At 55.2% G+C, this 50726-nt stretch carries 48 protein-coding genes, 1 pseudogene and 2 riboswitches; of the genes and pseudogenes, 28 read left to right on the top strand and 21 right to left on the bottom strand.

Annotated features, from left to right (window positions below):
* The first annotated feature begins 199 nt into the window (after positions 1–199).
* Positions 200–1111, top strand: a complete 912-nt coding sequence (locus ACT3R7_RS18000) for a LysR family transcriptional regulator (RefSeq protein ID WP_193091865.1) — start codon at positions 200–202, stop codon at positions 1109–1111.
* 100 nt (positions 1112–1211) lie between these two features.
* Positions 1212–2207, top strand: coding sequence for a glutathione S-transferase family protein (locus ACT3R7_RS17995; protein ID WP_192538017.1), 996 nt, complete (start codon positions 1212–1214; stop codon positions 2205–2207).
* 125 nt (positions 2208–2332) lie between these two features.
* On the opposite strand, the gene ACT3R7_RS17990 is transcribed toward ACT3R7_RS17995, so the two are convergent.
* Entirely contained in the window at positions 2333–2815 is a 483-nt protein-coding gene (locus ACT3R7_RS17990; protein WP_192538018.1) for a PRC-barrel domain-containing protein, read from the bottom strand.
* 127 nt (positions 2816–2942) lie between these two features.
* Complete coding sequence (locus ACT3R7_RS17985; protein WP_192538019.1) at positions 2943–3140, bottom strand: CsbD family protein; 198 nt, start codon at positions 3138–3140, stop codon at positions 2943–2945.
* Between the two features lie 510 nt (positions 3141–3650).
* On the opposite strand from ACT3R7_RS17985, the gene ACT3R7_RS17980 reads away from it, so the two are divergent.
* Both ACT3R7_RS17980 and nfi read left to right on the top strand, forming a co-directional pair.
* A complete protein-coding gene (locus ACT3R7_RS17980) occupies positions 3651–5384 on the top strand; it encodes a DEAD/DEAH box helicase (protein WP_192538020.1) in 1734 nt (577 codons plus the stop codon).
* Between the two features lie 138 nt (positions 5385–5522).
* Entirely contained in the window at positions 5523–6233 is a 711-nt protein-coding gene (nfi, locus tag ACT3R7_RS17975; RefSeq protein ID WP_192538021.1) for a deoxyribonuclease V, read from the top strand.
* Between the two features lie 65 nt (positions 6234–6298).
* On the opposite strand, the gene ACT3R7_RS17970 is transcribed toward nfi, so the two are convergent.
* Positions 6299–7021, bottom strand: coding sequence for a glutamine amidotransferase (locus ACT3R7_RS17970; protein ID WP_192538022.1), 723 nt, complete (start codon positions 7019–7021; stop codon positions 6299–6301).
* Positions 7022–7214: 193 nt separating this feature from the next.
* On the opposite strand from ACT3R7_RS17970, the gene tpx reads away from it, so the two are divergent.
* A complete protein-coding gene (gene tpx, locus ACT3R7_RS17965; protein ID WP_192538023.1) occupies positions 7215–7718 on the top strand; it encodes a thiol peroxidase in 504 nt (167 codons plus the stop codon).
* Here the strand turns inward: tpx and ACT3R7_RS17960 are convergent.
* Both ACT3R7_RS17960 and ACT3R7_RS17955 read right to left on the bottom strand, forming a co-directional pair.
* Positions 7708–8391: a gamma-glutamyl-gamma-aminobutyrate hydrolase family protein gene (locus ACT3R7_RS17960; RefSeq protein WP_192538024.1), complete on the bottom strand. Its 684-nt coding sequence runs from the start codon at positions 8389–8391 to the stop codon at positions 7708–7710. The genes tpx and ACT3R7_RS17960 overlap by 11 nt on opposite strands.
* 53 nt (positions 8392–8444) lie before the next feature.
* Positions 8445–9452, bottom strand: coding sequence for an amidoligase family protein (locus tag ACT3R7_RS17955; RefSeq protein ID WP_192538025.1), 1008 nt, complete (start codon positions 9450–9452; stop codon positions 8445–8447).
* A 177-nt stretch (positions 9453–9629) separates the two neighbouring features.
* On the opposite strand from ACT3R7_RS17955, the pseudogene ACT3R7_RS17950 reads away from it, so the two are divergent.
* Positions 9630–12056, top strand: a pseudogene (locus tag ACT3R7_RS17950) (mechanosensitive ion channel family protein).
* Here ACT3R7_RS17950 and ACT3R7_RS17945 read toward each other — a convergent pair.
* Positions 11976–12404 carry a hypothetical protein gene (locus ACT3R7_RS17945; protein ID WP_192538026.1) on the bottom strand — a complete coding sequence of 143 codons (429 nt, stop codon included), beginning with the start codon at positions 12402–12404 and terminating at the stop codon, positions 11976–11978. The pseudogene ACT3R7_RS17950 and the gene ACT3R7_RS17945 sit on opposite strands and share 81 nt — an antisense overlap.
* 118 nt (positions 12405–12522) lie before the next feature.
* Positions 12523–13434 (bottom strand): DnaJ domain-containing protein, encoded by a 912-nt coding sequence (locus ACT3R7_RS17940; protein WP_192538027.1) that lies wholly within the window; start codon positions 13432–13434, stop codon positions 12523–12525.
* Between the two features lie 112 nt (positions 13435–13546).
* Between ACT3R7_RS17940 and ACT3R7_RS17935 the strand changes: the two genes are divergently transcribed.
* The gene (locus ACT3R7_RS17935; RefSeq protein ID WP_192538028.1) at positions 13547–14971 is read left to right on the top strand and encodes a hypothetical protein; all 1425 of its coding nucleotides are present in this window, start codon (positions 13547–13549) and stop codon (positions 14969–14971) included.
* A gap of 74 nt (positions 14972–15045) precedes the next feature.
* Here the strand turns inward: ACT3R7_RS17935 and ACT3R7_RS17930 are convergent, their stop codons facing one another.
* From ACT3R7_RS17930 to ACT3R7_RS17895, 8 genes are all read right to left on the bottom strand, one after another.
* Positions 15046–16170 carry an aminotransferase class V-fold PLP-dependent enzyme gene (locus ACT3R7_RS17930; RefSeq protein WP_192538029.1) on the bottom strand — a complete coding sequence of 375 codons (1125 nt, stop codon included), beginning with the start codon at positions 16168–16170 and terminating at the stop codon, positions 15046–15048.
* A gap of 175 nt (positions 16171–16345) precedes the next feature.
* Positions 16346–16753, bottom strand: a complete 408-nt coding sequence (cdd, locus tag ACT3R7_RS17925; RefSeq protein ID WP_018919042.1) for a cytidine deaminase — start codon at positions 16751–16753, stop codon at positions 16346–16348.
* A gap of 43 nt (positions 16754–16796) precedes the next feature.
* Positions 16797–17522: a purine-nucleoside phosphorylase gene (deoD, locus tag ACT3R7_RS17920; protein ID WP_018919041.1), complete on the bottom strand. Its 726-nt coding sequence runs from the start codon at positions 17520–17522 to the stop codon at positions 16797–16799.
* A gap of 32 nt (positions 17523–17554) precedes the next feature.
* Positions 17555–18799 carry a phosphopentomutase gene (locus ACT3R7_RS17915; RefSeq protein ID WP_192538030.1) on the bottom strand — a complete coding sequence of 415 codons (1245 nt, stop codon included), beginning with the start codon at positions 18797–18799 and terminating at the stop codon, positions 17555–17557.
* Positions 18800–18826: 27 nt separating this feature from the next.
* Entirely contained in the window at positions 18827–20155 is a 1329-nt protein-coding gene (gene deoA / locus ACT3R7_RS17910; protein ID WP_192538031.1) for a thymidine phosphorylase, read from the bottom strand.
* A 1-nt stretch (position 20156) separates the two neighbouring features.
* Positions 20157–20960 carry a deoxyribose-phosphate aldolase gene (deoC, locus tag ACT3R7_RS17905; RefSeq protein WP_192538032.1) on the bottom strand — a complete coding sequence of 268 codons (804 nt, stop codon included), beginning with the start codon at positions 20958–20960 and terminating at the stop codon, positions 20157–20159.
* A 107-nt stretch (positions 20961–21067) separates the two neighbouring features.
* Positions 21068–22351, bottom strand: a complete 1284-nt coding sequence (locus ACT3R7_RS17900; protein ID WP_192538033.1) for a NupC/NupG family nucleoside CNT transporter — start codon at positions 22349–22351, stop codon at positions 21068–21070.
* A gap of 33 nt (positions 22352–22384) precedes the next feature.
* A complete protein-coding gene (locus ACT3R7_RS17895; RefSeq protein WP_407648090.1) occupies positions 22385–23161 on the bottom strand; it encodes an outer membrane protein OmpK in 777 nt (258 codons plus the stop codon).
* Between the two features lie 368 nt (positions 23162–23529).
* Between ACT3R7_RS17895 and ACT3R7_RS17890 the strand changes: the two genes are divergently transcribed.
* The 6 genes from ACT3R7_RS17890 to cyoE all read left to right on the top strand — a co-directional run bounded on the left by ACT3R7_RS17890 (position 23530) and on the right by cyoE (position 29385).
* Positions 23530–24324: a DeoR/GlpR family DNA-binding transcription regulator gene (locus ACT3R7_RS17890; RefSeq protein WP_192538035.1), complete on the top strand. Its 795-nt coding sequence runs from the start codon at positions 23530–23532 to the stop codon at positions 24322–24324.
* A gap of 280 nt (positions 24325–24604) precedes the next feature.
* On the top strand, positions 24605–25591 hold the full coding sequence (gene cyoA, locus ACT3R7_RS17885; protein ID WP_192538036.1) for a ubiquinol oxidase subunit II: 987 nt from the start codon (positions 24605–24607) through the stop codon (positions 25589–25591).
* 2 nt (positions 25592–25593) lie between these two features.
* Positions 25594–27570 (top strand): cytochrome o ubiquinol oxidase subunit I, encoded by a 1977-nt coding sequence (gene cyoB, locus ACT3R7_RS17880; RefSeq protein ID WP_192538037.1) that lies wholly within the window; start codon positions 25594–25596, stop codon positions 27568–27570.
* Positions 27570–28184 carry a cytochrome o ubiquinol oxidase subunit III gene (cyoC, locus tag ACT3R7_RS17875; protein WP_018919032.1) on the top strand — a complete coding sequence of 205 codons (615 nt, stop codon included), beginning with the start codon at positions 27570–27572 and terminating at the stop codon, positions 28182–28184. The genes cyoB and cyoC overlap by 1 nt, the downstream gene beginning before the upstream one ends.
* Complete coding sequence (gene cyoD, locus ACT3R7_RS17870; RefSeq protein WP_192538038.1) at positions 28181–28504, top strand: cytochrome o ubiquinol oxidase subunit IV; 324 nt, start codon at positions 28181–28183, stop codon at positions 28502–28504. The genes cyoC and cyoD overlap by 4 nt, the downstream gene beginning before the upstream one ends.
* Complete coding sequence (gene cyoE, locus ACT3R7_RS17865; RefSeq protein WP_026285844.1) at positions 28462–29385, top strand: heme o synthase; 924 nt, start codon at positions 28462–28464, stop codon at positions 29383–29385. Before cyoD ends, cyoE begins: the two co-directional genes overlap by 43 nt.
* 141 nt (positions 29386–29526) lie before the next feature.
* Here the strand turns inward: cyoE and pta are convergent, their stop codons facing one another.
* Both pta and ACT3R7_RS17855 read right to left on the bottom strand, forming a co-directional pair.
* On the bottom strand, positions 29527–31707 hold the full coding sequence (gene pta / locus ACT3R7_RS17860) for a phosphate acetyltransferase (protein ID WP_192538039.1): 2181 nt from the start codon (positions 31705–31707) through the stop codon (positions 29527–29529).
* Positions 31704–32888 carry an acetate/propionate family kinase gene (locus tag ACT3R7_RS17855; RefSeq protein ID WP_192538040.1) on the bottom strand — a complete coding sequence of 395 codons (1185 nt, stop codon included), beginning with the start codon at positions 32886–32888 and terminating at the stop codon, positions 31704–31706. The genes pta and ACT3R7_RS17855 overlap by 4 nt, the downstream gene beginning before the upstream one ends.
* A 151-nt stretch (positions 32889–33039) precedes the next feature.
* Between ACT3R7_RS17855 and ACT3R7_RS17850 the strand changes: the two genes are divergently transcribed.
* From ACT3R7_RS17850 to ACT3R7_RS17830, 5 genes are all read left to right on the top strand, one after another.
* Positions 33040–33960 carry an EamA family transporter gene (locus ACT3R7_RS17850; protein ID WP_192538041.1) on the top strand — a complete coding sequence of 307 codons (921 nt, stop codon included), beginning with the start codon at positions 33040–33042 and terminating at the stop codon, positions 33958–33960.
* A gap of 78 nt (positions 33961–34038) precedes the next feature.
* A complete protein-coding gene (locus ACT3R7_RS17845; RefSeq protein ID WP_018919026.1) occupies positions 34039–34548 on the top strand; it encodes a porin family protein in 510 nt (169 codons plus the stop codon).
* 218 nt (positions 34549–34766) lie between these two features.
* Complete coding sequence (locus tag ACT3R7_RS17840; protein ID WP_193091863.1) at positions 34767–35828, top strand: HlyD family secretion protein; 1062 nt, start codon at positions 34767–34769, stop codon at positions 35826–35828.
* The gene (locus ACT3R7_RS17835) at positions 35818–36909 is read left to right on the top strand and encodes a DUF2955 domain-containing protein (protein WP_192538042.1); all 1092 of its coding nucleotides are present in this window, start codon (positions 35818–35820) and stop codon (positions 36907–36909) included. Before ACT3R7_RS17840 ends, ACT3R7_RS17835 begins: the two co-directional genes overlap by 11 nt.
* Before the next feature lie 112 nt (positions 36910–37021).
* Positions 37022–37201: a CsbD family protein gene (locus ACT3R7_RS17830; RefSeq protein WP_192538043.1), complete on the top strand. Its 180-nt coding sequence runs from the start codon at positions 37022–37024 to the stop codon at positions 37199–37201.
* 81 nt (positions 37202–37282) lie between these two features.
* On the opposite strand, the gene ACT3R7_RS17825 is transcribed toward ACT3R7_RS17830, so the two are convergent.
* The gene (locus tag ACT3R7_RS17825) at positions 37283–39001 is read right to left on the bottom strand and encodes a hypothetical protein (RefSeq protein ID WP_192538044.1); all 1719 of its coding nucleotides are present in this window, start codon (positions 38999–39001) and stop codon (positions 37283–37285) included.
* A 314-nt stretch (positions 39002–39315) separates the two neighbouring features.
* Positions 39316–41226, bottom strand: a complete 1911-nt coding sequence (gene thiC, locus ACT3R7_RS17820; RefSeq protein ID WP_192538045.1) for a phosphomethylpyrimidine synthase ThiC — start codon at positions 41224–41226, stop codon at positions 39316–39318.
* A 74-nt stretch (positions 41227–41300) separates the two neighbouring features.
* Positions 41301–41414, bottom strand: a riboswitch (TPP riboswitch).
* Between the two features lie 151 nt (positions 41415–41565).
* Here thiC and ACT3R7_RS17815 point away from each other — a divergent pair.
* From ACT3R7_RS17815 to ACT3R7_RS17790, 6 genes are read left to right on the top strand one after another with little or no spacing between them, the layout of a single operon-like run.
* Positions 41566–42561 (top strand): 3-oxoacyl-[acyl-carrier-protein] synthase III C-terminal domain-containing protein, encoded by a 996-nt coding sequence (locus ACT3R7_RS17815; RefSeq protein ID WP_192538046.1) that lies wholly within the window; start codon positions 41566–41568, stop codon positions 42559–42561.
* Positions 42558–43562 (top strand): NAD-dependent epimerase/dehydratase family protein, encoded by a 1005-nt coding sequence (locus ACT3R7_RS17810; RefSeq protein WP_192538047.1) that lies wholly within the window; start codon positions 42558–42560, stop codon positions 43560–43562. Before ACT3R7_RS17815 ends, ACT3R7_RS17810 begins: the two co-directional genes overlap by 4 nt.
* Positions 43559–44407, top strand: a complete 849-nt coding sequence (locus ACT3R7_RS17805; protein WP_192538048.1) for an MBL fold metallo-hydrolase — start codon at positions 43559–43561, stop codon at positions 44405–44407. The genes ACT3R7_RS17810 and ACT3R7_RS17805 overlap by 4 nt, the downstream gene beginning before the upstream one ends.
* Entirely contained in the window at positions 44397–45632 is a 1236-nt protein-coding gene (locus ACT3R7_RS17800; RefSeq protein ID WP_192538049.1) for a cell division protein FtsA, read from the top strand. Before ACT3R7_RS17805 ends, ACT3R7_RS17800 begins: the two co-directional genes overlap by 11 nt.
* The gene (locus tag ACT3R7_RS17795; protein ID WP_192538050.1) at positions 45625–46785 is read left to right on the top strand and encodes an ATP-grasp domain-containing protein; all 1161 of its coding nucleotides are present in this window, start codon (positions 45625–45627) and stop codon (positions 46783–46785) included. The genes ACT3R7_RS17800 and ACT3R7_RS17795 overlap by 8 nt, the downstream gene beginning before the upstream one ends.
* Positions 46785–47798, top strand: coding sequence for a Rieske 2Fe-2S domain-containing protein (locus tag ACT3R7_RS17790; protein ID WP_192538051.1), 1014 nt, complete (start codon positions 46785–46787; stop codon positions 47796–47798). Before ACT3R7_RS17795 ends, ACT3R7_RS17790 begins: the two co-directional genes overlap by 1 nt.
* Before the next feature lie 18 nt (positions 47799–47816).
* Here the strand turns inward: ACT3R7_RS17790 and tenA are convergent, their stop codons facing one another.
* A complete protein-coding gene (gene tenA, locus ACT3R7_RS17785; protein ID WP_193091862.1) occupies positions 47817–48485 on the bottom strand; it encodes a thiaminase II in 669 nt (222 codons plus the stop codon).
* A gap of 86 nt (positions 48486–48571) precedes the next feature.
* Positions 48572–48733, bottom strand: a riboswitch (TPP riboswitch).
* Between the two features lie 129 nt (positions 48734–48862).
* Here tenA and ACT3R7_RS17780 point away from each other — a divergent pair.
* Entirely contained in the window at positions 48863–49198 is a 336-nt protein-coding gene (locus ACT3R7_RS17780) for a methyltransferase domain-containing protein (protein ID WP_225736143.1), read from the top strand.
* 64 nt (positions 49199–49262) lie between these two features.
* Complete coding sequence (locus tag ACT3R7_RS17775) at positions 49263–49406, top strand: hypothetical protein (RefSeq protein ID WP_225736144.1); 144 nt, start codon at positions 49263–49265, stop codon at positions 49404–49406.
* Between the two features lie 61 nt (positions 49407–49467).
* Here the strand turns inward: ACT3R7_RS17775 and ACT3R7_RS17770 are convergent, their stop codons facing one another.
* The gene (locus tag ACT3R7_RS17770; protein ID WP_225736148.1) at positions 49468–49608 is read right to left on the bottom strand and encodes a phage integrase N-terminal SAM-like domain-containing protein; all 141 of its coding nucleotides are present in this window, start codon (positions 49606–49608) and stop codon (positions 49468–49470) included.
* Positions 49609–49858: 250 nt separating this feature from the next.
* Here ACT3R7_RS17770 and ACT3R7_RS17765 point away from each other — a divergent pair, with 250 nt between their 5' ends.
* Entirely contained in the window at positions 49859–50137 is a 279-nt protein-coding gene (locus ACT3R7_RS17765; protein WP_192538053.1) for a hypothetical protein, read from the top strand.
* Between the two features lie 76 nt (positions 50138–50213).
* On the top strand, positions 50214–50675 hold the full coding sequence (locus tag ACT3R7_RS17760; RefSeq protein ID WP_192538054.1) for a phospholipase D-like domain-containing protein: 462 nt from the start codon (positions 50214–50216) through the stop codon (positions 50673–50675).
* Positions 50676–50726: the final 51 nt, after the last annotated feature.

Genomic DNA, 50726 nt, shown 5'->3' with positions numbered 1-50726 from the left:
CTAATCAAGCCCCCCTTGATACTGCTTCACGCATCAAGGCGCGAAACGGCTTTGATTAATGTGCATAAGGCTTTTTAAGCATTATTTTTGCTGGATTAATTCTAAATTAGCAGTACTTATTAATGATTATTGGCATTATAGACATGGTTTTTCGAATATTAAGCGGATGGTTTCGCGATTTAGCATCGAGGGAGTCGAAATGTCCCGGGTGACACTTGCACAATGGCAAATGCTGGCAGCCGTCGTTGACCATGGGGGGTTTGCGCGTGCGGCAGAAGTAGTACATAAAAGCCCCTCCACTCTGAATCATGCGGTTCATAAGCTTGAGGAGCAATTAGGTGTTCAGGTGCTTGAACCCATTGGGCGGCAGGTTCGCTTAACCGAAGCGGGGGAGTTATTGCTTCGCCGTGCGCGTCAGCTCATTGAAAGTGCGGCTTCACTTGAAGATGTTGCCTCACGGCTGGCGGAGGGCTTGGAGGCTGAAATCGTGTTGGCGATTGACCAGGTGTTTCCCGCCGCAGCACAGGCCAAGGCCATGGAACGCTTTTCCGAAATGTACCCCCAGGTACGCGTTCAGTTGCATGAAAGCGTACTCAATGGTGGCACGGAAATGCTTTACGATGGGCGCGCCGATTTAGTGATATCGGGGATGGAGGCACAAGGCTTTTTAGGCGAACCGTTGGTTAGCGTGCGTTTTATTGCGGTGGCCCATCCTGATCATGCGCTACATCAGTTGGGCCGAGCACTTGATTTACGTGACCTGGCGCAGTATCGCCAGCTTGTCGTGCGCGATTCAGCGTTGCGTCAGTCGACCGACGCTGGATGGTTAAAAGCCGAGCAGCGCTGGACAGTGGGACACTTAAACACGTCGCTCGATATGTTGAAGCGTGGCCTGGGGTTTGCCTGGATGCCGGAAACGCGTATTGCTGATGAAATTTTTCATGGCAAGTTAAAGCCGCTGCCATTAACCGCAGGCAGTATCCGTGAAGTGCCTATTCAGATAATTTTTCGTGACCGGGACCGTGCGGGGCCCGCGGCGCATGCGATGGCCGCCGCGTTAAAGCAAGCTGTCGAGGAGCTATGTCCTGAACGGTTCGATTCTCTCGAATGAAACGCGTTAAAACATCCGCTTGAGCATCTGCTCGACAGGATTATGCTTAATGCATACTGGCCTATAGCTGGCTTTTAATCACCCTGTCAGGAGATGCTTTATGGGTCTGCTTGTTAATGGCGAATGGCATGATCAGTGGTACGACACCAAAAAGAGCGGTGGCGAATTTGTGCGTGAATCGGCTCAGCTGCGTGACTGGGTTGGCAATCAGCCAGAAACTGGCGGTGCTTGCTTTCCCGCTGAAAAAGATCGCTACCATTTATACGTTTCTTTGGCCTGCCCCTGGGCTCACCGCACATTGATATTACGTAAGCTGAAAGAGCTTGAATCCCTAATAGGCGTATCGCATGTAAGCCCTCTGATGCTTGATAAAGGCTGGACCTACAAGCAGGATGAAGGCTCAAGTGGCGATGTGGTTAACGGCGTTGATTACCACTATCAGCTCTATACCATGACTAATCCTACCTATACTGGACGCGTCACGGTGCCGGCACTGTGGGATAAGCAGCGCAATGCCATTATCAATAATGAGTCTGCGGACTTGTTACGTATTTTTAATCGCGCCTTTAATGAGCTCACTGATAATCATTTGGATTTTTACCCAGACGATCTGCGCGAAGAAATTGATTCGGTAAACGCGGATGTCTACGACCATATCAACAATGGCGTATATAAAACGGGTTTTGCCACTGAGCAGGAGGTTTACGAAAAGCACGTAAAAGCGTTGTTCGAAGCGTTGGAGCGCATGGAAAAGCGTCTGGATACACAGCGCTATTTGGTGGGTGAATGGCTAACGGAAGCCGATATTCGTCTGTTTACCACGCTTATCCGTTTTGACGCAGTGTACTACAGCCATTTCAAATGCAATTTCAAGCGCATAGAAGACTTCCCCAATTTGGCTAACTACGTGCGTGAGATCTATCAGTGGCCGGGCGTTGCCGAAACGGTGGATATGAATCATATAAAGCGTCACTACTATTATAGCCACGACACGATTAATCCAACCCGCATCGTACCCGCCGGGCCGCAGCTTGATTTTGAACGTCCTCATGATCGTAACCGGCTGCCGGGGCAGGGCGTACGGTCCAGTCAGTAGACAAAAAAGAGCAGCGAGTATGGTGATAATGCTGCATGAAAAAGGGCTGCCCAGTGGGCAGCCCTTTTAATCATAAGCTTCGCTTCATTAACAGTCATCGCGACTGCTCGTTACGAAAGACGGTACTACTCGTTAGTGGATACGGCTTCACGGGTTGATTGCCAAGCGCTTTGCGCGCCATCCCGGGTGGTTTCCCAGGCGTCACGTGCATTAGCCTTAGTTTGTTCCCACCAGTCACGATCATAGGCTGGGAAGCCTTCCACTTCTTCAGCAGTGGCATTAAGCATAATGCGATGTTCAGTGTCACCATCACTTTCAGTATGCGTTTCAAGTGAGAAGTAGTCGGTGCCTACCACGATTTCGCGGCCACCCAGACCTAATACCGCTCCACTTTCAATAACTAGCGCATTAATACGCATTTCTTCATCGAACAGGATGTTTTCAACTTCCCCAATCTCATCATCCGAACCATTGGCGAAATAAACTTCGGCATCAAGGATGTCTTCTGCAGAGTACATACCCTGAGGCTCTTGGGACGCCTGCACACCGAATGCCAAGCTGCCTAAAAGTGCAGTTCCGATAGCGGTCGTTAGCATTGATTTACGCATAGCATCTCTCCATGTAGCTAATAGCATCAGCAGGTGCCAAGTAAGGGAAGGATCCGTTTGCTCAGCACCTAAAAATCGATTTACCCAAAAATAGCTATGTAGTAACTATGTAGTAACTACGTAATAACTACAGACCGTTGGCCCAATCATCAGCACGTTTCTCAGCCTCTTCACGCTCAAGACCATACTTTTGCTGAAGCTTACCAACTAGTTGATCTTTTTTACCGCCGATTTGATCAAGGTCGTCGTCGGTAAATTCACCCCAGCTGGAACGGGCCTTGCCTTTCATTTCCGTCCATTTGCCTTCGATTTGATCCCAGTTCATATATCGCTCCTTGAATAATTGCTGAACATGTTTAGGCACTTATTAAGTTAGACGATATTTAAACAAGTGCAAGTGAAGTTGTTTGATTTGGGTGAAGTAAAAAAACTAGCCATTCGTCTATTGCGGTGTTAGGATGCGCGCTCCTCGCATGTGTTGACCCCTCCATCACGACGATAAGCGTTTGACTACGTGATTTTATATTTGGATACGTAGCAAGGCTTGCGGGAACATCTCGATAATGCAGATGTTCATTGCTGTGAAGATGGCGCGCCTCCAGCATTTCACCAAACGGGTGAAATCGGCGCAGAAGGTCGCCACAGCGGTTGGCCCGTAATGACGGTATTGCCAACCGGATGCTAGGTGCGACCGGCGTCTCCGACTCCACTGATGACATTAATCCGTTTAACGGAACCTGTTTTTCGATGCTGCCTTGTTTAGCGCGTCGATGTCAGAGTCAGAGACGCTTATGATGTTTTTTGCCGGTACGACCGGCCTACCAAGGTGTGATTAATGACCTCGACTTCTGTCGCCTCGCCGAGCTTCGGCGATCTGGCTCTATTGCCTGCCGTTCTGTCTGCTGTTGAAGCACAGGGCTATGTAACCCCTTCGCCAATCCAGGCGCAAACTATTCCTGCGCTGCTGGAAGGCCGCGATATGTTGGGCCAGGCACAAACGGGTACCGGTAAAACCGCTGCGTTTGCACTGCCATTATTGTCGCGTTTAGAACTGACACGTCGTGAACCACAAGTGTTAGTTATGGCACCAACCCGCGAGCTTGCTCAGCAGGTTGCAGCCTCCTTTAGTAAGTACGGTCAAAACCTGCAGGGTCTTGAAGTTGCGACCCTGTGCGGTGGTCAAGAGTATCGTGAGCAGTTAGGCGCGCTGAAGCGCGGTGCCCAGGTCATCGTTGGCACCCCTGGCCGTATTATCGATCACCTGGACCGTGGCAGCTTGAAGCTGGATGGTTTGTCAGCCCTCGTGTTAGACGAAGCTGACGAAATGCTGCGCATGGGCTTTATCGACGACGTTAAACGTGTGGTCGCCGATACCCCGAAAGATGCTCAGCGTGTGTTCTTCTCGGCAACCCTGCCGACTGAAATTGAACGCATTGTTAATCGTTATCTGGTTGATCCGGTAAAAGTGGCGATTGAGTCGCGCACGACGACTGGCGAAAACATTGAGCAGCGCATTGTACGTGTTGATGGTGGTGCCAAGCTTGAAGCGCTGTCGCGCATTCTTGAAGTCGAAGCGGTTGATGCGGCGATCGTATTCGTTCGCACCCGTGCGGCGTGTACTACGCTGGTTGAGCAGTTAACCGCACGTGGCGTTAACGCTGCAGGCCTTTCTGGTGATCTTGACCAGAGCCTGCGTGAGCGCACCATTACGCGCTTGAAGCGTGGCAAGGTTGACGTGCTGATTGCAACCGACGTTGCCGCTCGTGGTCTTGACGTGCCGCGCATTACGCACGTTATCAACTATGACCTGCCGCAAGACGCAGAAGCCTACACGCACCGTATTGGCCGTACCGGCCGTGCTGGCCGTAGCGGTATCGCGATTACGTTTGCCGGTTTCCGTGAAGGTCGTAAAGTAGGCTGGATGGAACAGGCAACCGGTCAGAAAATGACCGAAATGCCGCTCCCTGACGAAGCCGCTATTCGCGCTCACCGTGATGAAGTCTTCCACCATCGTGTGGTTGCCGCGTTGACCAAAGGTGCCGAAGAGCAGCTGGCACTGGTTGAGCGTCTAGTGGCCGAGGGTCATGACCCGATCGTGCTGGCCTGTGCATTTGGCGCAATGGCGCGTGCTGATGAAGCACCGATCGGTCGCCTGCAGGCGCCGCGTAAAGAGCGTGCACCGCGTGAAGGCGGCAGCAGTGCCAAGCCAGGTGCTCGTCGTGAGCGTGGCGCAGAACGTGGTGGTGAGCGTTCTCGCACACCCAGCGAAGGCATGACCCGCTACCGTGTATCCGTTGGCCATAAAGATGGTGTCAAGCCAGGCCAGCTGGTAGGCGCGCTGGCCAATGAAGGCGGTATTGAAGGTGCACGTATCGGTCGTATCGATATTCGTAACGCTTTCTCTGTCGTTGAGTTACCTAGCGGTCTGCCCGCTACTATCCTGACCAAGATGGCCCGTGCGCGTGTCGCCGGTCGCCCGCTTGAAATCAGTGAAGACAGCGCGCCGGATCGCGCTCCGCGCCGTCGTCGTGATGATGGTGACGCGCCGGTCCGTCGTCGCGAAGCGTAATCGCTTAAGCGGTTACTAGCGGTCAACGCCGCGTCTAAAATGCCCTCGCCCGGAAACGGTGCGGGGGCATTTTTTTGCTACCCTTAAAGAGGTTGAAGGTAGAAATGCATCAAGGATACACGCGACAGGGAGTCGATAATGAACGCGCCGCTTCACGAGTGGAATTTGTTACCCAAGGACGCCATCGCGCTGCAAAAGCAGCTTGCTAAACAGTTGGAGCTTGCAGATCGTATTGACCCGGTCGCACATATTGCTGGAATGGATATTGGCTTTGAAGACGATGGAGCGACCACGCGGGCGGCCGTGGTGTTATTGAAATGGGATCCGGCACCAGCACCTGACCTAACCGTCGTTGAGCAGATCGTTCATCGCGAGCCAACGCGGATGCCCTATGTGCCGGGGTTGCTTTCCTTTCGGGAAATTCCGGCAGCGCTTGGGGCGTTTGAAAAACTCAGCATCATGCCTGAATTGATTATGGTGGACGGGCAGGGTATCGCCCATCCGCGTCGATTGGGTATTGCTGCGCATTTAGGCCTGTGGCTGGATTTACCCACCATCGGAATCGCTAAATCACGCCTGTATGGAAAATACGCTGAGGTCGGGGAGGCGCGAGGAGACTGGGTGCCGCTGCGGGCAGGTAACGACACGATCGGCGCCGTGCTGCGCTCGCGGGCCAAGGTAAAGCCCGTGTTTGTGTCACCTGGGCATCGTATCAGCCTTGAAACATCACTTGACTGGGTAATGCGTTGCCTGGGGCGCACCAAGCTGCCAGAGCCTACTCGCCTGGCAGATAGGCTCGCCTCGCGACGTGGTCAGCGTACAAAGCAGCTTCAGGATTCCTTGTTTTAAAGTATCTAAATTAAGCTGTCTAAATTTAAACTATCTGAATGTAAACCAGCTAAAATGGTAAGACGTTATGGCGCTAGAAGCGCTACAAAACGTTTTAACAGGCTCGTCGCGTCCGGCGTTTCGGCCACCTGAGCGGCAATTGCCTCAGGGTCTTTTTCTTGATCAATTAAAATCCCACGCTGGGCATCTATATAAGCGCGCATCACAGGCATCGTGAATTCTGGGTGGAACTGCACGCTCCACTGGCGTGGGCCGTAGCGCAACGCCTGATGCGCGTCATGTGAATTGCAGGCTAACACTTCAGTGCCTTCGGGCAGCGATAACACGGACTGAGCATGGGTCAGATGGGCCTTGAAGCGCTCGGGTAGCTGACCAAACAGCGGGTCGTTAAGACCGGCATTCGTCAGAGCCACGCTATGGGTGCCCAACTCGCGCCCATTGGGGTGATAGTCGCTAGTACCTCCTAAGGCCGCCGCCATCAGCTGATGGCCATAACATACTCCTAGCATGGGTATATCTGCTTCAAGGGCATCCTGCAGCCAGGGTTTTAGCCGTTCACTCCAAGGCTCTTTATCGCTAACCATGCTGTGTGAACCGGTAATCATGATGCCTGCCAGCTGTTTCAGCGGCACGGGCGTGGGGTCTCGTTTGGCATCCCACACGTGAAGTGTCAAAGATTCGGGCAGCGACTCGCGCAGTTGTTTTTCAAAAAGCGTTTCAAAATCACCGTGCTGTTCGACGACATTAGGAAACGCATCACCGGTTTTAACGATTACGACACAAGCCATGTTGATTCTCGGTTAGCCAGATAAATAGACGAAACAAACCCTTCCGCGCATTATAAGGTCACATCATAAAGTGCCCATTAGCCTACCACGAGCATGACACGTAACGGGTATTAATGGGGTCAAACATGGGATGATGCGAGTGCCAACATGAGCAGGGAATCCCTTCTCAAATCAGTCTGATAGAGGAAGTGCAATGCAACAGATTATGCGTGCCGGTGAACCGATGGATGTGGCTGGGGTTATTCCTGCTGCCGAGCAAACCGCACCAACCATGGTGCTCACCAACAGCGACCTTCAAGACGTAACGCTGGATACCTATGCGGGTAAGCGCAAGGTCCTCAATATTATTCCCAGCGTCGATACGCCGACGTGTGCCATGTCCACACGGCGCTTTAATGAGCTGGCCTCTAATCTTACCGACACTGTTGTGCTGGTCGTGTCGGCAGACTTGCCGTTTGCCGCCAAGCGGTTTTGCGGCGCGGAAGGGCTGGATAATGTCAAAACGCTGTCTACTTTCCGTCACCCGGAATTTTTAGAAGCCTGGGGCGTTGCTCTGCGCAATAGTCCCATGGAGGGCTTGTGCGCGCGAGCCGTCGTGGTGTTGGATATGGATAACCGCGTGCTGCATAGCGAGCTGGTCAGTGAAATTAAAAACGAGCCTGACTATGAGGCGGCATTAGCAGTACTTAAGGCGTAGCGCTTTTCTGACACTTTCTGGCAGCCTCCAGCAGCGCGCGAATCAGACGCTGCTGGGGGCGATTAAAAATCAGCCACTCCGGGTGCCACTGAACACCAATCAAAAAGTCATGCTCACGCGATTCGATGCCTTGCACAAGCCCGTCGCGGTCACGAGCGACAATCGCAATCCCTTGGCCTGCCTCGTTAACTGCCTGATGGTGGAGGCTATTTACACGGCACCAAGTAACGCCCAGTAGTTGGTAGAGCTGGCTTGCGCCTACAATGTCGACCGTTTTACGGGGCAGTACCGTGCGCCTGCGCTTTAAGCCTTCGTGGGTTGTGTAGATGTCAGGATCCAGCGTGCCGCCTAAATGTACGTTGATTAACTGCGCGCCCCGGCAGATCCCCAGGACAGGCGTGTTCAACGGAATAAAGCGCTCAAGCAGGGCAAGCTCTAATTCATCACGGGCAGGGTCCAGGCGTACATCAAGCTGTAACTCGCCACCATAAAGTGATGCCTGGATATCGTCGCCACCCCCAATAATCAAACCATCCAGATACGCCGGTAGTGGGCGTGAAGGGGAAAGGCGTAAGGGTCTTCCGCCATGGCGCCATACGGCAAACCAGTCAAAACACCAGGCAAGCTGGCTTTTATAATCTGAGGTGGTAATTCCAATAAGCGGCCGGGACATTCAGATTGATTCTCTTGAGTCGTCAATAAGTAGCGTGCTGCCCAAAAACTGCTCTAGCGGCGGCGAACCAGTTTCATCAGTTTATCTTTTAAGCGCGTTAGAAACGGTCGGCTGTGCTCGGCGATATATTCATCACAGCGCGCACGAAGTGCCACGCTATCGGCGGCAAGCTTTTCTACTTCAGCCCAGCGGTTCCATTCAGCCACGGCGCCCCAGCCCGGTTGAGAAAGCTGAGCATTGGGCAGCCGGTAGTGAAAGGTAGGCCGGGGTTTTATAAGCTTGGTATGCAGCAACTCATGGGGGTGGTCGGGGCGCAGGTGAGCAAATAATGGAAGTAGATCAAGCTCGCGATTACGCGTGGCGTTATGCACCAGATAGTCGTCGATAAAGGTATCAAGATCTGGGGCATAGCGGCTATCGAGTAGTTTTAAAGCGTACTCTTTGGGAAGCGGGTTCGCGTGAGGCAGCATTTCCCGCGTGATATCCACTTTAATTTCATCACGCAGCCAGTGGGCCAGTAACAAATAGGCGCGCATCATCGCCAGCAGGTAGCTAGCGCTTGTACACTCCACCTCAATATTAAGGTGCAAGCCGAAGCCATACAGCAGGCTGGCATCGGTGCCTTTGGCACCCTGGTCTCGCAATGCCTGAAAAATAGCATCCAGGTCTTCAAGCTCATTCCAGGGAACCGGCGGGCAGACGAGCTCGGTGGGTACAAAGCCTGCTACCATATCACCGATCAGCTCGCGGGTTTTTTGATGAAACTCGACACGGCGTTGCTGCTGGTGACGCTGCCATTCGCTATCGGAGTCGCGATGCTCATCCAGTAATGCCTGGTCGGGATGGGCATACTGAGTATCCAGTTCAATCCCAAATACGCCCCAGCGAGTATTTTCAACCAGTAGCCGATGAGGGCTGACCACGTTAAGCTCACCCCCAAACAGATCGCGAACGACGAGGGCCGTGTCGCGCGGCGGCAGGCCGGCAAATTCAATCTCAACGCCTATGTGGCGTATTTTGCCGTCACTATTTAGCCGGTTCGGTGGAGCTTGTAGCGTCATCTCGGCATCCTGTGAGGTGAACGTTTAAACTACCAGCCTATCATAGTCATTCATGAACACGGTCACTCATGAGTATTGTCTCTCATGATTACAAGCACGCAGTAAGGCTGAGCGTATGCCGTGAAGTGAGTATTAGCAAACACGGTGTCATCTACTAATCCATTTTGGGAGCAAGACGTGCGACAGCACTGGATAATCAACACTGTCATCAGCGTCGTTTTGACGGTACTGGTTAGCGTAATGGCGACCCAGGCTCAGGCGCAGAGCGTCTCACTACCCAGCTTAGCGGGAGAACCCAGTGATGAAGTGAATGTTAGCAGCGAGGAGTTTCAAAGCTCCCTCAATGACGTCATTTCCATGCTTGAAAACGAAGAGCGGCGTACCGAGCTCTTGGGTTCTCTGCGTGAGCTACAGGTAACGGCCGATGCCGCTGAAGAAGACACCGGGACGCGTCAGGGGCTTTTAGGAGCGCTTGCCGACACGCTGACCGATATCGGTGAGCAGGCCCAGGCTGGCGACTCGCCTATCGACGAGTGGTCGCGGCAGCTAGTGCAGGGGGCGGCCGATCTACGCGCCCTTAACGATGGCGCAGGCCAAGGGGCGGCGCTGCGTGCGGTGATCGATAGCACTATTTTGGCCATTATTTGGATCACACTGTTGGTCGTGATGATTGCTTTCGGGCGGCTGGTGGCGAACCGCCGAAACTGGCCGCTGGATTTGCCCCGTGACCCCAAGGCATGGCTACTTGCGGCGCACTTTTTACGCCGTATGCTGCCTTGGGCGCTAGCCTTTGCGATTACGCTTGGCATCGGTCAGCTACTGCCTTACAGCCCCGGCAGGACGCTGGTGCTGGTGGTTGCCTATATTTGTCTGTGCGGGCGTGCACTCTCGGTGGTATTTGAAACAGTCATCGCCTTCTTTAGCCGTGGCCATCGCTTTACCGCGGTTCAGGTGCTACAGCAGCGCGCCTTGCGCGGGCTGTTTGTGATAGGTGCTTTGATTGCGCTGGGTGATGCGGTTAACTCCACCCGTTTGGTGGAGCTATTGGGCGGTGAACTTGCAGGCTTGGTGTCGGTGCTCGCCAACATGCTGGCCGCGCTGCTGTCGGCGCGCTTTATTATTAAGTTTAAGCGTCCTGTGCGTCATCTCATTTGTAACCGCCCCTATAAACAGCGTCGCGATGCCAACGGGGCGGTAGAAATGATTCGCGCCCTGGGTGGGCTTTGGCATATACCGGCGTTGCTGTTAGTCGGTGGCTCGTTGCTGGCTATCTTTATTACCGTGGGCGATGTGGGCACCGCGCTTGCTCGTTCGATTATTTCCGCCAGCCTGCTGGTATTAACGCTGGTAATAACGGGGCTACTAAGACGTCAGGCGGCTCGTATGTACAAGCGGCGCCATCGCCACCGCTATAGCCAATACCGTAAACGTCTGGAGCGGTTTGGTTTTGTGTTGGCGCATATCTGCTCATGGATGGTGTTTGCCGAGCTTTCCATGCAGGTCTGGGGAGGTTCGCTGTTTGGTATTGGCCAGCAGGCTGTTGCCAGCTCGCGTATTGGTCAGGCACTGGTTAGTTTGGGCGCGACCGTCCTGCTTGCCTGGCTGGTGTGGATATTTGCCGATACGGCGATTCAGCGTGCGCTGACCTCTTCCGTTCGCGCACGTGGACGGCGGGTGAATCAGGCGCGTGCGCAGACCATCACGCCGATGATTCGCAACGTGATTTTTGTGACCATATTGATCATCGCATTCATTGCCGGGCTTGCCAATTTAGGGGTTAACGTTACGCCGCTGTTGGCGGGTGCCGGTGTGATCGGTCTGGCAATTGGTTTCGGCGCCCAGACCCTGGTTCAGGATTTGATTACCGGTATTTTTATTCTGATTGAAGATTCGCTGGCGGTAGATGATTTCGTACGTATCAACAACCACATGGGCACGGTAGAAGGCCTTACGCTGCGCACCGTGCGGCTACGCGACTTAGACGGCGTCGTGCATATCATTACCTTCAGCCGTATTGAGTCGATCCATAACATGTCGCGCCAGTTCGGTATCGCTCTGATGCGGATCCGTATTCCGTATGATATGAAAATTGATGATGCGATTACGCTGATGCAGGAAACCGCGCAGGAATTGCGCAAAGATCCGATGATGCGCCATTACATCTGGTCGCCGCTGGAAATGCAGGGCGTGCAGGGATTTGAAGAAGGCTGCCCGGTATTGCGGATGCGTTTTCGCACCGCGCCAGAGATGCAGTGGGATGTTTCACGGGCGTTTAATCTGCTGCTAAAACAGCGGATGGAAGAGCAGTCAATCGATCTGGGCGTGCCGCGTCTCAGTGTCAGTATGGAAGCACGCTCAGAAGACCGCATGGAGCCTACTGAAGGCACTGATCTCTCGTTTGGCGATGCGCAAACGTCAGATGCTGAGGATCAATCCAAGAAAAAGCCCGAGCCGCCTAAACCGGCTCCACGGCCTACCCAGGCAGAAGTAAAGCGCGATGAGCGTGAGCGTAACGTGCCTGCCTCACGTACCTAGCGTTTGGCTCAGGGCGATCCCCACGGCAATGCCGACGCCTGTGCCAATGATGAAAGTGGCGATGAGTAATCCCGCGCCACGCAGGCCACGCCAGCGGTTGTGGAGCCCTACGGCGTGGCTGACACGGTCGACCAGCTCATCATGACGGGAGGCTGTTTGATCCGGTAAACGCGAAAAATCATTGGCGACATCGCCTTGCCAGTGTGCGCCGTGGGTTAGCCCCAGCCGGGCGCGCAGCTGGCCGATATCGTTAAGCGTCGCGTGGGCCTGATCGTAATCTTTGCGCCTTTTCTCCACCGCAAAAACGGCCTCTGCATCCTGGCGTAGGGCGCTGTTGGGGCAGCGGGCCACGGCTTGCTGTAGCTCTTCATCACTTGCCTGCGGCGAGACGCTAAGGCGTTGGTACAAATCACGCATAGAGAGATCGGTTCTTGTAGATAGTTTTTATGGATAGTGTTTAAAGATAGTGTTTACAGATAGTTGTTACAGATAGTTTTTAAGGAAAGTATTTATAGACCATTTTTATAGGTCATTTTTATAGATAATTTTGCATTAAGTAATCATAGGCGCTTTTGATCCGTTGAAAACGCGCCGAAGCGAGCGCAATTTGTTGCTCACTCCCAGTATAGAAACGGTCAGGGTGATTGAGCTGTGCCATACGCCGGTAGGCGCGGCGTATTTCAGTTTGGCTAACCCCGGGAGTTAATCCCAAGACAGCAAGCGCACGAGTGGTGCGATCAGGTGGGGGCGCTGTCCGCTGCTGACCATACTGCGAGCTGCGCTGTTGCCTTGCCCGCTCATACTGTCTTTGACGCTGAGCAGACTCTTGGTGTTGACGGGCTTTTTCGCGTTCGGCTTTTTCCTGGGCTTGCGCATGCGCCCGCTGAGCCTCTTCCTGCTGGCGCTTTTTTTCTTTTTCCTGCTGCGCGGCATGAGCCTCGGCTTCGCGGGCCTGCTGGGCATAGTACTCGGCGTCGTGTACTCGCCAGTAGGCATCGCGACTGGGGTCCTCTGGCCTGGCCAACGGCTGCCCTGTCAGCTCCTGAAACAGCGTACTTAGCGTGGTGGGGGCAACGTTGAGTAAGTCCGCCAGAAAACGCAAGATGTAATGATTGGCCAGCGAAAGTTCGCCACTGTCTGTTGCGAGCGTAATAGCCTGATGCATCACACTCACGCTATGCTCTTGAGAGCACTCTTTGCGAATGACTTCAGCGGCCAGTTGAATTGCTAGCAAATCCTGCTGCTGAGCGATATGCATAACAGGTCCCAGCTCATGCCCATGGCGAAACTGTGCGGATATCTGGGCTAAACGGCGCCGCCGCTGGCCCTCCGACACGTGTTGACGGTGTGCCAATACCCAAGCTAATACCAGTAGCTTTGCCGTATCCACTTGGCTGCGGCTTTTTAAAAGCAGCAGCTCAAAGGGAGAAAAACGGGCAATGGACATTCCCTGGCTCCAAAGGCGAAGAGGTGAATCATAACCGCAAAGAGCGGATCATCATGATGATGGGTGTCATGGTATATCATCGCGATAGGCAATGACGTAGGAGATTGTTCAGGTGATCAGCGTTGAGCGTAAAAACAGCTACCAGCTGCGCCTCACCCGGCGGCTCAAGGAAGAGACATCGCATAGGCTTGACGTCTATCTTTTTGTACCCGGCGAGTTGGGCCTAAACACGCATGTTATCTCTGAAGAGGCATTTTATCACGCTTCGATTAGCGTCTCTCGGACTTACTATAGTGACGCCCACCACTTGCCGCTTGTGCAGAGTCGGCTTGCCAGCCGTAATCAGTTGGGCAGCGAGCCTTATCGATTAAGCTTGAGCCTGTATGCCTACCAGTATGTGGTGGCGATGGAGCGCACCACTCAGAAAATGCTGGTAAGTGAACGCAAGCTGCGTGAAGAAAGGCAAAAAGAGTCCAAGGATGTTCAAGAGCTTAGCGACGAGCTGTGCGCGCAGCTATACGAAACACAGGATTTGAGTGAAGGGATCCTAAAAAGGATGCGGCGTAACCAACCCACCGATGAGAGCCTTTATAAGTATTTTGCCAATATCGACAATTACCTATCGTGGTTTACCGAGCAGCAGCTGCTCGCGTTGGTTGCTCATATGCCGCGCGGTGGGGAGTTCAGTGAGATAAAGCGGCGCTATATCAGCGTATGCGAAGGCGAAAGCGAGTACCGGCGTGAACAGCAGTACAACGCCGAGCGCGTTATGGCGGACCCCACCCGCATGTCAAACAAGATGCGCCTGCTGCGGCGGTTGATCGAATACCCGATTACGCTGAAACAGACATCCCTTGAGCTGGGCAGCGGTGAGCAAAAGGCGGTCAAAGCCATTGCTACCGCCGTCGTGATGGCCTGCGTAACGCTTGGGGTCTTGCGGGTGCGTGAAGTGGTGGGCGATATCACCGCACTGTTCGTACTGGCCATGGCGTTACTCTATGCCATGCGCGAGGTGTTTAAAGACGACTTGCGCAATACGCTCTGGCGCTTGTTACGGCGCGGTCGGCCAAAGTGGCGTCGCCAATACGAAGATCCTACGCGTAATTCGGTCGTCGGTCGTCAGCTTGAGTGGTTTGACTACAAGCGCTATGCCGCGTTGGATGCAGATGTTCAGCAGATGCGCAGGCGCACGGTCGCTCAGCGTGAGGAAATTGTGCTGCACTATCGCTCCAGCTCGCGGATGTCGCCCACCCGGTTTTTAAGTGGCTACGAGCACACCCGAGAAACGCTGCATATTGATCTTTTGATGTTGACGCGTTTGATGAGCAAAGAGAAGCACCATATCTATCGCTTAAAAGATGGGCAATCAGTGCGCGAAAGCGTCGAACGGCGTCACTTATTTAATCTGATTGTGCGCGAGACGGGAAGCGAAGACACGCCGTATTTAGCGCGCTGGAAAGTCGTCGTCGGCCGCTCGGGCATTGTTGACGTTGAAAAGGTAGCGGAGAGCAGTACTGCTATAGACCCAGCGCATTGAGTCGAGCGGGATACCCTAAAACCGCCTGCAAGCGGCGGTTTTAGGGTGGCCTATAGGGCCGATCAAGCGTATGACTAGCTTAGTGAATTGATCGCCTGTTCCAGGTTATCCACACTGCGTTGCGTGTGGTGAAGCTTATCCAAGCCGAAAAGGCCGATGCGGAAGGTCTGGAAGTTATCGCCTTCATCCACCATAAGCGGTACGCCGCCCGCTACCTGAATACCCGCCTGGGCAAACTTGCCCACAAGCCCGGCATCACTGGTGTAACTTACTACGACCCCCGGGGCTTCATAACCTTCGGCGGCAACGCTGATAAACCCGTGGCGTGCAAGCATGTCCCGAACGCCCTGACCAATGGCCTGCTGTTCTTGCTTCACTTTGGCAAAGCCGTATTCACGAGTCTCCTGCATGATATCGCGTAGCTGGCGCAAGGCATCCGTTGGCATGGTGGCGTGGTAGGCGTGGCCACCGTTTTCGTAGGCCTGCATGATGGCGTGCCATTTGGCCAAGTCACACGCGAAACTATTGCTTTGCGTTTCGCTCAAGCGCTGTGTGGCGCGCTCGGAAAGCATGACCATGGCGCAGCATGGTGAGCCGCTCCAACCTTTTTGCGGAGCGCTGACCACCACGTCGATGCCCAAATCCTGCATATCCACCCACAGCGTGCCTGCGGCAATGGCGTCCAGTACAAAAAGACCGCCCGCTTCGCGCGTCGCTTGCGCCACGGTGCGAATGTAGTCATCGGGCAGCAGTAAACCCGCAGACGTTTCGACCTGCGGGGCAAACACCACGGCGGGTTTTTCCTGGCGGATACGCTCGGCGGCTTCTTCAGCGGGTACGGGCATAAACGGCGACTGCGGATCATCGTCAGTCACGCGGCGCGCTTTGAGCACCGTGTGCTGGTCGGTTAAACGGCCCATTTCGATAATCTGCGTCCAGCGATAGCTAAACCAGCCGTTACGAATCACCAGAGTGTTCTGGTCCAGGGCGAACTGACGTGCGACCGCTTCCATGCCAAACGTCCCACTGCCCGGAACAATGGCCGTCGAGTGCGCGTTATAGACTTCTTTCAGCGTGGCCGAAATATCGCGCATCACGCCTTGGAACTGTTGCGACATATGGTTGAGCGAACGGTCGGTATAAACCACTGAGTATTCGAGTAGTCCAGTGGGGTCGACGTTGGGTAGTAGAGCCGCCATTACGTTCTCCTTGATGAGTAGGCATACAGTTCACGCGAAATGAAGTGGCTTACAGGGTACGAGGAATTGTTAGGCGAGGCCAGCGCCGCAGATATGGTTCTCAAGGCAATAAAAAAACCGCTGTCATGAAGACGGCGGTTTAGGTGATAGCCAGCCTGGTGCAACCGAAGGCTGTTTAGCGCTGAGGCAGTTGCTCGGGGCCAAAGGCGTCTGGAAGCAGAGTTTCCATGGTGTAGGTCTTGAGCACCTCGCCCTGGCGGGAGATGACCATGATTTGCGTATCGGGAGTGGCGAACTCACGAATACGCTGACGGCAGTCGCCACAGGGCGTGCACAGGTGCTCGCCCGGGCCCATCACATACACCTTGGCAAGCTCGCGCTGGCCAGCGGTGACCATCGCGCTAATGGCCGATGCTTCCGCACACAGCCCTTTGTAATGGGCGACTTCGACGTTAGCGCCTACGAACTGCTGGCCGTCCGGGCACTCCATGATGGATGCCACCGGGTGGTCGGAGTACGGAACGTAGGCATTATTCAATGCATCAAGCAGCGTGTTGACCAGAGCAGAGTCTGCTTGGCTCATAGATGATTCCTCGGTTTAACCCACTTAAGCATTGTTGACCCACTTAGGCGTTGGCGGCGTCATCACGCAGGACCGTATCCAGCGCGATGATCATCATATCGTTGAAGGTGGTTTGACGATCGGCGCTGGAGAGCGCTTCACCTTTCAAAATATGATCCGATACGGTGCAGATGGTCAGCGCGCGGGCACCGAACTCGGCGGCAACGCCGTAAAGGCCGGCAGCTTCCATCTCGACACCTACAATGCCGTAGCGCTTCATCAGCTCGGCCATGTCGGTCTGCGGGTTGTAGAACAGGTCAGCGGAGAAGATGTTACCTACTTTCACCGGCACGTTTTGCGCCTTGGCGGCGGCCACGGCGTGGCTTGTCAGCTCAAAATCCGCAATCGCGGCAAAGTCGTGGTCGTTAAAGCGCATGCGATTCACCTTGGAATCGGTGCACGCGCCCATGCCGATCACCACATCGCGAACGTTAACGTCGTCGCGTACCGCGCCGCAGGAGCCTACGCGAATAATCGACTTCACGCCGTAATCGGTAATCAGCTCTTTGGCATAGATGGACACTGACGGAATGCCCATGCCGTGGCCCATCACGGAAATTTTGCGACCTTTATAGGTGCCGGTATAGCCCAGCATGCCGCGCACGTCATTCACCTGACGCACGTCGTCAAGGTAGGTCTCGGCAATGTACTTGGCGCGCAGCGGGTCGCCGGGCATCAATACCGTATCCGCGAAATCACCCTGTTCAGCATTAATGTGCGGAGTAGCCATGTGGTTTCCTTATGTCTTTTTAAATGGCGCCATCAGGCAGCATAAGATAGAAAGCTTTTACCATCGTCCATCGCCGGGAGGGCGAAGTAATCCGCCAGCGTCTGGCCAATATCGGCAAACGTATCGCGTGCGCCCATCGGCCCTGGCGCGAACCCGGCACCGCTGACCATCACCGGGATGTATTCACGCGTGTGTTCGGTGCCTTCCCAGCTTGGGTCGCAGCCGTGATCAGCGGTAAGAATCAGCAGATCGTCGTTATTCAACGCGGCGAGAAGCTCCGGCAGGCGGGCGTCAAAATGCTCGAGGGCGGCCGCGTAGCCCGGCACGTCACGACGATGGCCGTAGACCGAGTCGAAATCGACAAAGTTGGTCATGATCATGGTCGGGCGGTCGCTGGTTTCAGCGGCGGTACGCGCCACTTCGCCCAGCGTCGCGTCCATCAGCGCGTCGTGGCCGCTGGCTTTAACCTTGTGAGTAATGCCGCAGTGGGCGTATATATCGGCAATCTTGCCAATCGATACCATTTCACCACCGGCATCGGCGAGCTTTTGCAATACGGTGGGCGAGGGCGGCTCAACGCTGTAATCGCGACGGTTGCCGGTACGCGCAAAGCTTGCGCTGTCTTCACCCATGAACGGACGGGCAATCACCCGGCCGATGTTGTAAGGCTCTAAAAGCTCGCGCACGGTTTCGCACAGCGCATAAAGGCGATCCAGGCCAAAGTGTTCTTCATGAGCGGCAATCTGGAAGACCGAATCCGCCGAGGTATACACAATCGGTTTGCCGGTCTGCACATGCTCGTCACCCAGGCGGGCGATAATCTCGGTGCCCGAGGCGTGACAGTTGCCGATCACGCCGGGCAGATCGGCTGCCTGAACAATCTTGTCCAGTAGCTCTTGTGGAAAGCTTTCGGTCTTGTCGCTGAAGTAGCCCCAGTCAAAACGTACCGGCACGCCAGCGATTTCCCAGTGGCCGGATGGGGTGTCCTTGCCGCTGGAAATTTCCTGGGCGTGGGCGTAGGCGCCTTCTAGCACCTCGGGCAGGGCAACGCCTTCGGCAACCGCGCCGGTGCTATCCCGGTGGGCGTGAAACAGACCCAATTTGGCCATGTTGGGCAGCTTCAAGGGGCCTGAGCGTTCAGCCGTATCGGCTTCGCCACGCGCACAGGCGGTGGCGATATGGCCCAGGGTGTCCGAGCCTTCATCGCCAAAGGCGGCGGCATCGGCGGCGCTGCCAATGCCGAAGGAGTCTAGTACCAGCACAATTGCACGTTTCATGGCGTTTTCCTCGTCAGACGGTGCTAATTAAAGCGCTTCACCGCGATAGGTTTCTTGAAGCAGTGAATCAATCGTCGCTTCACCCGCGCCAATAGTGATGGCAGCACGCAGCTGGGCAGCGGCGCGGTCAGCTTCTTCATCGCTACGCGCGTGAACGAAGGCCAGCGGCTGCTGGTTATCCACCTGGGTGCCCAGCTCGGCAATCGCACTGAAACCCACGCTATGATCGATACTGGCATCGTTACGCAGGCGACCACCGCCCAGTTCCACCACGCTCATGCCCACTGCGCGGGTATCGATGCGCAGCACATTGCCCGACTGTTCGGCATACACGGGCTTGACCACGTTGGCCTTGGCAAGGTAGCTGTCAGAGCGCTCCATAAAATCACCCGGGCCGCCCAGTTCACGCACCATGCGCGCGAATACTTCGGCTGCGGCACCCGAGGTCAGGGCTTTTTCAAGCTGGCTCAGGGCGTCTTCACGGCTCTTGGCCAGTTTGCCCGCCATGAGCATTTCTACCGCCAGCTCACGGGTAACCTGCATCACGCGGCTGTTGGGGCGCTCGCCACGCAGCAGCTCCAGCGTCTCGATGATTTCAACTGCGTTGCCCGCGCACGGTGCCAGCGGCTGGCTCATGTCGGTGAGAAGTGCGGTTGTCGGTGTACCGGCATGGGTGGCCACCGAGGCGATGCTTTTGGCAAGCTCGTGGGATTTTTCGGTGGTGGGCATAAATGCGCCACTGCCGACTTTGACATCCATGACCAGCGCATCAAGGCCGGAGGCAAGCTTTTTACCCAGAATGGACGCGGTAATCAGCGGAATGGATTCAACCGTCGCGGTGACGTCGCGCACGCCGTAAATACGCTTATCCGCCGGTGCCAGGTTGCCGGTCTGGCCGATGATCGCCACGCCGGTGGATTTCACTACATCACCAAAGCGCTCAGGAGCAGGGTAGGGGTCGTAGCCGGGGATCGACTCAAGCTTATCCAGCGTACCGCCGGTATGGCCAAGGCCACGGCCTGAAATCATGGGTACAAAGGCGCCACATGCGGCGACCCACGGGCCGAGTACCAGCGACACCAGATCACCCACGCCGCCGGTGGAGTGCTTGTCGACCACCGGTCCAGGCAGGTTGAGCGAATCCCACTGCATGACGTGACCGGAATCACGCGTAGCAGTGGTCAGCGCGACCACTTCTTCACGGCTCATGCCGTTAAGAAATACCGCCATGGTGAAGGCGCCAATCTGAGCGTCGCTGATGCGGTCATCGGCAATGCCTTGGATAAAGGTTTTGATATCCGCTGCTGCCAGTGGGTTGCCATCACGCTTTAAACGAATCAGTTCCTGCGGGAGCATATTAATAGCCTCCTTGTAGTGCCGCGCTTTCCACGCCGCCCAGTGTGTTCAGTAAATTGGCTAAAAGGCTCGAGGCGCCAAAGCGAAAGTGCGCAGGCGTTACCCAGGCGCTGCCCATGATCTTACTTGCAAGCGCTAAGTACTCAGCGGCTTCTTGTGTGGTGCGCACGCCGCCTGCGGCTTTAAAGCCCACGTCTTTGCCGCTTGCCTTAATCGCGTTCAGCATAATCTCTGCGGCTTCAAGCGTAGCGTTGGTAGCCACTTTGCCGGTAGAGGTTTTAATAAAGTCGGCGCCGCCTTCAATGGCAAGCTCGCTGGCGCGTTTGATAAGCGCTGGCTCCTTGAGCTCGCCTGTCTCAATAATGACTTTCAGCAGGGCCTGACCCGCACAAGCCGCTTTGCACATTTCAACCAGCTCAAGGCCTGTCTCTTCGTCGCCCGCGATGAGTGCGCGGTAAGGGAAAACCACATCAACTTCATGAGCGCCCGAGGCAACCGCATCGCGGGTTTCACGGGCGGCAGCCATGATGTCCTCGCCGCCATTCGGGAAGTTGGTAACCGTCGCGATTTTCACCAGCTCGTTTAATTTGTGCGCAGTAAGCGCACGCTGGGCGGTAACGATGAATTGCGGATAGACGCATACGGCTGCCGGGTTGCCGTAAGGCGTTTTAAGCTGCTGACAAAGAGCTTCAATGGTCGCGTCGGTGTCGCTGTCGTTTAAGCTGGTTAAATCCATCAGGGCTAACGCGTGGCGGGCAGCCTGTTGGTCAGCATGGTTAGGGCCAGTCGAAGTGGAAGCGGTCATGACGTTCTCTCAAATCAGGAAAAGATAAACGGGCACTGCAAGTATAAATCGCAGTGCCCGGTACGCTGGAGCTTAAGCGCTCAACTTCGCGCTTAAGCTCTTAGGGGTTAGCTGGTTAGATTACTTAACGAGATAAAGAAACCAGCAATGGTGGCAGACATTAAATTGGATAAAGTACCGGCCAGCACGGCTTTTACTCCAAAGCGGGCAATCTCAGCACGACGCGTCGGTGCAATACTGCCCAGGCCGCCCAACAAAATAGCGATAGATGACAAGTTGGCAAAGCCGCATAGAGCAAACGACAGGATGGCCATGGTGTGAGGCGTCATCAACTGACCTGTCGCGGCCACTACTTGTTCCCCATCGATGTAGGGCGCAAGGTTAATAAAGGCAACGAACTCGTTGACGACCAGCTTCTGGCCGATAAACGAACCAGCAAGCGTTGCTTCAGACCACGGTACGCCAAGTAGGAACGCCAGCGGCGCAAACAGCCAGCCCAGAATCATCTCAAGGCTCAGCGACTCAAACCCAAACCAGCCGCCAACGCCGCCTAAAATACCGTTGACCAATGCGATCAAGGCAATAAAGGCCAGCAGCATGGCGCCAACGTTGGCAGCCAGCATCAGGCCGGAGGTGGCGCCCGATGCGGCAGCGTCCAGTACGTTAGCGGGTTTGTTGTCAAGCTCTTGAAGCTCTTCTTCAACCTTGGTGATGCTGTCGCTGTCGGTCGCATCCTGGGTTTCCGGCATGATCAGCTTGGCAAACAGCAAGCCGCCAGGGGCTGCCATAAAGGAAGCGGCTACCAGGTATTCCATGGGAATGCCCAGCGCGGCATAGCCTGCCAGTACGGAGCCTGCTACGGATGCCAGACCACCACACATCACCGCAAATAGCTGTGAGGGCGTCATGCGGGCAATAAAGGGACGAACCACCAGCGGGGCTTCGGTCTGGCCTACAAAGATGTTGGCCGTAGCAGAAAGCGACTCGGTGCGCGAAGTACCCAGTGCTTTTTGCAGCGCGCCACCCAGAATGCGGATGACCCACTGCATGATGCCCAGGTAATACAGCACGGCGATCAGTGAGGAGAAGAAGATGATGACCGGCAGCACTTTGATGGCAAACACAAAGCCGACGTTATCGACGTCAGCCAGGCCACCAAATAGAAAGCCGATCCCATCATTGGCATAAACCAGTATCTGGCTTACCCCCGCAGAAATGGTTTCTAAGACGGCCTGACCAAACGGCACATACAGTACAAAGGCACCGATACCTGCCTGAATGGCAAAGGCGCCCAGCACCGTACGTAGACGTATTGACTTGCGATCATAAGAGAAGATCAGGGCGATGATCACCAGCGTGACCATGCCAACCAAGCTCATAAGGAGTGTCATATGAGGATCCTTTGAGTCCGCGAGGGGGCTCGTTTAAAGTAAGTTGAGCTTGACGGAGTAAATCATCGCGTTTTGATAATCGTTCGGCGTACCCAGCTTGTTATCCGAGTAGCGGTACTGAATGCCTGTGGTGATCAGGTCAGTCGGGTGCCACCAAAGGCTCAGTGCACCGTTGGTGCCCACACTTCCGGCCTTGTCGCCCACGTAATTCTGTTCCAGGTAATCATCGTCGCGGCCAAACGTTTGCTCGTGCCAGTTCGTGACACTGAAGTTCTGATCAAGCGCGGCGAAGTCATAGCCCGCCACCCAGCCAGCCATATAGCCATTCATACCCGTGTAGCCATCACTTTGCACCCGTGCTGCGCCGATGAATGGTTTGAACCATAGACCGTTTGCGAAGGTAGTGCGATAGCCAAGACCTAGAATTTGATCCTGCTCGCGTCCGTTATAGCCGTAGTCGCGGAAGTCGTATACGTGGGCATACAGCGAAAGCGGGCTGTCACCGAGATAAATATGCGAAGTAATCTTACCTGCCGTGCGGAAGTTATCTTTACCACCGCTCGATTCATCGAACTGGTCGTTGGTCGGGTTCTCGAAATCGAAGAAGCCGTAGAACTCACCCCAGCTAAAGCCCGCGCCGCCTTCAATTTCTACATAGGTGAAATCACTTTTAGCTGCGTTGGAGGCGGTACGGCGCTCGGTGCCGTTGGACCAATCAAGGTAGTTAACCGAGACGTTGGCAAATGACCACAGTCTATCGAGTGGCTGAGCTTGGGAGTCGTTTGCCAACACCGGGGTGATACCCGCCATTAGTACGCCAGCGCTAAGAGTGGCGAGATAAGAAGTGCGCATAAGAGTCGGAGCGGTCATGTAAGCCTCAAAAAGTTGCCACGGTTTTAATCGGGTTTGGAATTATGTGGTCTGGCGTGGATGTTAGAATTATAACATTGCATGTTATTTTTTTAACGCCGAATTGCAATAAAGCCTAACCAACGCTATTTAAATGTCATGGCCGTGATGCAACATCTAAAGTGCCCAAACACACTGAGGCGTAGCACAGGAGAGGCGTGACAGGGTAGTGGGCATGGTTTTGAGGCTAAAGGGGAGTAGCCAGAGGATGGCCGCTCGCGCAGCATAAACATAACTGGCAACAAGAAATGACAAAGGAGATGCCTTGTATGAACGGTCGCAGTGCACAGCGATTGACCGTGCTTCAAGAAGCGTTGGCCAGTGGTGGCACATTGCATTTACGCGATGCCGCTATTTTATGCGGTGTTTCGGAAATGACCATACGCCGCGACCTTACAACGCAGCCTAGTGCTATGGTGCTACTTGGTGGCCGGTTGGTGATGACCAGCTACCCTGGCGCAACCCAGGTATATGATTTAACCGAGCAGCAGGCCAATTACTACCCGGTAAAGCACGCATTATGCCAACAGGCCGCTGGTTTCATCGAAGAGGGCGATACGCTATTTATTGACTGCGGCTCGACCTTGATGCCGCTTTTAGGCCAGCTCAAGAGTTTTAACCAATTAACCGTGGTTACCTATGCGCTTAACGTAGCCACGGTGGTGTCAGCTCTGCCTAATGTACGTTTAGTATTATTAGGCGGGCTGTTTTATGCCGCGTCACAATCGTTTGGTAGTGATGAGATGCGTGCGACGATTGAGCGTATCGGGATCAATAAAGCATTTATTTCAGCGGCGGGCGTTGATTGTGGTCGAGGCGTTAGTTGCTTCCACTTTCATGAGGTTGCTCCCAAACAGGCGGCGATTGCCTCTGCATTGCAGTGTTTCTTAGTGGTGGACGCAAGTAAATTTGGGATTATTCGTCCCGCTTACTTCGCCTCATTGAACGATTTCGACATTATCGTTACTAACGATAAGTGCACGTCTGAGTTACTTACCGACTTCCGAGGGCGCACAATTTTTAGCCACTCTCCAGCATTACCTACCTGTGAACATGCGCACTAATCTGTCGCGGTTGGGTGCGTCAAATCGTCGCTTTGCTTCGTTGTTTAGATCCAAGGAAAATACCCTTCGTTAGTGCTGATCCTGATTTAGTATGAGGGTTAGCTCAATCCGCTACCTGCTTCCTACCCTGGTAGCGCATATTTTTCCCGGAGCAAGGGCAGACCCTGCTGGCAGAGTGTTTTGGGAAAGGTATGGGGTGTTAGTTAGCTGGCATATGGCATATCGTTTGGCTTGCTGTGTGGCGGCTAGTTTTGTAACGCAACTCTGACGAGATCGCACCATGCAACAACCTTTCTACTGGCGCAGGGCCGGCACCTTGGTGCTCCTAGCGCTATGCTTGCTGCTTGCAGGCTGTAGCTCGGCCTTAATGGACCCGAAAGGCGTGATTGGTGAAACCCAGCGTTCACTAATTCTGAGTTCTTTTGGCCTGATGCTGATCGTGGTCATCCCCGTTATTGTCATGACGATAGTGTTTGGTTGGTACTATCGCCGTAGCAATACAATGGCCGAATACCTGCCCGACTGGGCACACTCCAACTGGATCGAAGCTATCGTTTGGCTGGTTCCGGTGGTTATCGTCGCTATTTTGGGCGTAATTACCTGGAAAAGTTCGCACGACCTTGATCCTCACCGCGCACTTGAAAGCGACGTGGCCGAGCTTGAAATTCAAGCTGTGGCGCTCGACTGGAAATGGCTGTTCATCTATCCCGAGCAAGGCATTGCAACGGTCAATGAAGTTGCCTTCCCGGTAGATACGCCTGTTCGTTTTCGCGTGAGCTCCGGTTCAGTGATGAACTCTTTCTTCATTCCTCAGTTGGGTAGCCAGATCTACGCAATGGCAGGAATGGATAACGACGTTTATCTGCAGGCCAACGAAATCGGTACCTACGGTGGTCGTTCGACCAACTATAGCGGTGCTGGCTTCTCTGGCATGATCTTCGATGCTCATGTGACATCAGATGAAGATTTTGATACCTGGGTTGCTGAAGTCGCGCAGTCGCCACAAACCCTGAGCTATCCGGAAGGATACTCTGGGCTTGCTGAGCGTTCTTCGTTCCATCCTGTTGAGTACTTCTCAAACGTTACGCCTGAGTTCTATGAGCGCTTGGTGTCCAGCTTCCATACTGGCAGCGACCCCGACACTGACACTCAAGATGCGCCCCGCGCACCAGCAATCGATAGCAATGAAGCCTATCAAACGACCGACAACCAAGCGAATGGCGAGGCTGAGGATGGCCAGGCCATGAGCAATGAGGCGGGAGAGTAACCGTGTTCGGTAAATTAACCCTAGAAGCAATTCCTTATCACGAGCCCATTCTGGTGATAGCGGGTCTCGTGGGGATTCTAGGCGGCGCGGCGTTGTTGGGCGCGTTGACCTATTTCCGTAAGTGGGGCTGGCTATGGAACGAGTGGTTCACCTCAGTCGACCATAAAAAGCTTGGTATCATGTATTTCATCGTGGCGCTGATCATGCTGCTGCGTGGCTTTGCTGATGCCCTGATGATGCGTGTACAGCAGGCGGTAGCAGCGGGTGGCTCGGCAGGCATTCTGCCGCCTGATCACTACGACCAGATCTTTACCGCCCACGGCGTTATCATGATCTTCTTCGTGGCGATGCCCATGGTTATCGGCCTGATGAACTTGGTTGTTCCGTTACAGATCGGTGCGCGCGATGTTGCGTTCCCGTTCCTTAACAACCTGAGTTTCTGGCTGTTCGCTGTGTCGGCTCTGCTGATCAACGTTTCTCTGTTCGTGGGTGAGTTTGCGACCACAGGGTGGTTGGCTTACGCGCCGTTATCGGGGATAGAGTACAGTCCCGGGGTCGGGGTCGATTACTGGATATGGGCGTTGCAGATATCCGGGATAGGTACCACGTTAACCGGTATCAACTTCTTCGTTACTATTCTGAAAATGCGTACCAAGGGCATGACCCTGTTCCGCATGCCGATCTTTACCTGGACGTCGCTGTGCGCCAACGTACTGATCATTGCCTCTTTCCCGATTTTGACCGCTACTATTGCGATGCTGACGCTGGATCGTTACCTGGGGATGAACTTCTTCACGAACGATATGGGCGGCAACGTAATGATGTACGTCAACCTTATCTGGGCGTGGGGTCACCCTGAGGTTTATATTCTGATTCTGCCAGCGTTCGGCGTGTTCTCAGAAGTTATTGCCACCTTTGCTCGCAAGCGTCTGTTCGGTTACCACACCATGGTGTGGGCAACAATTGCCATTACCGTGCTGTCGTTCATCGTTTGGTTGCACCACTTCTTCACCATGGGTGCAGGCGCCAACGTCAATGCCTTCTTCGGCATCATGACGATGATCATCGCGATCCCGACCGGTGTGAAAGTGTTTAACTGGCTGTTCACTATCTTCCGTGGTCGTCTGGAACTGACGTCACCGGTACTTTGGACCCTGGGCTTCATCATCACCTTTACGATTGGTGGTATGACCGGCGTAATGCTGGCACTGCCGGCAGCGAACTTTGTACTGCACAACAGTCTGTTCGTTATTGCTCACTTCCATAACGTTATCGTTGGTGGCGTGGTCTTCGGCATGATGGCGGGTCTGACCTACTGGTTCCCGAAAGCCTTCGGCTTCACGCTGGACGAGAAGTGGGGCAAGCGTTCCTTCTGGTGCTGGATAATCGGTTTCTACGTCGCGTTCATGCCGCTGTATGTTCTGAGCTTCTACGGTGCAGCGCGCCGCATGAACTCATACCCGAACGCTGAATGGCAGCCCTGGTTTATCGTTGCCTTGATCGGTGCATTGCTGATCGCTGCGGGTATCGCTTGTACGCTTATTCAGTTCTACGTAAGCGTGCGTAACCGCGATAAGTATGCTGATGTGACCGGCGACCCATGGGATGGTCGTACGTTGGAGTGGGCTGCTTCTTCCCCGCCCGCGTTCTACAACTTTGCCCGCCTGCCCGTCGTTGGTGATATCGACAGCTTCTGGTCGCAAAAGCAGCGTGGCAACGAGCAGTTGGATGATGCGCCTTATACCGATATCCATATGCCGAGAAACACGGTGGCCGGCCCTATCATCAGTGTGTTTGCGATGATTTTTGGTTTCGCCATGGTATGGCATATCTGGTGGCTGGCTGGGTTCGGTGCGATCGGCATGCTGGTGAGCTTCCTGATGCGGGTATCTAACGACGATATCGATTACTACGTACCTGCTGCAGAGGTCGAGCGAATCGAACGTGCTCATCAACAACGTGTGGAGGCCCAGGCGTAATGGCTACTGAATCCCTACATCACGATGCCCATGCTGAAGAGCATGAGCACCACGATGCCGGTCCTACCAAGGTATTTGGTTTCTGGGTCTACCTAATGAGCGACTTAGTGATCTTCGGAACACTATTCGCCACCTACGCCGTGCTCATGAAGGGCACGGCAGGCGGGCCGACCGGCGCGGATATTTTTGAACTACCTTTGATTCTGTTCGGCACCTTTGCTCTGCTGATCAGTAGTTTCACCTTCGGCATGGGCGTTCTGGCGATGAACGCCAATCGTGTCGGTCAGGTGAAAATGTGGCTGGGCATTACGTTCGTGCTGGGCCTGATGTTCCTAGGCATGGAAATCTATGAATTCCATCACCTGATCCATGAAGGTTTCGGCCCAGATCGTAGCGCCTTCCTGTCAGCGTTCTTTACACTGGTAGGCACACACGGTCTGCACGTGACCTTCGGTATGATCTGGATTCTGGTCATGCTGGTTCAGCTGTCGACCAAGGGTCTGAATGATAAAACGCGTCCGCGTATCCTGTGCTTGAGCCTGTTCTGGCACTTCCTGGATATCGTCTGGATCTGTGTATTCTCCTTCGTCTACTTGATGGGAGTGCTGGTATGAGTTCTTCTAGCCAACCGTCCGGTCACGGCACCGTAAAGTCCTATGTAACGGGTCTTGTGCTGTCGTTGGTCCTGACTGTCATTCCATTTGGCGCCGTTATGCTGGGTTCGTTCAGCTTGCCTGTGAACGTGGGAATCATCGTTGTAACTGCCGTCTTGCAGGTTCTGGTTCAGCTTGTGATGTTCATGCATTTGGACTTCAAGACTGAAGAGGGCTGGAACATGCTTTCCTTCGTCTTCACGGTGCTGATTCTCGGCCTAGTGGTAGGAGGTTCGCTGTGGATCATGCAGCATCTACATCTCAACATGATGATCGGCTAACCAGCATGCCCAATCGGTGGCACGATCTGCTTGAGCTAACCAAGCCAGGAATCATCGGCGGCAATCTGATTGCCGCCCTTGGCGGCTACTTTCTAGCCGCGCACGGTGAATTCGATCTGGTGACGTTTGCTTCGGTCATGTTGGGGATCGCATTAGTGATCGCCTCAGGATGTGCGTGTAACAACGTGATTGATCGGGATATTGATGCACTGATGGCGCGCACGCGCCATCGTCCTCTGGTTAGGGGAAGCGTCTCTATCACTCAAGCATTGGGTTTGTCGGCGCTGCTGGGTATCAGTGGTGTGGTCTGCCTGGCATTAGGCACCAATGGATTGACGGTGGCCTTGGCCGTGATTGGATGGGGCGTGTATGTAGGGGTGTATAGCCTCTATATGAAGCGTAACTCTGAATACGGCACCGTGGTAGGCAGCCTTTCAGGCGCTATGCCGCCAGTGGTGGGATACTGCGCGGTGACGGGTACTTTTGACAGTGGGGCGATTGTTCTGCTGCTGATCTTCTGCCTCTGGCAGATGCCGCACTCCTACGCTATTGCGATTTTCCGCTATGCCGATTACCAGCGCGCTTCGATTCCCGTTCTGCCTGTTGTTCACGGTATCAAGCGCGCAAAGCATCATATCCTTGGCTACATCTTGGCGTTTATTCCCGCCTCGTTAGCCTTGGTACTGGCGAGCCAGGCAGGTACTGGCTACCTGTGTGTCGCACTGACCATGGGGGGCTACTGGCTCTACTTGGCCATCTGCGGCTACCGTCTGGATGATGACGTACGCTGGGCCAAACGCGTATTTGGCGTATCGATTTTGACCATCACCGCGATGAGCCTGGTGATTGTGCTGGAATCCATGGTACCCATGTGGACGTGATTGATCCATGTCGCTAAGTGGTTGCTAAGTGGTTGAAGGAAAAAAGCCCCGGTCAGCTCAGCTGGCCGGGGCTTTTTCTTGCCTTGAACCTAGCTTCCCAGTGATCGCACCCACGTTAGCGTATAAGGTGCGATGACGAGGTTACGCTTCCCGCTGACTTGCCTGAATGGCGGTCAGCGCGATGGTGTAGACAATGTCATCTACCAGAGCGCCGCGTGAAAGATCATTCACCGGCTTGTTCAACCCCTGAAGCATGGGCCCCACGCTGACGACGCGAGCGCTACGCTGCACCGCTTTGTAGGTTGTATTGCCGGTATTCAGATCGGGGAATACAAACACGGTGGCACGGCCTGCTACGGGCGAGTCGGGCGCTTTTTGCTTACCCACGCTTTCAATGGCGGCAGCATCGTACTGAAGTGGGCCATCGATCAATAAGTGCGGGGCACGCTCTTTGGCAATGCGAGTGGCTTCACGCACTTTATCCACATCCGCACCTGTGCCCGAGTCGCCGGTTGAGTAGCTGATCATGGCTACGCGCGGCTCGATACCAAACGCTTCTGCTGAGCGAGCACTTTGCAGGGCGATTTCGGCAAGCGTTTCAGCATCCGGGTCCGGGTTCACCGCACAATCGCCATATACCACTACCTGTTCGGGCAGCAGCATAAAGAAGATCGACGATACCTGGTTATATTCAGGCGCGGTCTTAATCAGCTGAAACGCCGGGCGCACCGTATTGGCCGTGGTATGAATGGCGCCGGATACCAATCCATTCACCTCATCGAGCTGTAGCATCATGGTACCCAGCACCACGTTATCCTGAAGCTGGGCTTCAGCGGTAAGCTCGTTGAGCTTGCCACGTCGGCGCTCTACCATCGGCCCGATATAGTTTGCCCGCGTGCTTTCCGGATCGATGATCATGAGAGTGTCCGGCAGCGTTAGACCACGGTTGCGAGCGACATTTTCAATTTTTTCGCGGCTGCCTAGCAGTACGCAGTTGGCAATGCCGCGCCGCTGGCAAATAATCGCGGCTTCCACCGTGCGTGGCTCATCTCCTTCCGGCAGTACAATGCGCTTTTGAGCTTGCTGGGCCTGCTTAACCAACTGATGGCGGAATGCTGAAGGCGACAGACGCTGTATATAGCTGTTGCTTAAGGTGGTTTTAAGCCACTCCAGATCCATATGCGCGGCTACATAGCGTGCGACCTGTTCAGCCCGCCCGAAGTCATCAATGGGAATTTCGCTGCTTAGCTGGCTCAGATGTTGGGCGGTGGTCAGACTATCGGTTTCCACGGCCAACACCGGAAGTCCGGTTTTTAGAGCCGGCGTGCACATCTCAATCATGTTGTCATTGGGCAAAAAGCCGTTGGTCAGCAGTACGCCCGCCAGCTGGGTGCCGTTCATGGTGGCAAGTGCCGAAGCCAATACAACGTCATCACGGTCGCCTGAAGCCACCACTAAACTTCCCGGGGTAAAGATATGCAGCGCATTGGCTGCGCTACGGGCGCACAGACTGGTCGACATTACCCGCCGACTGGCGGCTTCGCCTTCATTCAATAGTGTGGCATTAAGCGCACGGGCCACATCCAGTGTACGCGGCGCAGTCAACGTTTTGCTTTGCGGCACGATGCCAATTAAATGGAAGCTTTCGGTGGCAAGCGACGGCGAGTAGCGACGCAGCTCGGCAAGTACGGGTTCTTCAAGCTGAGGCTTGATGGTGCCGGGGGCTGCTGAAAGATCATCTTCCTGCCCATAGGGCAGATTTTTCATACGCATTAAAATGCAGCCCAGCGTGCGGCTGGAGCTAACTCCCCCGAAGCTGCGCGCATGCATATCAAGCTCGTCAGCAAGCGCTTGGGGGTCGTGTAAATCGCCCGTACCGACCAGAATAATGCGCGCATTGAGTGCATGTGCCAGCTGGGCGTTAGTCTGGGTGGCATAGGTGGTATGTTGGGTCGGCACCACGCCTTCTACCACAACCAAGTCCAGGGCGTTGTTATCGCGCTCGGCCTGCTGTACTACCTGATCATAAAGCTCCACCACGTTTTCCATCAGCTCATCAATCTGGTCATCGCGCAGCAAGCGTTCCAGTCTGGATTGAGAGATAGGCGAGGGTGGGCGCTGGTTTAAGGTACGCGATACCAGTGCGGTTGAACGATCAAGGCCGGGCCCATTCAGCTCGTTTTGCATAAATGGTTTTAAAAAGCCGGCTTTTAGGCCGATGGTGTCGAGTGCCTGAATTAATCCTAAACAGGCCGAGGTTAAGCCGGCGCCTACGCTGGTGGGCACTAACAGGATGGCTTGAGGTTGGGCAGGGGTAGTCATGCTTGAGCCTCCACACACTGGCGTGTTTCCATCGCGATACGGCCTTCCTCATCGGTAGGAATGACCCATACTTCAGGTCCTGCATGATTCTCGCTGTCCAGTTTGCCTTCTTTTCCGCGTATCATCGCTGCGTTGCTCTCCTCATTTAGGGCAAAGCCAAAGTGGGGCAAGAGGCCGATTACCTGGCGGCGCACAGTGGGGGAGTTCTCACCGATACCACCGGTAAAAATGACCCCGTCCAGCCTAGGTAGCGCACAGGAAAGCGCGGCCAGTGATTTGGCAATGCGATAGCAGAAAACGTTCAGTGCCAGCAGGGCGCCTTCATGGCCGTTTTCTGCGGCTTCCTCAACTTCGCGCATATCATTGGTCAGTCCAGAGAGGCCCAGCAGCCCGCTTTGCTTGTTCAACACGTCATCAATTTGCTCCAGCGACCAGCCCAGTTGGCGGTGCAAATGCGCGTGCAGCCCCGGGTCGACATCGCCACTGCGGGTGCCCATCACCAAGCCCTCCAGCGGTGTGAGCCCCATGCTGGTGTCTTTACTCTGATTGTTCCATATCGCGCAGGTCGAGCAGCCGTTGCCCAGATGAGCGGTTAGCCAGCCGCCAGCGCCGCGTTCACTAAGCGTGGCCGCACGCTGGCTGACAAACGCGTGGCTGGTACCATGAAAACCGTAGCGGCGAATACCGTGCTGGGCGTACAGACTTTCCGGCAGGGCGTAGCGGTAAGCCGTGGGCGGCAGACTTTGATGAAACGCGGTGTCGAATACCGCCACCTGAGGCAGCTCGGGAAACACCTTTTGGGTAGCGGCGATCCCGGCCAGATTGGCAGGATTATGCAAAGGGGCCAGAGCCGCAGTGCTTTGAATGGCGCTGACTACGCTCTCATCAATCAACGCGGCCTGAGTGAACTGTTCGCCACCATGAACAATGCGGTGGCCGATGGCCGCAGGGATACGTCCTTCCAGGCGCTCTAAAATAGCGTTTAACACTTGCGTATGGTGGGCATTGGGCAGTGGCTGGTCAAAGCGCTCACCGGCACTATTCTTACCTTTTAAGCAGGCATCGGCACTGCCCAGACGCTCGGCCAGCCCGGCCAGACGCGGCGCATTCGGGTCTGAGTCGATCAGCGCGTATTTAATCGAGGAAGAACCACAGTTAATGACCAGCACCGGTGCATTCATAAAAATATCCACCAAGAAGAAAGCTGAAGTTTGGACCTAAGTTTAATACGCGGCAAGCGGCATCACTAACAGAGGGTATTTGTTTAGCCTTCTATGTAAAATACAGGCATGTTTGGCTATTTAGCCCCACTTATTCTGAGCTTTGGTACCTATGTCCGCATCGTCGCTACCCACCCCGTTGCCTCGCCATCTGGCCATCCTGTTAATGATTACGGTTGGCACCATGTTTGCTGCTAACCATGTGTCGGCACGGTTAGCTTTTGATAACGGGACGGGTTTGCTGCTGGCCGTGTTAACCCGTTCGGGGTTGGCCTGTGTGATTCTGTTTACTCTGGTACTGGTGCAGAAAAAACGCCTCTGGTTGCCATCCGGAACATGGCGCTGGCAGTTGGCCGTGGGCGTGCTTATTACCATTCAAAGCCTAAGCCTCTATTCTGCCGTGGCACGGTTGCCGGTGGTGATTGCTTTACTGCTGGTGAATACCTTTCCTATTCAGTTAGCGCTGTTGAGCTGGGCATTGGGGGGGGCGCGGCCTACGCTGCGTAGCTGTATCATCATGGGAACGATATTAATCGGGCTTGTCGTGGTGCTGGATATTCCTACCTGGCTTTCCAATGCCGATGCAATGGGGCCTGAATGGGTGGCCGGGATTGGCTTTGGCTTGGTCGCCGCCTTCGTGTTCGCCTGTGCGTTATGGATTACCGAGCATCGCTTAAGTCAGGTGGGCAGCACCCTGCGAAGCCTGTTAACCATGCAAACGGTATTTTTCGCCATGATCATTGGCGGAATTTTAGGCGCGGTGCCGGGCGGGATGAGCCTACCTGAAAATAGCCAGGGCTGGCTGGGTCTGGTGTTTCTGGCGCTGCTCTATGCAGGCGGGTTTTCAACGCTGTTTATTTTCGTGCCGCGCCTGGATATGGCACGCAATGCCCCGGTGATGAATATCGAACCCGTTGCATCGTTAGTGATCGGCTATTTTGTCCTCGGGCAGATGCTTAGCCCAAGCCAGCTGGTGGGTGGAGCGGTGGTGGTGAGTGGTATTGTCGCGCTTAGTCTTTCCAAACAGCGCTAAACGTTGCGTTCTCTTTGCACATCGGCCACAATACGCAGGTGTAAGGAAACACTGTTTTTTAACTGAGGTTCAATGACTATGAAGATGACCGTATTATCACTCACCTCTGCAGCACTCCTGGTTGGCACGAGTGCATTCGCGGCATCGGCACAGGCACAGCAAGCGTTTGGTTACCCGGAAGGTTATATTGGCGGCGACGCCATGGCTTGGAGTCTGGATCCTGACCGCGGCTCCTCGCGCGATAGCGTAGGTCTACGCTTACGCGGTGGCGCTCAGTTTAACGATTATTTTGCTCTTGAAGGTCACTTGGGTACGGGCGGCTCCGATGGCGGCGCCGAACTCGATTACCTGGTAGGTGCCTACGCAAAAGGTATCGCCCCTATTGCGCCCACCGCACGTCTGTATGGCTTGGTAGGTATGACCGAGGTGGATTTTAACCTCGATCGTGAAAGCGGCTTCTCTTATGGTGCGGGCGGCGAGATTGATGTAGCCAATAACTTATCGATCAACGCTGATTACATGCGCTATCTGGATAAGTCCAACTACGATTTTGATGCTGCCAGCATTGGTTTACGCTACCGGTTCTAATAGCGCTTAACAGCGTTAATGTACTCAAGCCCCAAGGCCATTTGGTCTTGGGGCTTTTTATATCTGTAGCGTTAAGCGGCTAGCCTCTTAACAGGAAGATAGTCGCTTTATTGTTAGCTTGCTAATTGTTTGTTAGACTAAGGTATTCAACGATACCTGCGCGAGTAGACGCGCAAGCGGCCTGTCAACGGCGGCGAGAAATAGCGAGTTAATACCCCATGTCCCCTGATCAACGCTTTGCCCTCTGGGTAAAAGTGGCGCTGGCTGCTTTTGCCCTTTTATTCGCCTACTTTCTGGTGGCCGACAGCTTTATGCCCATGACACCTGAAGCGCGGGTCATGCGCCCGGTCACGCGCATTGCCCCGGAGCTTAGCGCGCCGGTCAGTGAAGTAGTGGTTCGCGATCATCAACAGGTCGCCAAGGGCGATGTGCTGTTTCGCCTCAACCCCGAACCCTTTGAGATCGCGTTAGAGCAGGCAAGGCTTGAGCGAGAGCAGGCCCAGCGCGAAAACACTCAGCTTGAAGCGGAACTTGCCGCCGCACGCGCCATGTTAGCGTCTGCCCAGGCAACCGCTGAAGAGCGTGCAGGTGAGCGCCGCCGTGGGGAAGCGCTGATCGGGCGGCAGAGTATTTCTCGGCAGCAGTACGATCAGCAGATAGCCGCCGAACATACCGCCCAGGCGGAAGTGGCATCCGCGCAGGCCAAAATCGAAAGCCTGGAAGTCCAGCTGGGCGAAGAGGGCGACACCAACCTGCGGCTGCGCCAGGCGGATATCGCGCTGGACAGAGCCCAGCTTGACGTTGCCCGCACCGAGGTACGCGCGGTAGAGACAGGCCAGGTTACCAATCTGCAGCTACGTGCGGGTGACTACGTGCAGGCGGGCCAGCCGGTCATTGCCCTGGTCAGCCAGCGTGTGGATATCATCGCCGACTTCCGCGAGAAGAGCCTGCGCCATGTGCAGCCTGGCGACGAGGCTGCCGTAGTGTTTGACGCCTGGCCTGGGCATATCTTTGAAGGCCGGGTAAGCGCCTTTGATGCTGGGGTACGCGAAGGCCAACTGGCCGCCGACGGGCAGCTGGCGGATATTCCGACGTCTGATCGCTGGGTGCGCGACGCTCAGCGCCTGCGTGTTCATATTGCCCTGAACGAGCCGTTATTGGCGCCGCCCCCCAGCGGTGCACGCGCCACAGTTCAACTGCTGCCCGGCGAGCATCTGTTGGCCCACCCGTTTGCCTGGCTACAGACGCATCTGATCAGCTGGCTACACTATGTCTATTAAGACGCGGTTTGCTAAGATCAGATTTACTAAAACCAAGCCTGCGCCGAAGGCTCACGCTCATCCTGGGCTAAACGAAAACGGCCTGCGCCAATGCCTGCGCGTAGCGGGCGGCGGCGCGCTAGGTTTCGTCGTAAGCCAGGTCATGGGCTGGAACTATGGGGTCTTCTTTACCGTATTTCCGATGTTTCTACTGGGCATGGTGCCCATTCTGAACGCCAGCATCATTCGCCAGTTTCTGGCCAACGTCTCGCTTAATGCGTTGGAAGTCAGCGTAGTGATGGGCCTGCTCAAGCACATGCCGGTGGTCATGACACTGGTAGTGCTGTGCATGTTCCTGTTTCGCTTCAACCTGATGGCCAAGGGTCCGCTGTTTTTGTTTGGCGCCAACGGCGTGCTTACCCTGAGTATCCTGCTGCATTTCGCAAGCTACCCAAGCGTCGATTTAAGCGATCTGCTTGCCTCCAACGTTGTGGCAAGCGTACTGGCCGTGTTCATCGCCATGCTGATGCATACACTGTTTCCCGACGTGGAACCCCGCGAGCCGCCGCCAAGGGCCAGCAAGCCCCAGGCGCAGATACGCCACGAGACGCTGATCGGCGGGATTACCGCCACGCTCTCGTTCATCGTGTTTCAGGTGTTTGACCTGCAAGGATCACTTTCGGCACAGATGGCGACCATTCTAGTGCTGTTTGCCATGGGCTATGCGGGGGCCCGGGTATCTGCGCGCAAGCGTGCCATCGGTACGTTGCTGGGCTGTAATCTGGCGCTGGTCATGCAGCTTTTACTGTATACCCAGAGCAATCACTTCCTGCTGGCTATCCTGCTTTACTGGCTGGGGCTCTTGCTGTTCGGCCGCGAGCATATCAAGGAAGGCGGCGGCTCGGGCATCGGGTTTGGCGGGCTTACTACGCTTGGCATTTTGTTTGGGCAGTCGCTCGGGCCTAACCAGGACCTGGTATATAGCGCGCTATACCGCTTTTCTTCGATGAGCGTGGCGCTGGTGGCAACGCTTTTGGTTATGGCATGTTTACATGCTTTGCTTAATAGCTGGGCACCCACAAAAATATCTATAACAAATTGAGGCAACTTTTTTTAAAAAGACTACTCTGATAATGCAACTGCGATGTTAAAGACAAATGAATGTCTCCTCGCACGCAGCGTATTTCCCTACTAACGGATTAGAGGTTTATGTCATGAGTGGAAAAGACGATAAAGCAAAAGGCGCAGCTAACAAGGCCGCTGGTAAAGTTAAAGAAGCCGCTGGTAAAGTGACCGGCAGCGAAAAAACCGAGGCCAAGGGCAAAACGCAGCAGGCTAAAGGCGAAGCTCAAAAAGGTAAAGGTGAGGTTAAGGAGAACCTCAAGAAAAAGTAATTTTACCGTGTTAGCATAATACGTCGACAACAGGGGCCATTGGCCCCTGTTTGTTTTTTGAACTATCTACGCGTTTAAGCTTTACGGAGAAACGAGTTCTACAGAGAAGCTCATTTCAACGCCCGCATCACCCACTTCCATCCAGTACTCCATATTCTCGAAAGTATTGCCATACTGCCTAAACAGCTCGATATCAGACTGTGATACTTCCGGTGATGGCGACTTTTCCATTATATCGGCCAGTGAACGGTAAAACTCACCCGTCAGATACCCATAGGCCAATAAGTCACGTTCGGAAACAGGAGCATCAAGCCCTTCCTGGAGAAGCGCTTGGTCGCTGATACCAGCACCCAGTACGATGGCGGTATCAGACATAGCGGCATAAATCGCCGGTGCTTCTGGCGGCAACATCATGCTTTCTATTTTCTGGGGTTCTCCGCCAGGTGCTAGCTCAAGAGCCTGTAGTTCTGGCATGAAGGTACTGATGGTGGATAACAAACCCATCGGATTTTGAGAAGCAAGAGTCAGCATGCCGGCAATGACAGGCTCGCCATTCACCATTTTTAGATTATCAAGACGCGCATGGAAACCCGAAAGCGACGGACCAATCATCATGGTAATTGGGTTGTTGATCGCCATGCTGATATCTCTCCAGGAGTTGTTCAAGTCCTGTAGCTCATCACAGCTGAAGGGGGTTTCACGCAATTCCCGTGCATATTTTTGGATGGTCTCGATAAGCACAGGAAGGTCCAAATTCAACCCAAAGTTGGCCATGCCTGCAGAACTGCCAAGCCCCGGCACCTGGGTGGTCAGGCCACGCAGGTCGCTGACAATTCCCTCATCGGTTCTCAGGATGAAATTCGTCTCCACGCGATCAGTATTATACTCGCTTATGCCCATTGCTAACCCAGGGAAACGGCCGGTGAGACGGTCAATATCGGCTTGGCAGCCAGACAGATTCAGCGGCTCTTCATCAACCGCTTCCATCAGCGCCAGCGTACCAGGATGTGTAGGTGTGCTCAGTTCATCCAGCAGGCGTGAAGAGGAGAGTAGTCCAGCACCGTAAGGTGTGAAATCATAGCGCTGTTCCAGCTCTGCCAATGCGTTGGTATCGTCAATATTGCTGTCAGGTAGTGTTTTTCCGAGCACTTGGTCTAGTAGCTCATCACTGGCATTTTCCGGTACTACCGATACGATCAGCTGCTGGTCCTTAATGACCAGAATTATCTTGAGTTGGCCTTCAGGCGTCAGAACCCAGTATTCGGTATCATTGGTAGTTGCCTTGCTCAGGGTAATATCGGCTTTCGTCAGGACGCGCTGCAGCGTGGTGCGGAAAGCTCCTTCATCCTGCAGCTCCATGCGCAAGACAGGCAAGATGCCCAACCCATAAAGCGCAGCCTGGGGACTCATTTTCATGCCGAGCGCATGGACATCTTCAATTGACTCTACACCGATCAGCTCTTCACCCAAGGCGATGGCTAGCGTCATGAATGTATATAGAACGTCATCGTCTTGAACATGAGGCAATGCAGCGCGCATTTCATCAAGGTCAGACTCAAAGGAAGTCATGGGCTGAGTGCTCTGATAGATAGCAAAGGCTTCCTGTTCCGATAGCGTTTCACGCGATGCCATGAAGTAGGGCGAATCAGCCGGAATATATTTCAGCATGGGAGCCGCATTGTTTTTCGGTGCTTCCTGATGTGAATCTGTAGCTGCTGGCTCGTTATCATCGCTGCAGCCGCTGATCAGGCCTGCACTGATCAAAGCAAGAGTAATCGCTATCGAAAGTTTGGTCTTCATCTGAAATCCGTCTTGTGTATGACAGGTTTTAATTTTAGGTTCGCCATTACGAACAGAACCCATGAAAATGAGAACCATACACGAGTGTTACTAAATTATCTTTAGGTTGAGTGTGTAAAAATATTTCTTAGCCGTAATTTTAATACTTACTTAACTAATTCATTAACCGCTGACTCAGATCATGTTGGTCGGCGTTAAGAATTAAAAAGCGTGCCGTTATTACGCTTGTTATAAGTAAACATAAAAATGGCCCTTGAGATTTTTGAATCCCAAGAGCCATATTCAAACGCTATGATGTCAATAACACCGCTATCTTATACTTCCTGGTACAGCTTGCTGCCTTCCTGGCGAAACTTCTCCGCCTGTTCCTCCATGCCGCGCTTAACTGACTCCGCGTCGCTTGCGCTGTCCGGCGTGCGGTCGCGGTAGGTATCACGGACTTCCTGGCTAATTTTCATCGAGCAGAACTTGGGCCCGCACATGGAGCAGAAGTGCGCGACCTTCGCCGAATCCTTGGGCAGGGTTTCATCGTGAAATTCACGCGCGGTGTCCGGGTCCAGCCCCAGGTTGAACTGATCTTCCCAGCGAAACTCAAAGCGCGCCTTGGAGAGCGCGTTATCGCGCCGCTGGGACGCCGGGTGGCCCTTGGCCAAGTCCGCCGCGTGGGCGGCAATCTTGTAGGTGATAATGCCGGTTTTTACATCATCCTTGTTGGGTAGGCCGAGGTGCTCTTTTGGGGTGACGTAGCAGAGCATTGCGCAGCCAAACCAGCCGATCATCGCAGCCCCAATGCCCGAGGTAATATGGTCGTAGCCCGGTGCGATATCAGTGACCAGCGGCCCAAGCGTGTAGAAGGGTGCTTCATCGCAGTACTCAAGCTGCTTATCCATGTTCTCTTTTACCAAGTGCATGGGCACATGGCCAGGGCCTTCAATCATTACCTGCACATCGTGCTTCCAGGCAATATGGGTCAGCTCGCCCAAGGTTTTCAGCTCTGCCATTTGCGCTTCGTCGTTGGCATCGGCAATCGAGCCGGGGCGCAGGCCGTCACCCAGTGAGAACGCCACATCGTACTGCTTGCAGATCTCGCAGATCTCCTCGAAGTGGGTGTAAAGAAAGCTCTCTTGATGGTGGAACAAGCACCACTTGGCCATAATCGAGCCGCCTCGGCTGACAATACCGGTTACCCGGTTAGCGGTCAGCGGCACATAGCGCAATAACACGCCCGCATGAATGGTGAAGTAATCCACGCCTTGTTCAGCCTGCTCGATCAGCGTATCGCGAAACACCTCCCAGGTCAGGTTCTCAGCCACGCCGTTAACCTTCTCCAGCGCCTGATAGATCGGCACCGTACCAATCGGCACCGGCGAATTGCGAATAATCCACTCGCGGGTTTCGTGAATGTTTTGTCCGGTGGAGAGATCCATGATGGTATCTGCGCCCCAACGGATGCCCCAGGTCATCTTGTCGACTTCCTCTTCAATCGACGAGGTGACCGCCGAGTTGCCCAGGTTACCGTTGATCTTGACCAGGAAGTTACGCCCAATAATCATCGGCTCACTTTCCGGATGGTTGATGTTGTTGGGGATAATCGCCCGGCCGCGAGCGACTTCATCGCGCACAAACTCTGGCGTAATCTCCTCCGGAATACTGGCGCCGAAGCTCTGGCCGCGATGCTGGTGGCCCAAGATTCGCTCCACCTCGGCATCGCCCAGCGCTTGGCGGCGCTGGTTCTCGCGCAGGGCGATAAATTCCATTTCCGGGGTGACGATGCCCTGGCGGGCGTAGTGCAACTGGGTGACATTCCCAGGCCGCCCGTCCTTTGTAGAGAGTGCCCGGCGCGGCGTGCGTTTTAAATCGAAGCGCAGTTGGGCAAGGGTCGGGTCGTTGGCGCGGCGCTTGCCGTACTCCGATGACAGCCCCTCCAGAAATTCGGTATCCCCGCGTTCCTCAATCCACGCCCGGCGAAGTTCTGGCAGGCCCTGGCGCAGGTCGATCTGTGCTGCGGGGTCGGTGTAGGGGCCGGAAGTGTCATACACCAGCAGCGGCGGGTTTTCCTCATCAATGCCGGTGGTCTTGGTGGGCGATAACGTGATTTCACGAAACGGCACGCGGATATCCGGGCGTGAGCCTTCAAGATACATCTTGCGCGAGCCGGGCAGCGGAGTAATAGCCGCAGCATCTACCTCGGCGGTTTCGGCAAGAAAGTGAGTCGTTTTAGCCATGAGTGTTCTCCCTATAGAGCGAGTAGGGAGGACAAGCGGGGAGAGACAGGGGCAGAACGATATTTGCCTGTAATATCTGCATGTCGCTTGATCCCTACGCTGGTCCTAACCAGATCAGGTTCAACGGGATCAGTGCTATTGAATCGGCACCATCTCAGCCGGCGTTACCGGCACCCCGTCAAGCGTTACGCACAGCCACAGGCTGCGCTAAAAGCAGTTTGGTTCAGCACTGAGATGGAATCAAGTCATTTAGTGCGGGCTAATTTTATGAGTAGCTTTGTCGCTTTTAGACGAAAGTACGGTTTAAAGTAGGTCAGCGAACTGAGTAGACGGAAACCGATGACTAGCGATTTTGCCATTGTGGGATGGGGTAGTTACCGACCCAAATATCAACTTACCTCCCTTACCCTTGATCATGAGCAGGGCTTTGCTCCCGGCTGGACCGAGCGCCAGTTTGGCATTGCTGTTCGCCACGTCGCTGGCAGTGATGAAACTACCTCTATGATGGCAGCCAGCGCAGCCCGAGAGGCACTGGCTAAGGCAGGGTGGGGTGAAAAGCTGCCTGATGTGATCATCGGCGGGTGTGGTGTGATGGAGCAGCCCATTCCCTCTACGGCCGCTCTGGTGCAGTATCATCTTGGTCTTGGGTACTCTGGCGTACCCAGTTTCGATGTCAATCAGACCTGCCTCTCCTTTATAGCCGCGCTGGACGTGGCTGCTATGGGCATTGCCTGTGGGCGCTGGAAGCGGATACTCCTGTTCGCCAGCGATATCGCCTCGGCGGGGTTAAACCCCAATGATCCCAAAACGCGCGCTATTTTTGGCGATGGCGCAGCGGCGTTGGCGATCGAAGCAAGCGACGATCAGCAGCAGGGGCTATATGGAAGTGCATCGGTCACCTATGGGGCACACCATGGCCTTGCCCAGCTACGCGCGGGCGGCACCAGGCTGCGCATCGAAGAGGGCTTCGAGGCGTTGAAGGAAGGTGCTTACTTCAAAATGGATGCCTTCGGAATTTTCAAGGCATCTGCCAAGACGCTACCTGGCGTCATCGATAAAGCCCTGGCGCAGGCTAATATCACCCGCGACGAGCTGAGCTGTGTGGTCTGCCATCAAGCTAGCGCGCCGGGCGTCGAGCATGTGCGGCGGCTATTTGCACCGCGCAGTGAGCGTGTGATCAATATCTTTGCCACCACCGGCAACCAGATTGCTGCCTCTATTCCCACTGTGCTTGCGCATGCGCTGACCACTGGTGCGGTCAAGCGGGGTGATTATCTTTTACTGCTGGGCACGGCGGCAGGCATAAGCGCCAGCGCTATGGTGCTGCGCGTATGAGTCGGCGTCTCTTGATCACTGGAGCCACTGGTGGGCTTGGCATGGCATTGGCCCGTGAGGCGCTATTGCGCGGGCACGAAGTTCGCGCAACCGGGCGCTCACACGCCGCAGGCGAGGTATTGACGGCACTTGGGGCTGAGTTTATCGCGGCGGATTTGACACACCCGCAAACCGATCTGGCGCAGTTTGTGGCAGGCATGGATAGCATCGTTCATGCCGCTGCCTTGTCAGCCAGCTGGGGGCCGAAAAAAGCCTTTGAGCGCCACAACGTGACAATGACCGAACAGTTACTCAACGCTGCGGCGCAGAGCGGCGCGTTACGCTTTGTGCTGGTCTCTTCGCCGTCGATTTTTGCCGCCTACCGCGACCGCCTTCTGATTGACGAGCAGAGCCAGCCCGCGAAGCCGCCACTCAATCACTACGCGCGCACCAAACTTGCCGCCGAACGGCTCGTTCTGGCGCCGCGGCGCGACGCTCTGCATTGTTGTGCCATTCGCCCCCGCGCGTTGGTCGGCCCAGGGGATCGCGTGATTCTCCCCAAACTTGCCGAACTGGCCGGGCGCTCGCGAGTGCCGCTACCCAGAGGAGGGCGAGCGCTGATCGAGCTGACCGACCTGCGCGATGCGGCATGGGCAATTTGTGAAGCCGAAGCCCGCACGCCACAACTTGCCGGGCAGGCGATCAATATTTCCGGTGGCCAGCCCGTTACGGTGCATGACGTGGCTTATCGGCTGGCCAGGGCACTGGGCAAATCCCCACGGTTCATTTCATTACCGGTAGGGCTAGCCCGTACGATGGCCGTGCTTCAGGAGCAGTGGGGAATGCTGACCCGCGCCGAACACGAACCGATGTTGACTCGCTACAAGTTGGCCACCCTTGCCTATTCGCAAACCTTTGACCTGGCGCCCGCCCGACACCTGTTGGGCTATCAGCCACGCTTTGATGCCATGGCCACATTGCTGGCGCAAGCGCAGCAGCTAGCTTTGCAGGAGGCTTCATGATTCGCGTTGGTTTTCGGTGGCTGGCGCGTGGCCTTTGCCGCCACCCCGAAGCCGCAACGCTCTCCGGCGGGCGTTTCAACCCGGTGGATTTTCCCGCGCTAGTAGGCGTGATTGAACATCCCACCCGCGGGTTGTTGCTGTTCGATACCGGCTACGACCCTGCATTTCTGGAGGCGACGACCCCTTTCCCGGAACGCTTCTACCGCTGGGCGACGCCAGTTGAGGTGGGCGCGGAACACGCCTGGCATACCTGGCTTGCCGCCCATGGCATCAACGATAGCGATATTACTGCGACCATTATTTCGCACTTTCACGGCGACCACGTTGCCGGCATGCGCCACTTGGCCGAGCGGCCCATCTACTGCGCCCGCGCTGGATTGACCGAGCTGCGCGCGCCCGGGCGTTTCAAACGGGTGCGTCAGGGGTTGCTTCCCGCGCTGGTGCCTCAGGCCGCTGATGCCAACGCCCGTTTTTTTGAAGAAGCCCCCGCGGTCACGCTGCCCAGTGGCTTTGCACCCTTCAGTGAGGGGCGCGATATTCTTGGCGATGGAAGCCTGTTGGCCGTCGAGCTGCCTGGGCACTGTGTGGGGCATTGGGGGCTGGCGCTGCGCACCACGCAGGATCAGCTCATACTGCTAGCCGCCGATGCCGTGTGGCTCGGCAAGTCGATTCATGAGCGCCGCCCGCCGCCACGGCTGACCACCGCGCTGTTGGGGAACACTCGCTGCTATCGGGCTACCCTTGCCAAGCTATGCGCTGCCGCCGAGCACAACACTGAACTTACCATTCTGCCCTCGCATTGTGCCGAGAGTGCGCAACGCTTTCGAGAGTCCCATGCGCGTTGACCAACTGGCTGCCGCCTGGATGCGCACCCGCCGGGCACTGCGTTTTTCGTCTAGCCAGCTGGAGGCGCGGCGTGCTCGCCAATGGAGGCAACTACAGCCGGTGCTGGCGCGCACTCCTGCGCTGGCGGCGGTTGCCTGGGGGCCGTGGGAAGCGGTCCCGATTACCGAAATAGCCGCTCTGCGCGCTGACTACGGCGCCTGGAACAGTCTTGGCCTGAGCACGAAAACGCTGCATGCCATGGCGGATGCCGCCGAGCAGGGCCTGGCAACGGGGTCGCTTTCAGCCGGCTGGTCGACCGGTAGCAGCGGTGCTGCCCGCGGGCTCTTTTTGGCCACTTCCAAAGAGCGTGCCGACTATTTGGGCCAGAGCCTGGCGCGGCTGCTGCCCGCTCGCGCGCTGCTGGCCCGCCAGCGGTTGGCCCTGCATCTGCGCGCCAGCAACGCTCTCTACAGTGATGTTCAGCGCAAGCGCTTCGTCTTTGGTCATTTCCCATTGAACGACTCAAACGAGCAGACGCGCAGCGCGCTGGAGGCGTTTGCACCCACGATTTTGATTGCGCCGCCTCATCGCCTGGCCGCACTGGCAGAGGCGGGCATGAACCTGCCGACATTGCGCCATCTGTTTGTGGGCAGCGAGCCAATGGGAGAGGCCGAACGCGACGCCATCACCACGCGGCTGGGGTGTGCATCGCGATCGATCTATCAAGCCACCGAAGGTTTTTTGGGTGCCGAGTGTGCCCATGGTCATCTGCATCTCAATGATCATTCGCTGATCATCGAGCTTGAACCGGTGCCCGGCACGCCGGGCTATCGGCCGATCATTACCGATCTGCGCCGGGTCAGTCAGCCCATTGTGCGTGTACGCGGCGATGACTATATAGAGCTTGGCGCCTCCTCCTGCCCCTGCGGATTTGCCGGACGCATCATTTACCCGCCCCAAGGGCGAGTGAGCGACGTATGGCGCTTCGCCCAATGCACCGTAACGCCGCCTCAGGTAGTCGCCGCAATGGAGAGTGCACTGGGTGGTGATGCACTCTGGCAGGCGGAGGCCCGGTTTGAGCGCGTGGTGTTGCATCTCTCGCCCCACTGCCTGGCCCGCGACGCCGAGCGTGCCAGCGCCACGCTTATCAGTAAGTGCCAATTGCCGGTGCCGGTTGAAGTGGTGCGTGACCTGACGGGCTGGCAAGGCCCCAAACGTCGCCGCGTAGTCAGCCATCATGGCTAGGCAGGTGTTGATTACCGGCGCGCGCTCGGTGGCGGCGCTTGAGCTTGCTCGTGATTTTTCCGCTGCTGGCTGGGAGGTGCACCTGGCGGACAGCGCCGCCGCGCGAATGGCACGCTGTTCGACGCTGCCCGTCCGGCTACATCGTCATCCCGCGCCTCGGCAGCAGGGCGGTGCGTTTCGTCAGTGGGTGAGGGCGCTGGTCGAGGAGTACCGTATTGAGCTGGTGATACCCACTTGCGAAGAGGTGTTCCATTTAGCGGCGCCCAGTTTGCATGACTGGCTGGGCGACCGACTAATGGCGCCTTCGCTCGAGACATTACGCACGCTTCACGACAAGCTCTGCTTCGCACGCCACTGCCAGCAAGCGGGGTTGCCGGTACCCGAAAGCCAGCCCATAGAGAGCGCCGACCAGCTCGCGACGTATCGCACGACCTGCCACGAATGGGTGTTTAAACCACGCTTTAGCCGCTTTGGTGATCGAGCGTTGATTGCCCCGAAGGCGGCTCGCTTTGCCCAGTTGTGCCTGGACCCCGCACAGCCTTGGATGGCTCAGGCGTATATCCATGGCGAAGAGGCCTGCTTTTACGCCGTTGCCCATCATGGCCAACTCACAGCGTTCAGTGCTTACTGCTCGCGCTGGCGAATGGCGGGCGGCGCCAGCTATGCGTTTGAGCCGCTAGACGCATCGCGCCATGCCAAGCTTCACACGCTGGCCATCCAGTTGGCGGCCAGCGCCAGGCTGCACGGTCAGTTCGCCTGCGATGCCATCTTTGATGTCAACGAGAGGCCCTTTCTACTTGAATGCAACCCGCGGGCAACCAGCGGTGTACACCTGCTTGGCGGCGCAGGGCACCTTGCCCGGGCGATGGGCGATGGTATACCGGCCCCCGATACGCCGCCCACCATACGCTACCTGGGCCCGGCCATGTGGCTGTTGGGCTTGCCTACGGCGCTCCGCCATGCCCGTTTGGCCCGTTGGTGGCGCTGCCTGCGGGCAGGCCGGGATGCGGTCTCTTCCCCAGGTGACCGCTGGGTACTGGTCGGTGCCCTGGCCGACGCGGCAGGCTTCGCGCTTAACGGCCTTCTTCACCAACACTCTACCAACGCCGCCACCACTCATGATCTGGAATGGAACGGCGAGGAGCTGCCCTGATGAGCTTTCCCCAAGCGGTGCTGGATGCGTGGCATCTGGTAGCCTTGTCTCGTGATATGCCGCGCGGAAAAGCGCGCAAGGTAATGTGCTGCGATACGCCCATCGCTCTTTTTCGGACTGACGAGGGCGTTGGGGCGTTAGTGGACCGCTGCCCTCATCGCAACTACCCGCTATCCGAAGGGCGTGTGATGAATGGCACACTGGAATGCCCTTACCACGGCTGGCGTTTTGCTCGCGATGGACGTTGCGCCGAGGTGCCGGGATGTCAGGTCGAAACCGCCTGCGATGCGCGCCTGGCGGCAACGCCATTGCGGGTACTGGAGCGTCATGGAGGGATTTTTGTCGCGCTCTCGGATGCCGCGCCCGCTGAACCAGCATTCCCACCGGATCTAGGCAATCCGGCGCTGGATCACTTCTGGTGGCAGCAGGGCACTTGGCGGGGGCGCGCCTTCGATGCCATCGAAAACGTGATGGACCCCTTCCATACCAATCACCTGCATCACGGCTTTATCCGTCGCCGTGATAAGCGTTTGCCCGTGGAACTCATTGTTACCAGCCATGGCAACGGAATAGATATGAAAATTGAGCAGACCCAGCCTGATACGGGCCTGATGTCACGGTTTCTCGAGCGCGACCGCTCGCACAGCGTCTCGCGCTACTACCCGCCCACCACGGTGCAGGCGCGCTGGGAAGGTGATACGCAACTGACGCTCTGCGTCACGGCGATTTTTACGCCGGCAACCAAGGACACCTTTACGCCCTTTGCCTGTTTTTCAACGCCTAACGGAATGGCGCCTGGCTGGCTCAAACAGGCTGCCATTCGTCTGTTTCTGGCCCCAGTCGTTGCCCAGGACCGCAAAGCCCTGGAACGTCAGCACGAGGTGATGAGTCACTTTGGTCAGCCAAAATTCATCTCAGGCCCAGGCGATATCCTGAAAACTCGCTTGCACCACCTCTGGATGGGCGAGACGCTGCCCAAAGGGGAAGACCCGGCCGTGAAGGTAATGCTTTAAAGAGGGCACGCGTTGCGACTATTCGGCCAGCGTCAGCCCCATTTGCCAGAAGTCGATTTCCAGACGGGTTGCATCGCGGAAAATTTTGCTGAGCTCATTAAAGCGAGCAGGGGTGACGTCGGCCAAGCGTGCGTCCAGCCATTCAAGCTCGGCGCGCATTGCGTCTTGAAACTCCTCGCCTTCGTACATGGCAATCCAGGCGTCATACGCGTTATCCCCACCGCGCACCGTAGTGCCCTGGGCGTTGAGCCAGTTGGCAATTTCACCGTAACCCACCAGGCAAGGCGCAAGCGCCACGTGTAGGTCGAGCAGATCACCACGATTGCCGGTATCCAGCACGTAGCGGGTATAGGCCAGGGTCGCCCGCGCTTCGGGCAGCTCGGCAAGCTCCTCTTCCGAAATACCCCATTCGCGGCAAAAGCCGATATGCAGCCCAAGCTCCACATCCACGATGGCTTTCATACCTTCATGAGCCTGGCGCAAGTCGGCAAGGGTGGGGCTTTTATAAGCGGCCAAGGCATAGGCACGGGCGAAATGAATCAAAAACAGGTAATCCTGCTTCAGGTAGTGGCGAAATGACGCTTCAGGCAGCGTAGCGTTGCCAAGCTTTTGCACGAAGTCGTGCTCGATATAAGCGCGCCAGTCGTCCTGGCAAGCGGTGGTGAGATCGGTAAAGCAGTAACCCATACATCCTCCAGAGTAGTGATCCGAAGGGCAGGCGAAAAGATCGAGGAAATGGCGCGGAGGGTGGCTTGCGATCATGAGAGAGCTAGCCGGCGCCATCGCTTGATCCCTACGCCGGTACCCGCGCTGCAAACTTATGTAAGCAACAGCGCATTAGCCGGATCAGGTTCAGCGGGACCAGCGCTTGGCGCTCTAAAAGAGCATGCCCTACGCCATCTCAGCCGGATTCACCGGCACCCCGTCAAGCAGTATCCAGCGCAGTGTAGGAGGCGAGTGGGGGAGATGCAAGAGAGCGGAGGAGGGTGCTACGTGTTAATTTGAATTGATTATGTCTATCAACACTCATCATTAAAGCATAATGCAATCAGGAAGTACCGCCATTGACTACTGATAACAAGACGGGTTGGGAAGCCTTCTATTGCGCCAATCAGATGCGAGCCACCTCGCCGCTATTACGACGCGCTTTGGGGGAGGAATGCTTACCCAAAGGCAACGGCCATGCTATCGATTTAGGCTGCGGAGGCGGCATCGAAACCGCGCTACTGCTGAAGTCGGGTTGGAAGGTGTTGGCTATCGACAAAGAGCCCAACGCCATTGCGCGAGTTGAAACACTGAAAGCTGAATTACCCAGCCCTGATCCATGCGGGGCTAAGCCTACCGTTCTGCGAGCCTACGCATTTTCCCGCGTTATGGAACATGATCCTTTCAGCGCTTGAGCCGGGAGGCTTATTTATCGGGCACCTCTTCGGTAACCGGCACGAGTGGGCCAAGCATTCAACAATGAGCTTTCATTCGACACAAGAAGTAGAAGCCCTTTGCAACGGTTTGGAGGTCGAGCTTTTTCGCGAAAGCGAAGGTGAGGGCGGGCTGGTAACGCACCACTGGCATCGGTTTGATCTGATTTTGCGAAAGCCAATGGTTTAATTGAATCGCCTTATTGAATGTGGGGGTTGCCACGTGCCTTAATTGCTTAATATCCCAAGCATTACCTCACTTCAGCGCCCGTCATCGCGGCATGGAGCCCTATTCCCTGAAAGCGAATGAAGAAGCGAATCCAATAGCAATATGTCTTCTCAGTACGAAGGCTATAGCGTTTTACCCGCAAGGTTGCCTGAACCCTATCCATTGGCTTCATGGGGTATCCCTTTGTATTAATCTTTATATGTGTTTATGCACAGTATTATTGAGAATGACAAATCGTGCCAGCATGCGAATTTTGGATAGGAAGCCAAAATTTACTTTGCTAGCAATAGAATCAATGAGGTAGATTTGATCAGAGCGGCTAGATAACCTCAATGAACGCGCTGACGCGTTCATTGAGGTTATGCCGCTGGCTATATAATCACTGTTAGGCGCTAATCAAAAAAGGAGTTTCTATGTATTTTGACTATCTCGAAGAGCGAGAAAAGAATGGATCTTTCTATATCGTCGCCGTTGATACACAAAGCAAAAAAGCATACATAATCAATAACACCGCAATCATCCAAACCACCGAGAGTAGCGATGGTTTCAAGCTAGCAATATCTGTTAATCCTGACAGGTATGTATATAGAGAAAAGCTCCAATCAAAAAAAGAAATGGAAGATCGGACAAATGAAATGAGCAAGCTAATAATGAGCGCAGACTTTAAAACAAATAGCATTCACCGCGCCTAACAAATGGTTCAAATCGCCCGTTTCCCTCACTGGGACGGACTAAAGCCAGCCCCTTAATCAAACGTTAGAGCTTTTTATGATTATTGAGCTAAATTTAAACACTGAAAATCAGAATCATCAGGGTTTACTTTCTTCGTTGGTCGAAAACTCTGAGGAATCAGTCCTCTGCTCTGGCTGGTTGAAGATTGAGGGTGTGAGGCGTCTGGAGCCTTCTATCCGGAAGGCCGTCAGCAAAAAGTTTTCAGTATCTATTATCTCTAATGTTGCTCACACACAAAAACGTGCGGCGAAACTGATCAAAAAATGGCCATCCGTTCAGCATTTTATGACGAAGCAAAATGCCAGAACATTGCATTCAAAAATCTACTATTTCCGTACTGGAAAGAAGTTTACTGCTATCGTCGGGTCAGCGAACATCACGGAGGGCGGCTTGGTGTCGAGTGACGAAGCTAGCCTTAAGATTTCAGGCACTGTTGAAGATGATTTTCATTCAGAGATTAAGACTTACCTAGATAATTTGGCGAGCCAACTACAATAAGGCTCTAACCAATCACGCAAGGCGGACGCGCGGGGCGTGCCGCTTCGGTTT

Source organism: Halomonas sp. AOP43-A1-21 (genome assembly GCF_052376775.1).
Taxonomy (GTDB): domain Bacteria; phylum Pseudomonadota; class Gammaproteobacteria; order Pseudomonadales; family Halomonadaceae; genus Vreelandella; species Vreelandella colorata.
Note: the sequence above shows the minus strand (reverse complement) of the source record. Positions and strands in the feature narration are given on the sequence as shown.

Coding starts and splice junctions, on each gene's coding strand:
- cyoD (WP_192538038.1), top strand. CDS start 28,181: ATGAGTTCTTCTAGCCAACCGTCCGGTCACGGCACCGTAAAGTCCTAT.
- ACT3R7_RS17970 (WP_192538022.1), bottom strand. CDS start 7,021: ATGGCTTGTGTCGTAATCGTTAAAACCGGTGATGCGTTTCCTAATGTC.
- ACT3R7_RS17985 (WP_192538019.1), bottom strand. CDS start 3,140: ATGAACTGGGATCAAATCGAAGGCAAATGGACGGAAATGAAAGGCAAG.
- ACT3R7_RS17835 (WP_192538042.1), top strand. CDS start 35,818: ATGTCTATTAAGACGCGGTTTGCTAAGATCAGATTTACTAAAACCAAG.
- tenA (WP_193091862.1), bottom strand. CDS start 48,485: ATGGGTTACTGCTTTACCGATCTCACCACCGCTTGCCAGGACGACTGG.
- ACT3R7_RS17765 (WP_192538053.1), top strand. CDS start 49,859: ATGTATTTTGACTATCTCGAAGAGCGAGAAAAGAATGGATCTTTCTAT.
- ACT3R7_RS17890 (WP_192538035.1), top strand. CDS start 23,530: ATGAACGGTCGCAGTGCACAGCGATTGACCGTGCTTCAAGAAGCGTTG.
- ACT3R7_RS18000 (WP_193091865.1), top strand. CDS start 200: ATGTCCCGGGTGACACTTGCACAATGGCAAATGCTGGCAGCCGTCGTT.
- thiC (WP_192538045.1), bottom strand. CDS start 41,226: ATGGCTAAAACGACTCACTTTCTTGCCGAAACCGCCGAGGTAGATGCT.
- cyoA (WP_192538036.1), top strand. CDS start 24,605: ATGCAACAACCTTTCTACTGGCGCAGGGCCGGCACCTTGGTGCTCCTA.
- ACT3R7_RS17770 (WP_225736148.1), bottom strand. CDS start 49,608: ATGGATAGGGTTCAGGCAACCTTGCGGGTAAAACGCTATAGCCTTCGT.
- ACT3R7_RS17805 (WP_192538048.1), top strand. CDS start 43,559: ATGATTCGCGTTGGTTTTCGGTGGCTGGCGCGTGGCCTTTGCCGCCAC.
- ACT3R7_RS17990 (WP_192538018.1), bottom strand. CDS start 2,815: ATGCGTAAATCAATGCTAACGACCGCTATCGGAACTGCACTTTTAGGC.
- ACT3R7_RS17900 (WP_192538033.1), bottom strand. CDS start 22,351: ATGACACTCCTTATGAGCTTGGTTGGCATGGTCACGCTGGTGATCATC.
- ACT3R7_RS17775 (WP_225736144.1), top strand. CDS start 49,263: ATGAGCTTTCATTCGACACAAGAAGTAGAAGCCCTTTGCAACGGTTTG.
- ACT3R7_RS17895 (WP_407648090.1), bottom strand. CDS start 23,161: ATGGCGGGTATCACCCCGGTGTTGGCAAACGACTCCCAAGCTCAGCCA.
- ACT3R7_RS17845 (WP_018919026.1), top strand. CDS start 34,039: ATGAAGATGACCGTATTATCACTCACCTCTGCAGCACTCCTGGTTGGC.
- cyoC (WP_018919032.1), top strand. CDS start 27,570: ATGGCTACTGAATCCCTACATCACGATGCCCATGCTGAAGAGCATGAG.
- ACT3R7_RS17855 (WP_192538040.1), bottom strand. CDS start 32,888: ATGAATGCACCGGTGCTGGTCATTAACTGTGGTTCTTCCTCGATTAAA.
- deoA (WP_192538031.1), bottom strand. CDS start 20,155: ATGCTCCCGCAGGAACTGATTCGTTTAAAGCGTGATGGCAACCCACTG.
- ACT3R7_RS17955 (WP_192538025.1), bottom strand. CDS start 9,452: ATGACGCTACAAGCTCCACCGAACCGGCTAAATAGTGACGGCAAAATA.
- nfi (WP_192538021.1), top strand. CDS start 5,523: ATGAACGCGCCGCTTCACGAGTGGAATTTGTTACCCAAGGACGCCATC.
- ACT3R7_RS17815 (WP_192538046.1), top strand. CDS start 41,566: ATGACTAGCGATTTTGCCATTGTGGGATGGGGTAGTTACCGACCCAAA.
- cdd (WP_018919042.1), bottom strand. CDS start 16,753: ATGAGCCAAGCAGACTCTGCTCTGGTCAACACGCTGCTTGATGCATTG.
- ACT3R7_RS17795 (WP_192538050.1), top strand. CDS start 45,625: ATGGCTAGGCAGGTGTTGATTACCGGCGCGCGCTCGGTGGCGGCGCTT.
- ACT3R7_RS17850 (WP_192538041.1), top strand. CDS start 33,040: ATGTCCGCATCGTCGCTACCCACCCCGTTGCCTCGCCATCTGGCCATC.
- ACT3R7_RS17810 (WP_192538047.1), top strand. CDS start 42,558: ATGAGTCGGCGTCTCTTGATCACTGGAGCCACTGGTGGGCTTGGCATG.
- ACT3R7_RS17825 (WP_192538044.1), bottom strand. CDS start 39,001: ATGAAGACCAAACTTTCGATAGCGATTACTCTTGCTTTGATCAGTGCA.
- tpx (WP_192538023.1), top strand. CDS start 7,215: ATGCAACAGATTATGCGTGCCGGTGAACCGATGGATGTGGCTGGGGTT.
- ACT3R7_RS17800 (WP_192538049.1), top strand. CDS start 44,397: ATGCGCGTTGACCAACTGGCTGCCGCCTGGATGCGCACCCGCCGGGCA.
- ACT3R7_RS17940 (WP_192538027.1), bottom strand. CDS start 13,434: ATGTCCATTGCCCGTTTTTCTCCCTTTGAGCTGCTGCTTTTAAAAAGC.
- ACT3R7_RS17960 (WP_192538024.1), bottom strand. CDS start 8,391: ATGTCCCGGCCGCTTATTGGAATTACCACCTCAGATTATAAAAGCCAG.
- deoC (WP_192538032.1), bottom strand. CDS start 20,960: ATGACCGCTTCCACTTCGACTGGCCCTAACCATGCTGACCAACAGGCT.
- deoD (WP_018919041.1), bottom strand. CDS start 17,522: ATGGCTACTCCGCACATTAATGCTGAACAGGGTGATTTCGCGGATACG.
- ACT3R7_RS17945 (WP_192538026.1), bottom strand. CDS start 12,404: ATGCGTGATTTGTACCAACGCCTTAGCGTCTCGCCGCAGGCAAGTGAT.
- ACT3R7_RS17830 (WP_192538043.1), top strand. CDS start 37,022: ATGAGTGGAAAAGACGATAAAGCAAAAGGCGCAGCTAACAAGGCCGCT.
- ACT3R7_RS17790 (WP_192538051.1), top strand. CDS start 46,785: ATGAGCTTTCCCCAAGCGGTGCTGGATGCGTGGCATCTGGTAGCCTTG.
- ACT3R7_RS17915 (WP_192538030.1), bottom strand. CDS start 18,799: ATGAAACGTGCAATTGTGCTGGTACTAGACTCCTTCGGCATTGGCAGC.
- ACT3R7_RS17995 (WP_192538017.1), top strand. CDS start 1,212: ATGGGTCTGCTTGTTAATGGCGAATGGCATGATCAGTGGTACGACACC.
- ACT3R7_RS17840 (WP_193091863.1), top strand. CDS start 34,767: ATGTCCCCTGATCAACGCTTTGCCCTCTGGGTAAAAGTGGCGCTGGCT.
- pta (WP_192538039.1), bottom strand. CDS start 31,707: ATGACTACCCCTGCCCAACCTCAAGCCATCCTGTTAGTGCCCACCAGC.
- ACT3R7_RS17760 (WP_192538054.1), top strand. CDS start 50,214: ATGATTATTGAGCTAAATTTAAACACTGAAAATCAGAATCATCAGGGT.
- ACT3R7_RS17980 (WP_192538020.1), top strand. CDS start 3,651: ATGACCTCGACTTCTGTCGCCTCGCCGAGCTTCGGCGATCTGGCTCTA.
- ACT3R7_RS17930 (WP_192538029.1), bottom strand. CDS start 16,170: ATGGCGGCTCTACTACCCAACGTCGACCCCACTGGACTACTCGAATAC.